Source organism: Mycoplasma sp. 246B, from assembly GCF_054353935.1.
The window spans coordinates 57,672-115,342 of record NZ_JBTHHM010000003.1; the positions used below are offsets into that span (position 1 = coordinate 57,672).

General features: G+C 28.2%; 37 protein-coding genes, 4 tRNA genes and 1 other RNA gene (1 of these 42 only partly in view). 19 read left to right on the forward strand and 23 right to left on the reverse strand.

The genetic code is table 4. The features are described 5' to 3' along the window. From alaS to ACXYRR_RS02110, 5 genes are all read right to left on the reverse strand, one after another. Positions 1 to 35, reverse strand: the beginning of a protein-coding gene (alaS, locus tag ACXYRR_RS02090) for an alanine--tRNA ligase (protein WP_458597579.1). Its footprint begins 2,593 nt before the window's first position; 35 of the gene's 2,628 nt are visible here — the first part of the coding sequence; it begins with the start codon at positions 33 to 35; its stop codon lies off the left edge, out of view. Between the two features lie 8 nt (positions 36 to 43). Next, entirely contained in the window at positions 44 to 1,156 is a 1,113-nt protein-coding gene (gene mnmA, locus ACXYRR_RS02095) for a tRNA 2-thiouridine(34) synthase MnmA (RefSeq protein ID WP_458597580.1), read from the reverse strand. Positions 1,157 to 1,225: 69 nt separating this feature from the next. Next, positions 1,226 to 2,668 carry a proline--tRNA ligase gene (proS, locus tag ACXYRR_RS02100; protein ID WP_458597581.1) on the reverse strand — a complete coding sequence of 481 codons (1,443 nt, stop codon included), beginning with the start codon at positions 2,666 to 2,668 and terminating at the stop codon, positions 1,226 to 1,228. A gap of 74 nt (positions 2,669 to 2,742) precedes the next feature. Next, a tRNA-Gln gene (locus tag ACXYRR_RS02105) sits at positions 2,743 to 2,817 on the reverse strand. Positions 2,818 to 2,820: 3 nt separating this feature from the next. Next, positions 2,821 to 2,904: transfer RNA gene (locus ACXYRR_RS02110), tRNA-Tyr, on the reverse strand. Between the two features lie 275 nt (positions 2,905 to 3,179). On the opposite strand from ACXYRR_RS02110, the gene ACXYRR_RS02115 reads away from it, so the two are divergent. The 7 genes from ACXYRR_RS02115 (at position 3,180) to ACXYRR_RS02145 (ending at position 8,577) form a co-directional block, all read left to right on the forward strand. Next, complete coding sequence (locus ACXYRR_RS02115) at positions 3,180 to 4,799, forward strand: ABC-F family ATP-binding cassette domain-containing protein (RefSeq protein WP_458597582.1); 1,620 nt, start codon at positions 3,180 to 3,182, stop codon at positions 4,797 to 4,799. A gap of 5 nt (positions 4,800 to 4,804) precedes the next feature. Further along, positions 4,805 to 5,476 (forward strand): hypothetical protein, encoded by a 672-nt coding sequence (locus ACXYRR_RS02120; protein ID WP_458597583.1) that lies wholly within the window; start codon positions 4,805 to 4,807, stop codon positions 5,474 to 5,476. Beyond that, complete coding sequence (locus ACXYRR_RS02125; protein WP_458597584.1) at positions 5,457 to 6,815, forward strand: HNH endonuclease family protein; 1,359 nt, start codon at positions 5,457 to 5,459, stop codon at positions 6,813 to 6,815. Before ACXYRR_RS02120 ends, ACXYRR_RS02125 begins: the two co-directional genes overlap by 20 nt. Beyond that, positions 6,808 to 7,488 (forward strand): 16S rRNA (uracil(1498)-N(3))-methyltransferase, encoded by a 681-nt coding sequence (locus ACXYRR_RS02130; RefSeq protein WP_458597585.1) that lies wholly within the window; start codon positions 6,808 to 6,810, stop codon positions 7,486 to 7,488. The genes ACXYRR_RS02125 and ACXYRR_RS02130 overlap by 8 nt, the downstream gene beginning before the upstream one ends. Positions 7,489 to 7,617: 129 nt before the next feature. Further along, positions 7,618 to 8,052: a 50S ribosomal protein L13 gene (rplM, locus tag ACXYRR_RS02135; protein ID WP_435128939.1), complete on the forward strand. Its 435-nt coding sequence runs from the start codon at positions 7,618 to 7,620 to the stop codon at positions 8,050 to 8,052. Continuing rightward, positions 8,052 to 8,447: a 30S ribosomal protein S9 gene (gene rpsI, locus ACXYRR_RS02140; RefSeq protein ID WP_435128936.1), complete on the forward strand. Its 396-nt coding sequence runs from the start codon at positions 8,052 to 8,054 to the stop codon at positions 8,445 to 8,447. Before rplM ends, rpsI begins: the two co-directional genes overlap by 1 nt. Positions 8,448 to 8,500: 53 nt before the next feature. Continuing rightward, positions 8,501 to 8,577: transfer RNA gene (locus tag ACXYRR_RS02145), tRNA-Ile, on the forward strand. A 62-nt stretch (positions 8,578 to 8,639) separates the two neighbouring features. On the opposite strand, the gene ACXYRR_RS02150 is transcribed toward ACXYRR_RS02145, so the two are convergent. From ACXYRR_RS02150 to ACXYRR_RS02160, 3 genes are all read right to left on the reverse strand, one after another. After that, positions 8,640 to 9,302, reverse strand: a complete 663-nt coding sequence (locus ACXYRR_RS02150) for a hypothetical protein (RefSeq protein ID WP_458597586.1) — start codon at positions 9,300 to 9,302, stop codon at positions 8,640 to 8,642. A 75-nt stretch (positions 9,303 to 9,377) separates the two neighbouring features. After that, complete coding sequence (locus ACXYRR_RS02155) at positions 9,378 to 9,740, reverse strand: hypothetical protein (protein ID WP_458597587.1); 363 nt, start codon at positions 9,738 to 9,740, stop codon at positions 9,378 to 9,380. Positions 9,741 to 10,116: 376 nt separating this feature from the next. Next, positions 10,117 to 11,532 carry a hypothetical protein gene (locus ACXYRR_RS02160; RefSeq protein ID WP_458597588.1) on the reverse strand — a complete coding sequence of 472 codons (1,416 nt, stop codon included), beginning with the start codon at positions 11,530 to 11,532 and terminating at the stop codon, positions 10,117 to 10,119. A gap of 228 nt (positions 11,533 to 11,760) precedes the next feature. On the opposite strand from ACXYRR_RS02160, the gene ACXYRR_RS02165 reads away from it, so the two are divergent. After that, on the forward strand, positions 11,761 to 12,828 hold the full coding sequence (locus ACXYRR_RS02165) for a hypothetical protein (protein ID WP_458597589.1): 1,068 nt from the start codon (positions 11,761 to 11,763) through the stop codon (positions 12,826 to 12,828). A 31-nt stretch (positions 12,829 to 12,859) separates the two neighbouring features. On the opposite strand, the gene ssrA is transcribed toward ACXYRR_RS02165, so the two are convergent. From ssrA to ACXYRR_RS02240, 15 genes are all read right to left on the reverse strand, one after another. Further along, positions 12,860 to 13,238: a transfer-messenger RNA gene (gene ssrA, locus ACXYRR_RS02170) on the reverse strand. Beyond that, positions 13,229 to 13,675, reverse strand: a complete 447-nt coding sequence (gene smpB, locus ACXYRR_RS02175; protein ID WP_458597590.1) for an SsrA-binding protein — start codon at positions 13,673 to 13,675, stop codon at positions 13,229 to 13,231. Before smpB ends, ssrA begins: the two co-directional genes overlap by 10 nt. Positions 13,676 to 13,756: 81 nt before the next feature. Beyond that, on the reverse strand, positions 13,757 to 14,485 hold the full coding sequence (locus ACXYRR_RS02180) for a hypothetical protein (RefSeq protein ID WP_458597591.1): 729 nt from the start codon (positions 14,483 to 14,485) through the stop codon (positions 13,757 to 13,759). A 2-nt stretch (positions 14,486 to 14,487) separates the two neighbouring features. Beyond that, positions 14,488 to 15,894, reverse strand: a complete 1,407-nt coding sequence (locus ACXYRR_RS02185; protein ID WP_458597592.1) for a hypothetical protein — start codon at positions 15,892 to 15,894, stop codon at positions 14,488 to 14,490. 100 nt (positions 15,895 to 15,994) lie between these two features. Then, positions 15,995 to 16,651 carry a hypothetical protein gene (locus ACXYRR_RS02190; protein WP_458597593.1) on the reverse strand — a complete coding sequence of 219 codons (657 nt, stop codon included), beginning with the start codon at positions 16,649 to 16,651 and terminating at the stop codon, positions 15,995 to 15,997. Between the two features lie 302 nt (positions 16,652 to 16,953). Beyond that, positions 16,954 to 26,979 (reverse strand): GDSL-type esterase/lipase family protein, encoded by a 10,026-nt coding sequence (locus tag ACXYRR_RS02195; protein ID WP_458597594.1) that lies wholly within the window; start codon positions 26,977 to 26,979, stop codon positions 16,954 to 16,956. Between the two features lie 179 nt (positions 26,980 to 27,158). Next, positions 27,159 to 27,243 (reverse strand) — tRNA-Leu (locus ACXYRR_RS02200). A 68-nt stretch (positions 27,244 to 27,311) separates the two neighbouring features. Beyond that, a complete protein-coding gene (locus ACXYRR_RS02205; protein ID WP_435128905.1) occupies positions 27,312 to 27,575 on the reverse strand; it encodes an HPr family phosphocarrier protein in 264 nt (87 codons plus the stop codon). 255 nt (positions 27,576 to 27,830) lie between these two features. Beyond that, entirely contained in the window at positions 27,831 to 29,153 is a 1,323-nt protein-coding gene (locus tag ACXYRR_RS02210; protein WP_435128902.1) for an ABC transporter ATP-binding protein, read from the reverse strand. Beyond that, entirely contained in the window at positions 29,146 to 30,453 is a 1,308-nt protein-coding gene (locus ACXYRR_RS02215) for an ABC transporter ATP-binding protein (protein WP_458597595.1), read from the reverse strand. Before ACXYRR_RS02215 ends, ACXYRR_RS02210 begins: the two co-directional genes overlap by 8 nt. Before the next feature lie 8 nt (positions 30,454 to 30,461). Continuing rightward, positions 30,462 to 31,514 carry an ABC transporter permease gene (locus ACXYRR_RS02220; protein ID WP_458597596.1) on the reverse strand — a complete coding sequence of 351 codons (1,053 nt, stop codon included), beginning with the start codon at positions 31,512 to 31,514 and terminating at the stop codon, positions 30,462 to 30,464. Further along, positions 31,515 to 32,570, reverse strand: coding sequence for an ABC transporter permease (locus ACXYRR_RS02225; protein ID WP_458597597.1), 1,056 nt, complete (start codon positions 32,568 to 32,570; stop codon positions 31,515 to 31,517). It abuts the gene before it with no gap. After that, positions 32,571 to 35,612 carry an ABC transporter substrate-binding protein gene (locus ACXYRR_RS02230; RefSeq protein ID WP_458597598.1) on the reverse strand — a complete coding sequence of 1,014 codons (3,042 nt, stop codon included), beginning with the start codon at positions 35,610 to 35,612 and terminating at the stop codon, positions 32,571 to 32,573. 8 nt (positions 35,613 to 35,620) lie between these two features. Next, positions 35,621 to 41,128 (reverse strand): PDxFFG protein, encoded by a 5,508-nt coding sequence (locus ACXYRR_RS02235; protein WP_458597599.1) that lies wholly within the window; start codon positions 41,126 to 41,128, stop codon positions 35,621 to 35,623. 292 nt (positions 41,129 to 41,420) lie between these two features. After that, complete coding sequence (locus ACXYRR_RS02240) at positions 41,421 to 42,401, reverse strand: ribose-phosphate pyrophosphokinase (protein ID WP_458597600.1); 981 nt, start codon at positions 42,399 to 42,401, stop codon at positions 41,421 to 41,423. Positions 42,402 to 42,602: 201 nt separating this feature from the next. On the opposite strand from ACXYRR_RS02240, the gene ACXYRR_RS02245 reads away from it, so the two are divergent. The 11 genes from ACXYRR_RS02245 (at position 42,603) to ACXYRR_RS02295 (ending at position 57,608) form a co-directional block, all read left to right on the forward strand. After that, entirely contained in the window at positions 42,603 to 43,280 is a 678-nt protein-coding gene (locus ACXYRR_RS02245) for a hypothetical protein (RefSeq protein WP_458597601.1), read from the forward strand. 41 nt (positions 43,281 to 43,321) lie between these two features. Further along, complete coding sequence (locus tag ACXYRR_RS02250; protein WP_458597602.1) at positions 43,322 to 45,178, forward strand: alpha-amylase family glycosyl hydrolase; 1,857 nt, start codon at positions 43,322 to 43,324, stop codon at positions 45,176 to 45,178. Positions 45,179 to 45,493: 315 nt separating this feature from the next. Next, a complete protein-coding gene (locus ACXYRR_RS02255) occupies positions 45,494 to 45,937 on the forward strand; it encodes a hypothetical protein (RefSeq protein ID WP_458597603.1) in 444 nt (147 codons plus the stop codon). Positions 45,938 to 45,976: 39 nt separating this feature from the next. Beyond that, entirely contained in the window at positions 45,977 to 48,469 is a 2,493-nt protein-coding gene (locus tag ACXYRR_RS02260; protein ID WP_458597604.1) for a hypothetical protein, read from the forward strand. Between the two features lie 8 nt (positions 48,470 to 48,477). After that, positions 48,478 to 48,996, forward strand: coding sequence for a hypothetical protein (locus ACXYRR_RS02265; protein ID WP_458597605.1), 519 nt, complete (start codon positions 48,478 to 48,480; stop codon positions 48,994 to 48,996). 3 nt (positions 48,997 to 48,999) lie between these two features. Continuing rightward, positions 49,000 to 52,182, forward strand: a complete 3,183-nt coding sequence (locus tag ACXYRR_RS02270; RefSeq protein WP_458597606.1) for an ABC transporter permease subunit — start codon at positions 49,000 to 49,002, stop codon at positions 52,180 to 52,182. Continuing rightward, positions 52,182 to 53,141, forward strand: a complete 960-nt coding sequence (locus ACXYRR_RS02275) for a sugar ABC transporter permease (protein WP_435128863.1) — start codon at positions 52,182 to 52,184, stop codon at positions 53,139 to 53,141. The genes ACXYRR_RS02270 and ACXYRR_RS02275 overlap by 1 nt, the downstream gene beginning before the upstream one ends. After that, the gene (locus ACXYRR_RS02280; RefSeq protein ID WP_458597607.1) at positions 53,122 to 54,363 is read left to right on the forward strand and encodes an ABC transporter ATP-binding protein; all 1,242 of its coding nucleotides are present in this window, start codon (positions 53,122 to 53,124) and stop codon (positions 54,361 to 54,363) included. Before ACXYRR_RS02275 ends, ACXYRR_RS02280 begins: the two co-directional genes overlap by 20 nt. Then, complete coding sequence (locus ACXYRR_RS02285; protein WP_458597608.1) at positions 54,363 to 55,031, forward strand: hypothetical protein; 669 nt, start codon at positions 54,363 to 54,365, stop codon at positions 55,029 to 55,031. The genes ACXYRR_RS02280 and ACXYRR_RS02285 overlap by 1 nt, the downstream gene beginning before the upstream one ends. Before the next feature lie 85 nt (positions 55,032 to 55,116). Further along, the gene (locus ACXYRR_RS02290; protein ID WP_458597609.1) at positions 55,117 to 56,877 is read left to right on the forward strand and encodes an alpha-amylase family glycosyl hydrolase; all 1,761 of its coding nucleotides are present in this window, start codon (positions 55,117 to 55,119) and stop codon (positions 56,875 to 56,877) included. Between the two features lie 23 nt (positions 56,878 to 56,900). Continuing rightward, positions 56,901 to 57,608, forward strand: a complete 708-nt coding sequence (locus ACXYRR_RS02295; protein WP_458597610.1) for a GntR family transcriptional regulator — start codon at positions 56,901 to 56,903, stop codon at positions 57,606 to 57,608. Positions 57,609 to 57,671: the final 63 nt, after the last annotated feature.

The window sequence follows — 57,671 nt, forward strand, 5'->3', positions numbered from 1 at the left end:
TCTAACCATCTTTGTCTTATTTCTTTTGATTTCATTATGCTCCTTATAAATAATCTAACCTTTTATCTTTATAAAATATTTCATCAATTGTTGCTCCTCCAATGCACTTGTCTCCATCATAAATTACAACATGTTGCCCTGGAGTAACTGCAGAAGATGTTTGAGAATAATGTACTTTTATATGTGTATCACTTAATATTTCAAGTTTTATTGGTATATCTTCTTGACGATATCGAAATTTAGCAGTCAAATTATTTTTATCAAACTCTGTATGATTAAAGGTGTAGTTCGAAGCAATCAAAGCATCCGAAAGCAGTCACTGCATTTGAGTGCTTGGTGCTACATAAATAATGTTTTTTGTTACATCTCTTCCGCAAACATAATAAGGCTGCTCCATCCCACCTAAATTAAGTCCTTTGCGTTGTCCGATTGTATAATAAAAACTTCCTATATGTCTTCCTATTATTTTATTAGTTGTAATATCAACAATATCCCCATCACAAGCAGGAATATAATTTTGTAAAAACTCACCAAAATTACGTTCACCGATAAAGCATATTCCTGTCGAATCTTTTTTATCTGCGGTTGCTAAATCAAGTTTATGAGCAAGCTCCCGAATCTGTGGTTTGGTTAGTTCTGCGAGTGGCATTATAACATTGGTAAGTTGCTCGCTAGTTAATTGTGCTAAAAAATATGTTTGATCTTTATTGGTATCTTTTGCACGATATAAATGTCCGTTTTCAACCTTTGCATAATGTCCCATTGCAATATAATCTGCCTTCAGCTCATTAAAAGCATATTTGGCAAACTTGTCAAATTTAATATATTTATTACATAAAATATCAGGATTCGGTGTACGCCCTTTTTGATATTCTGATATAAAGTTTTCAAAAACATTTTGTCAATACTCTTGCACAAAATCAACTCTATATAGTGGTATTTGTAATTTTAACGCAACTTTTTGAGCATCTAAATAATCTTTTTCTTGTGGACAAATATCACTATTCACATCTTTGTTTCCTAGATAATCGTTATTTACTACACTATCTCAATTGCGCATAAATAAACCTACCACTTCATAACCTTGTTGTTTTAATAAATATGCACAAACTGACGAATCAACACCACCACTCATTCCTAAAACAACTCTTGCCATAAACTCCTTTCATCAAATTATAAAACATTTATAAATATGTAAAAATACTAGACAATTTAGCCTAGTATGCTAATATGCTTTAGCGAAAATTACATAGCGATTGGTGATATTATTACAATCTTCAAAAATGCAGTGATTTCTATTCCCTGGTTTTTTAAACAACTTAATCGGTATACATCTAGTGGTAGCACCTGTTTCTTGTTTAATCAGTCTTTCTGCTTCATCTAAGCAACAAAAAGGAGCATAAACAAATTTTCCTGCTTCAATTTGTTGTTTTAATTCTTGATACGAATCTACATAAACCACATTTTCTTTCAATCGTTTTAATGCAGTTTGATATAAGTTATTATGGATATCGGTTAAAGTTTGTTTTACTGTTGCTTTTATATCAGTTATTTTAACTTGAAATTTTTGCAAAGTATCACGACGAACAAAAGTTACCTCATCGTTTTCTAAATCACGTGGTCCTATTTCAATTCTTAATGGAACACCTTGGATTTCGCTATTAGATGCTTTAAATCCAGGATTTCGATCAGAATTATCTAAATTTACACGGAATTTTTTAGATAACTCATTAAATATGAATTTACCTATAACAGATACTTTTTCAGATTTTTTATTAAATAACTCCAAGATATCAACTTGAATTGGTGCAACAAATGGAGGAATAATAATTCCACGATTATCTCCATGTGTCATAATAAGGGCACCTAACAAACGAGTAGAAACACCTCAGGATGTTTGATAAACATAATCAAGTGTATTTTCTTTATTTTTGAATGTTATTTCATATGGTTTTGAAAAATTTTGTGCTAGATAATGGCTTGTTCCCGCTTGCAAAGCCTTTCCATCTTTCATCATCGCTTCTAGCGTATATGTCGAGCAAGCTCCTGCAAATTTTTCACTTGGTGTTTTCTTACCTACTATTGTAGGGATTGCAAGAAAATTTTTCAAAAATTTTGCATATGTATTTATCATTTCACGAGTAAATTTTCGGGCTTCTAAGGGATCAGAGTGGCAGGTATGTCCTTCTTGTCATAAAAACTCACGTGAACGTAAAAATGGGTTAGTGGTTTTTTCCCAACGCACAACATTGGCTCATTGATTATAAATTATTGGTAAATCATTATAGGAATTTATGCTCTTTTTGAATAAATCTGCAAATAAAACTTCAGATGTTGGACGAATAACAAGTGGTTCATCTAATTCACGATCCCCAACACATGTCACAGTTGCTAATTCAGGATTAAATCCTTCAACATGGTCCTTTTCTCTATCAAACAATGATTTAGGTATTAATAATGGCAAATAAACATTTTTAATTCCTTTAAATCTAAAAATTTTATTTAACTCTTTTTGAATAATTTCCCAAATACCATATGAATTTGGTTTGAAAATAATAGAACCTTTTGAAGGTCCGTATGCGATTAAATTCCCGTTTTTAACTACATCTGTATATCACTTAGCGAAATTTTCTTCTAATGGTGTAATTTTTTCTAATTCACGATTCATATTTTGCTATTATACCACTTTCTCTATGTTTAAATTGTGTGTTTAGTCATAAAAAAACACCCCAAAAGGTGATATGGCTGCCCCAGTTAGATTCGAACTAACGCATGTCGGAACCAAAACCCGATGCCTTACCGCTTGGCTATGGGGCAACATGGTGGGGGGAGAGGGATTCGAACCCCCGAATCGTAAGAAAGTGGGTTACAGCCACCCGCATTTGGCCGCTTTGCTATCCCCCCGAGTTGCTAAGATATTATAACAGTTAATAATTTTTTTCATAATTTATTTTCACTTTTTTATTATCAGATGTAAATTATTAACTATAAAACCATTATTTTGATAATTTTTTAAATTTCTCTTTATCAAAATATAATGTAAAACATTATTTTAGTTTTTTTATATTAAAAAGAAAAATTTAAGATAAAATTAATAAGAGCCGACATCGAGCAATATGCTTAATTGTCACAGCCTTCTTTTGAAGGTTTTTTTAAATTTAGCAAACTAAGGGGTAAAAATGTTAGAGATTCAAAATTTAAGTATGGTTTTTAGTGATAAAAAACTTTTTGAAAATGTTAATTTAAAATTTACTGAAGGAAATACATATGGGGTAATTGGAGCAAATGGTGCTGGTAAATCAACATTTTTAAAAATTATGTCAGGTGAACTAGAAGCTTCTGCAGGACAAATTATAAAAGAAAAAAATAAACGCATTTCTGTTTTATCTCAAGACCACAATGCATATAATAATTATAATGTAACCGATGTTGTAATAATGGGAAATACTGATTTATATGCAGTTTTAGAAGAAAAAAATGCCATTTATGCAAATCCCGATGCAACAATGGATGACTACACAAGAGCCGGTGAACTAGAAGATAAATATGGTGAATTAGGGGGTTGAACAGCCGAAAATGATGCACAAGAATTGTTATCAAATCTTTCAATTCCAAAAGAAAAATGACATGTACCGATGTCACAATTAACAGCTAATCAAAAAATTAAAGTGTTATTGGCAAAAGCATTGTTTGGAAATCCGGATATTTTGATAATGGATGAACCAACTAACCACCTTGATTTACGTTCGATTAAGTGATTAGAAAACTTTTTGACTGATTATCAAAATGTTGTTATCGTTGTTAGTCATGATAGTGATTTTCTTGATGCAATTTGCACTCATATTGTTGATATAGATTATAATGAAGCGAAGATTTATACAGGTAATTATTCATTTTGAAAGCAATCATCTGAATTAGCCCGTGAAATAATGAAACAAAGTAATATTAAAAAAGAAGTACAAATCGAAAAACTTAAAGAATTTATCGCTCGTTTTAGTGCAAATGCTTCAAAATCAAGACAAGCAACAAGTAGAAAAAAAGCACTGGAAAAAATTTCTTTAGATGAAATCAAACCTTCTAATCGCAAATACCCTTATGTTCGTTGAGAAATGAATCGTGATCACGGGAAGCAAATCTTATATGTTGAAAATCTGACTTATAAAAATGAAAATGGTGATGTTTTGTTTGAAAATGTATCATTCACTTTACGTCCTGGTGAAAAAATGGTTATTGTCGGTGATGATGATATTGCTAAAACCAGACTTTTAGAATGTATTATTGGTGAAAGAAAACCATCGAGCGGAACTATAGAATGAGGTCAAACTATAACACCAAGTTATTTCCCTAACGATAACAGTAAATATTTTGATACCAACGAAACCGTTTTAGAATGAATTTCAAAATGACCTTTATTAAATAAAGAAAAAGAGAATAAAGAAAATGACGATGCTCGTATGCGTGGTTTTTTAGGGCGCATGTTATTTAGTAATGATTCAGTATTTAAAAAAGTTTCCGTTACAAGTGGTGGAGAAAAAGCACGTTTAATGTTTTCAAGAATGATGCTTTTAGAATCAAACTTTATTGTTTTAGATCAACCACTTGATCACCTCGATGCAGAAAGCATTGATTCAGTAATAGAAGGAGTTAAAAGTTATAAAGGTGGTGCAATATTCACTACATATAATCGCGCTTTTGTAAATCAATGTGCCGATGTGATTTTAGAGCTTCAATCACCAACAAAAAGTTTTTTATTCCGTGGTAGCCTTGAAGAATACGAAGAAATTATGATGGGTAATTAAAATTTATGAAGATAATAGAAAAAGTGTTAGATAACTTGAAAAACGGTGAAAATCTTTCGCAAAACGTAAATTTTGTGAAAGAATATTTACTTTCTGCAAAAGAAAAAAGTAAAAATGACATTACAAAAGCATTTCGTTATGCAAACGATGATGAATGATATACAACAAAAGAAGATATTAAATTTTTTATTGATAATGCTAAAATTCCCCAAAATAAGGTAATTTGATGTCCGTTTGATTTACCTGATTCAAATTTTGTAACTGTATTTAAAAATAATGGCTATAAAGTTCTTTCATCACACATATATAATAGACAAGATTTTTATAAATATCAACCAGATGAAAATTGAGATATTATCATTAGCAATCCACCATTTAGAAATAAACATAATTTATTAAAAAGACTTCTTGAATTTAACAAACCATGAGCACTGATCTTTGGAATTCAAGCATTAAATAGTGAAAAATTTTGTGATTTTTTACAAAAATTCAAGAGGGTGCAATATGTACATTTAAAACGTAGAATGTGTTTTACAAAGAATTATTTGAACTATGATCATATGAATTTGCAAAGGCCATCATTTGCAAGTATGTGAATTGCTAACGACTTATTCGATAAAGATATCCAGGTATGGAAAGGTGTAGATTACAAAAAAGATGGAAAAGAATATACATAAAAATATAATACAAATTTGTATTTCTGATAAATATTTTGATTCTTTATTTATTCAACTAAAAAATATAGATAGCAAAAAGACACAAAAAGATTTAAAAAGAACCATTTTAGATGAACTTATATATAATAAATTCATTAATAATATTTCTCCAAATAATATCAACTGAATTTTTGAGAAGAAACAATATCAAGGTTTGTTTATTACGAATACCAACACACTTGTTTATTTTAGTCAAAAACTAAACAAAAAATTTAAATTAAAAAGCAGAAACGCTTTTATTAAGCAAAACTCTCTACCTATTATTAAATTATACGAAAACAATCCACAATTCAAGAATATTTACCTTTGTTTAAATCCTTTAGATTGATATTTCTTAAAGTTAAAAAATCAAAAACTTTACATTTCAAATTCTGTAATTCTCGATCTTGAACAACTAATATATATAGATTTTAAAATTAGTTATTCATTTTTAGATTTTATAGATCAGAATATAAAAAATAAAACAGAAAACTTATCTAGAAATCTCTCATTAATTCAGTCTATAAAACAGAAACAATTATCTAGTTTAAAAAATAAACTTAATAAGCCGTTAATTATTGAGTATCAAATGATAAAAAATCACATTTTTATTGATGTTTATGGTAAATTTGATGGTGTCAACAGACAAGACACATTATTGTCATGTAAAATTATTTCAAAATTATCACACCAATTTGAACAAAAAACCTTAAATCTTTGATTGCTAAATGGTGATTCTGTTTCTATGAACATAAAAAAGTATGTGACTTCATTAGGTTTTTCCTTCCAGTATAACACAACCGTAAATGAGCAAACTAACAAATATAATTACGATATAGATAAAACAAAACAATTTTTATTAAGAAATAAAAAATTCCTTAGAGCCAATATATATAAAAAATACAATAATTATATTAATATAGGTGAATGTTTTGCTTGTGATTATAATATTAATGAAAATCTTATAACAGCACATATTTATCGTCATACAGATATTCAAGCAGAGCATCAAAAAAATAATATAAGTATCGATGATGCATTTAATTTAACCACATCAGGTGATAACAGATTTCTTTTGTGTCCAAACCATGATAAAGAATATGAAAAAGGTGTTATTTTTTTCGATCCATTTAGTTTTGCTTTCAAGGTAAATAAACACTTTTTTCTAAAGCATGAAACAAAAAAAATAAATTATGTAGATTCAAAACTAATTAATAAATTTAATAATTTACCAAAAAATGCTTTATCATCTATCTTCAATACAAATTTTATAAATAACATTAACAAACATATAACCAGATTAAAAATTATCAATGAATAGATTTTTTGTTAATTGTAAAGAAGATAATTATTTCATTTTGGATGCAGATGTTTTAAAACATCTTAGTGTGATAAGAATACAAGATAGACACTTCATCTGTGTTTATCAAGAAAAATTTTATGAGTGTGTTTTAGAACATAACAAAGCGAAAATAATAAGGGAACTAAATCTTTTTAATGAACATAAATATAAAGTTGTTTTAGCTTTATCGGTTATTAAATATGAAAGATTTGAATGAGCTTTACAAAAAGCTACTGAATTAGGTGTGGATATTATAATACCGATGCAAACAGAATTTACTAATAGGGAGTTAATTAACCATTCTAAATTTCAAAAGAGAATTCCTAGATTTAAAAGCATCATCAAAAATGCTGCAGAACAATCTTTTAGAAATAAAATTCCCGAATTATTACAGTTACAAACTTTTGACCAAGTGATTACATACCAAGTTGATAATAAAATTTTAGCGCATGAAAAGGTTGATTTTCAAATTAAAATAAACCAACCTATATCAGAAAATACTTTATTTTTTGTTGGTCCTGAAGGTGGTTTTAGTGACAAAGAAGTAACAAAAGCCATGGATAATAACATCAAAATAGTTTCACTTGGAAAAAGAATTTTAAGAGCAGAAACTGCTGCAATTTTCATGTTATCACAGCTTGAAATTGACTAATTCATATATATACAAGTCGAATTTAGCATAAAAATTTAAACTTCTTAAATTCGTGTTATATTAATTTTCTGGTATAATAAATTAGCATTTTTAAAAAATATGTCAATTTTAATTAACGTAGGAGGATGTATGAGACAAACAACTATTGTAAATACACAACAAGCAAATAAAAAATGATATGTAATCGATGCTGAAGGACAAGTTTTAGGTCGTCTTGCTGCATTTGTTGCTTCTGTTTTAAGAGGAAAAAATAAACCTACATTTACACCAAATGCTGATATGGGTGATAATGTTGTTATTGTAAATGCCGCTAAAGTTATTTTGACTGCTAAAAAAGATGAACAAAAAATTTACTACTCACACTCAGGTTATCCTGGTGGTTTAAAAAGTATTACAGCAGCAAAGTTAAGAGTAAAAAGACCTACTGCATTAGTAGAAAAAGCAGTTAGTGGAATGATTCCTCATACAAAACTTGGTAATAAACAGCGTCGTAATTTATTTGTTTATGCAGGTCCAGAACATAATCAAAAAGCACAAAATCCAGAAAGATTAGAGGTTAAATAATGAACCAAAAATTAGAATACCGTGGTTTAGGAAGAAGAAAATCATCTGTTGCTCGTGTTAAATTAACACCAGGAAAAGGAAAATTTTTAATCAATAAACGTGATGCTCGTGAATATTTAACATCTGATATATACTTAAAAGATGCTAATCAACCTTTTGTATTAACTGAAACATTCGGAACATTTGATGTTAATGTTAATGTATGTGGTGGTGGATTAAGTGGTCAAGCCGGAGCAATAAGATTGGGTATTGCTCGTGCTTTATTAGAAGCAAGTGCTGATTACCGTGCTATCTTAAAAAAAGCAGGAATGCTTACTAGAGATGCTCGTGCTAAAGAGCGTAAAAAACCTGGATTACGTGCTGCACGTCGTGCAAGACAATTCTCTAAACGTTAATTTTCAAATAATGCTAGATTATTATATAAATATGATATAATAGTCTTGCTTATGCGAGCGTAGCTCAGCTGGTTAGAGCACACGACTGATAATCGTGAGGTCGATGGTTCAAGTCCATTCGTTCGCACCATATCAAATTTGACTAAACAAAAGAAGGTTTTACCTTCTTTTGTTTTTGTCTTTATTGTTTTCTTAAATATTTTCTCGATCTTTGTAAAATAAAAATGCTTGATATAAGTCTTTATAAATTACATTACCATTGCTTAACTCTTTAAAATGATAACCAAAAATTAAAAAATAGAATATCGGTAGTGCAGATTTTGAGTTTATTATAAAGGCCTTTACAGATAACATATTCATCAAAAACTTCTTATTATTATCAAAAAGATGATACAATGGTTTGTTTTCATCTGATTTAGACTCTGTTTCACCACTTAAATATAATTCGCTTTCATCATATTCAAAGTATATTAGTCATTCATTGAAGTTATTTTTCATCTTTTTGTTTTTAATGTACATCTGTATTATAAAATAAAATAAAAGAATAATTATCAAAAGATATACAGCATCAAAAATATGAAAATAACTTAAGGTGTTAATCAAGTCGTTATCAAAGTTGATTATTTTATAAACAGATAAATTTATTAATAATTCATTTAAAAATAAGGAAAAAGTTATAAATAATAAGAAGATACCATATGAATATAGCTTATTTTTACTTTCTTTTATATATAACAATGCACCTTTTTTAAATAATATATTTGTTTTCTTTGCTTCAGAAATATGTATTAGTTTTTCTGTTTTATATAAAAGAAAATTAGTAAATGAATTATCTTGAACAAACAACTTAATCAATAAAGCAAATGAAAATAAAGATATTATGAAAAATAAATTTATAGTCGTTAGTATAATAATGGATACAATCATTATTTAAACTTCCTGATTAAAAAAATTCACATAATCCATATATAAACCATAAAAATAATCACTATGTTCTTCTTTAAAAGATTTGTGCATATCAAAGATAAAAAATGCAAAAATATCATATGCATCGGCTTTGAATAACTTTTTAAATTCCTTAGTTGTCATTATCCTATCCTTAAAATCAAAAATATTTGTTGGTAAATGTATATAATTATTTATCGGCAACCCACTATTAAAATAAATATTTACATCTAGCATATTTTTAGTATCTAAAATGTTTGTATTTTTTACTTTATAATCAAAATATTTAAGTACTTTTTTACCAAGAAAATAACCCTTAAAACAATATCTAAATGTGAATATATCCATAACCAAAAAGGCTATATATATAAATACAAAAAGTAATATCATTTCTGGGAATGTTTTAGAATTCAAATAATGATCTAATAAAATAAATAACAAAGTAAGTGGTGGTAAACTAACAAATCTAAAGATTATGATTATAAACCAATATAATATTTTTCGATTGTAGGTCAATAGATACTTACGAAACTTATATCAACCTTTAATAAAATTTATGTGGTATTCTTTAGTTTTTTGAGTTATATCCCTTATATATGTATCTTTTGTTATAAAAAAGAAGTTTTGATATCTTTTTGTATAAATAACAACAAAAAATATATGTACTAGAATCACAAAACAAATATTTATAATAAGAAAAATAAAAATATATTCTATTGTCATATTATCCTAAATTATCAGTTTTTGTTTTATTAGGTAATTTTCTTATATATCAATAATTATATTTTTTGTTATATACTTTTTGCAACCCTCATAAATGAAGTAATCAATCTGGCTTATCTAACATTTGATTTAAAGTTAATACTTCATTGGTTTTAAGATTTTTGAAAACTAAATTTCTTCCACCTATACCACCTTGGTTATAAGGTTTATTTAGTGGTGTTTCCTTTACAACTACTCATTCTACGGGTTTAATATTATCTAAATTTGATGCGATGTTTTTTAATTTATTCTCTAATGATCTTAGATAGTCATTTACATGAGCATTCATATTATCTATATTTTTAATTTCTAAACCAGATAAGACTCCATCTAGTATGTCAAGTTCAAATCAAGGAATATGAACAAACATTTTTTGCACAAATACACATTTACTTACTTTGCTAAATTTAAAAAAATTTCTTTTATAATTTTTAGCAAGAGTATAAATATTTCATGTTCATCCTGAAATTACATTCTTAGCATATGAATAACCTTCTAAAACTCCATCCAGCAATGATGATTCAGGTAAATTAAAAAATCCCTTTAATTCTTTTCTGTTTTTTATATAAGCATCTCTTTGTGTTTCAAAACTATTTATTATAGCACTTAGTATAAAAGAAGTTGTAGCAGACAAACCACTCGCAATGAATCCTAAACCCAAACTAAATATCCCTAAAAAGAAACTAAAAGCAGAAGCGACAGCAGTACCTACTTGTAAACCGTACATAATTTTTAGTCTTTTGTTATATCAAAGTATATTATCATTTATATCTTTATATGTTTTTACAATTTTATCTTTCTCTTTTTCAAGTTCAAAAAACTGCTTTGTAAGTGTTTTTGAGTTTACTTCATTATTATCAATATTAATAACATAACCTTTATTTGTATCTAAAATAACTCTTTTTATTTTTGTTTCATCTCGTAAAGATTCTTTTGTTTGTTCTTTATTATTAGTGATATTAGATTTAAAATTATTCAATGATGTCTTTAATTCTTTTTTAAATTTTTTATATCCATCATTTGAAATAAAATTGTTGATTTTTTCTTGTTGTTCTGGTGTAACTACATTTTTTTCTTTATATATTTTTACAAAATTACTTGCTAGTTCCTTAAAATCAGTTATGGAAATCTCATTGACTGCTTTTACTGTGCCTTTTTTCTTTGACATTAAATTTTCGACTATATTATCAAGTAACACATCTTTATTTTTAAACAAAGATTTAGACAAATATGAAACTTTTTCTAATTCATTATATTTTTCAGTATAAGTAAGGTTTTTAGTTAGCTTACTTTCTATTTGAACATTATTTTGATTTATTCCAGATAAACCACTTAGTCCTGCAATGGGTTCACCTAATTGAAAAATTACTTTTTTCATATAATTCCTTTTATGTTTTAATTTTATCAAAAATTTTGTATTTTATACAACCTATTTATAGACAAATATTAACTTAAATTATATGTTAAGCGATAAAAGTGTATAAGTGTTTCTTCATTTTTTTAATTAAAATGCATAATAATGAAAATATTTTCGTGTTTTTTAGGTAATTTGTCTTGAATTGCCAACTTTCGACTTGTTTTTTTTTTTTTTTTGTAAAATAAATCTATGAAACTAATAAGACTTATAAAATATTCAATTTCATCGTTTATACCTGTTATAGCCATTACAACAAGTTGTTCTAAGGTAGAAAGCAAAAAAGAAGAACCTAAAAACCTGGATATTTCATATGATTATGATATTTTTACTGTTCCATATCAATATACAAACTTTATCAATAAGTTAGAAGCACTAGATGCAAATGATTATGATTTTGTGATAATAAAAACAAGTAAAATTGGTATCACAAAGAAGTTTACAAGACAAGAATTTATCAAGCTACAAGCAAAAATTAAGTCAAACACTTTAAAATTTAATCTAGATACTAAATCAGAAACATTGCTTACATTAGATGCAAACAATGATAAAGAACTTAAATCAATTGAAAAAGAATTACAAAAGTTTTTTAATAACTATTATGTGGATATTAATTGATTTGAGGACACATTAAAAAATATGATTCATGATGCAGGTGGCGGAATTAGTGGTAGAATTTCATATCAAAAAGCAGCTCAAAACAATAAACTCAATGAATATAACGAAGTTGTAAGCGAAATAAAAAACTTCTTCATTAAAAATGCCAATATCAAACTTGCCGATGATTTGCAAATAACAGAAATTAATCAAAATATCAAACCAGGTTATTCGCTAAAAATTAAACTTAAAACAAGCGAGAAAAACTACGAATCAAATGTTATTAAAATTGACTTTTCAAAACCTAAAAAAGATTGAAACGATGCAAGAATTATAGATGAAAATTTAAGAAACACAATAACTAAGAAAATGAAAATTGCTATAAATGACTATTTTGAAAGAAATGAAAATGCAAAAAACTTTATAAAATTCATTAAACTATTAATTTTAATCGATGACAGAGGGATCATAACATCAAAAATTAGTAACTCTCTTTCGAAATTTGTTTGAGAAATGGTTTCTAAACTTCCTTTTATTAAATATGTTCCTTTCTTTTTGAAATATAAGTTAGAATTGATAACAAATAGTTTTGTAAATAGATTCATAAATAGATTCATAAATATTGCAATTGCATCACTGAAAAATAAAATCGCAGCAGGGTAAATACTCTGCTTTTTTTAAAAGGACAAAAAAATGGTGGAAGCAACGGGAATCGAACCCGTGTCCACACATAAATATAATTCATACTTCTACAGTTTAGTTTATTTTATTAATCAAATTATTTAAAACAAACAAAATAAATAACTTGATTTTAGCTTATTTAAGATTATTTATGCTAACTAATAACCCGATCCTTGTAAACCTTGTTTAATAGTCCAGGAAAAACTAAAAACAACTTGCTCTCTAATTCTTATGCGAAAGCAAAATTTGATTGTGTTGCAAAGAACACTGGTGAAACTTCTGGAGTTTCTGTTTTATTATCTTTTCCGTTTAAAAAAGCCTAGTAGAAATTATAGTCTTCCACACTACTGCGATACAAATTTACCTATATATGTCGAAACCATTATGCCCCCAAATAAGTTTTTAAAGTTTTTTGTAACCTTTTTTCAACTTCTTTTTTGGCTATTCTTTCACGTTTGTCATACTTTTTCAACCCTTTAGCAACTGCAATTTCAACTTTTATCTTTGATACTTTGTTAAAATAAATTTTTAAGGGAATAAGTGTAACCTGTTGAGTATCCAAAATATGTTTTAACTTACGAATTTCACTTTTATGCATTAATAACTTACGGATTCGGGTAGGTTCACATTTTACTTGCATATATTCTTTAAAAAATGCTTCATTTAAATATATTTCATTTTTATAAATTGAACCATAAGCAACATCAATACTTACAGAATTAGCGCGGGCTGACTTAACCTCTCATCCTTGTAGTTGAATACCTGCTTCATATTTATCTAAAATTTCATAATCTCGATGCGCTTGCTTATTATTTGCAATAATTTTCATAAGTTAATATATTATACAATTTTATTCGAATCATATAAAATGAGAATCTGTTTTTTATAAACCTTTATACATAATAATTTCTTAATTATTAAAATTTACATAGTCAAAATATAGCCCGTGATAATATGCCTCATGTTCTTTTCTAAATGATTCGTGCATTTTATAAATAAAGAATGCATATACATCCTGTGCATCTGTTTTAAAAGTTTTCTTAAAATAAGAAACTCTTAATAAGCGAACTTTATCGTCAAAAAATCATCTTGGGATATATATATAATTATTTGGTTTCAATCCGTTATTAAAATATACTGATGCATCTAATAGTGGTTGGTCTTCTATAACTATTGCTTGTTTAACACGCAGTTCAAAATGTCTAAGTGACTTTTTACTAAATAAAAAACCTTTAATATAAACATAGAATACAAACATAAATGCACTATAAGGAATAACTAACATACTTAAAAATTGAAATATTCAAATACCGGAAGATCCACCTTCTTTTTGATAAAGCACCATATTAGTAATATAATAAATGAAAATCACAATTAAGAGAAAACTTGTAATTGAAACAATATATAAAAGTTCTTTATAGATTTTATATATATATTTTTGTATTTTATTTCAACCATTAATAAAAGTAATGTGATATTCATTTGATTTTATTTTTATATCACGTTTATAAACATCTTCTATAATAAAACAAGGATATTGATATCTTATAATATACAATAAAATAAAAGTTGGCATCAAAATTAAGAGAATAAAACCCGCCATACCACCATTAATTCCTAAATAAAACTCTAATGGCATTTTTACCCTAAATTATCTATTTTTGTATGATTAGGTAATTTTCTTATGTAAAATTGTTTGGTTTTTGGGTTATAAACTTTCCTAAGATTTCATAATCATAGTTGTATGTCAGATTTTTTCAGCATTTCATCTATATTCAGAACTTGCCCAGTGCTTAGGTTTTTAAAAACTAAATTTTTTCCTCCTACTCCACCGTTACTATAAAGATCAGTTTGTAGTGTCTCTTTTATAACAACTCATTCAACTTTCTTAATCTCATCAATTTCTTTTGAGATAGCAATTAATTTTGATTCAATACTAGATAAAAAATTATTTATTTTAACTGCTACATCGTTTGTTTGTTTTATTTCGTTAGCATTAGTATATATATCGAGTCCGTCTAAGGCTAGTGATGGTATATGAATAAAAAGTGATTTGAGAAGTTTTGCGCTCCCTTCGATAGCGAATTTAAAAAAATGACCTTCCTTATAATTCTTTGCTGCTGAAAATATGTTAAGTGCGTATCCATCAATTACATTACGTGCATATCCATAACCATCATATACACTTTCACCAAGATTTTGTTTTGATGGTTTAAATATCTTTTGTAATTGCTTCATATTATTTAAATATACATCTCTTTGTGTTCTTATATTTGAGATTGCAATACTTAGACCAATTGATGCAGTCGTTGAAACTACTGTCCCGATGAAGCCTCAGCCCAAGCTAAAAAAACCTATTATTGTACTTATTACAGAAGCAACTGACATACTTACTTGTGCTGCTAATAATTTTTTTAGTGTACTATTTAAATAAACAAGATTATCATTTATATCTTTATAAATCGAATTTAATTGTTTTACTTGCTTTTCTAATTCAAAAAAGTGAATAGTTAATTTTTTTGAATTTTCTTGTTGGTTGTTAATATTTATTTGATAACCTTTTTCTCCATCTAAAACAATTTGCTGAATTTCTTGACTTGATCTATTTCTTCTTTTATAGTCTTCATATTTACTTCTTAAATCCGATTTGAAATTATTCAAGTCTTTTTTAAGTTTCTTTTTAAATTCTACGAATCCTTTATTGTTAATATAATCACTTAATCTACTTGCTTGTTGATTTGTAATTAACTTCTTTTGTTTATATATATTTATAAAGTTTTCAGATATTTGCTTAAAGTTTGAAAAAGTAATTTCTGTTGTTGCTTTTGTTACAGTTTTACTTTTTGAAACAATGCTTTCTGTAAGATTATCTAAAATTTTATTATTATCTTTGAATAAATCTTTTGTAAGCAAATCATCATTTATAAAATCTAATACAACTCTTTTTTCTTCATTTTGAACTTCTAATTTAACATTATGTGCTGGAACACCAGCAATACCACCCAAACCAGAAATTGGATCACCTAAATCAAATAGTAATTTTTTCATATTTTCCTTTATTATTTTATGTTTTCATTTTATCAAAATTCATAAAGTAGGACAAAAAGATTATCATAAATACCTGTTAATCCTTTCGTCCTACTTTGTATTAATTATATAACCCTTTTTTATTTATTCATTCATTTTTTAAATATAAAAATTGTTTATATAAATCTATATATATAAGGTTCCCGTTATGAACTTCTTTAAAATGATAACCTCAAGCAAAAAAATAATTCATAGCAATTATTTCTTGTTTTTTACTTGAATAGCCTATTAAATATTCATAATTTAGCAAAACCTTCTTCTCACTTTCATAATCAATATGATAAATAGGTTTATTTTTAAAATAGTTGGTTTCAGTAATTCCATTTAAAAAGTACTCATCTTGATGAAATTCAAATTTTTCTATTAAATTTTCTATTATTACTTTAGATTTTCTGAGTGCCTTGGTATATAATTTCAAAAACTTAAAAGTAACAATAAAATATATTACATATATAATATCTATCATCCTTATATAATTCAAATTTATAATTTCAGAATCTTTCATTTCAAATATATTATATTTTATTGCAATTTGTAGAGATATTTCTAATATTAATATCGCAAAAATTAATGATGTTAGAATACCAATACCAATTTTTTGATGTGTTTTACTTTTTTTAAGAAATATTTTTGCACCTTCTTTAAATAAAATATTAGTGTTTTTTGCAGATTCTAATCTAGAAAGTATAGTAATCTTATTAGTTACAAAATTAGTCATATTGTGCCTTATAAAACTTACAATACATAGTCAAGTACTTGGTGCAGCAGAAAAAATAAAACTAAAAATAATTACCATAATAAATATAAAAGAATCTCAATCCATAAATATATTTCCTTATTACTTTATTTTATCAAATATTGCTATTTATTGGAAAATATTAAAAACTTTCTTTATTACCTTGTGCAATAAACAAGGGAAGAAAAATTAGCATAAATAGTTATTAATCTTTTTGCCATCATTATCCACTCTCATAAGTATATAAAAATACTAGTCATAGCTAGTATTTTTATATAGTATTCTTATCTTTTTAGCGAACCACGAGCAATGGCTTCTTCTAAAACTTGTCGCATCAATTTACGAGTATGACGATCTCTTTGGGTAGGAGAATCATAGTAAATATAGGCTAATAATTGATCACTTCAATAATTTGTTATTCTTGTGCTATATGACCTATTTCCTAACACGAATTCTTTATTAAATCCTCCGCCTCTTGCCATTCCCATTGCAACCTTTTTATCTGTTGTAAGTTTATTAAAAATATCTTTATATCTAGGATCATTAATTGCTTTTTCAAAACCTGACCATAAACCACCCATAAAGTAACCTTCAACATCTAAACCTAAAACATTTCAGAAAGGTTCACCTGTTACACCTGCTCCCGTATGGATAAATCATAAGATAAATGCTGAAAGTCTAAATAATAGTCTGAATTCATCATTTTTATAAAAGTCTTTACCTATTTTATATTGATTTTTGCTTAGTTTTACAATCATTTGACGATATATAGGTGCAAAAATTGAACCTAGTAAATCCGAAACTTTATCTCCGTTCCTGAATATCTCTGTTATTCCACCATATACTACTCCATATGGTGCTGGCACATCTTTTTTAGCATTTGGTGAGCTTGGTTTATTCGATGAACCCGATGCATTCGAATTACTTACAGGTTTCTTTTTAAGTATTAACGTATCAATAAAATGATAAATCCCGCCTCTTTTGTTCATATCACTAGTTTCAAATAAAGAATTTAAAAAGCGAACATAATTTTCATCACCAATTGCATCTGCAATAAATGCAATTAGATTAGCTTGACTGCCCATTTTACCTATATCAATGTTTTTATGATCATTAGTTAATATCATGTATAAAGCACCATCTAAAAAAGCACGTTTTATATAAGCAAAATTATCTTTATTTTTACTTAATTGTATTTTTTTAATGTTTTCATATATGTTATTAACTATTATAGGTAATTCAGGACGTTTTACTAATGCTTTCATAAGGTTACTTATAACATTTTGGTATAAAGTTAGATGCTTGTTTTCAGTAAGATTAAATCCTACATTACGAAGTTTGGCAATCATCACTTGTGCAAGTCCTTTAGCAATTCTTGGATCAGGGTTAGACAATGTTTCTTTAACTCATGTAGTAAATTTAGATTTAAAATCTTTTGAATTAGGTGATTTAAATAAGATATTTATCGCGCTAAATCAATCATCAGCAATTTGATAATCATTTCCACGATCAACAAAATCACCTATGACCATATTAATAATATCACGGATATTTTTGTTTTGTAAAGCTAAAATAATTGTGTCATTAATTACACTTGGATCATTGAAAACTCCGTCTTCAACTAAAACCTTAGAAATGTTAAGATCGTGAATTACTTTAGTTATTTTGATCTTATCATCTAACAGGTTTGATACTAAATTAACCAATAACTCCTTAGCACCAGCTTTATGCTGTGTAATAACTTGATCATTAATAACTTTTTTAATAAATGGAAAATCAGTAACTTTTATCGTTTGTAGTGCATTAGCAATAAATTTCGATTTAAATCCATTAAAATCATTAACCTGTTTAATGGTTTGTACCATTGAATCAGCAAGGTTATCAAATACACCAATTCGATTAAACATATTGCCAAAATCATTTGCGAATGCTTCGATAAAGTCATTAATATTAGTTGATTTCTTAACATTTAAAAATGATACTGCTTTTTCAATCACTGATTTAATTGCTGTTTTAGTTGCAGCTGATGATAAACCATCTAAAGCAAGTTTTTTAATTGAATTTTTAAACTCACTTTCATTTGCTGCTACTGAAATATATTTTTTAAACACATCGAAAAAAGTGTTTGAATAAGCAAATGTATTTACATTATTTATGTAGTATTTAGCAATATTTGTAATTAATGTTTTTAATGTATCTACTTTTAAAGCAGAATTAATTAAATTAGTAAATTCGCTTTGTGATAAAAATCCATTTGTAATAAATGCTTGTGTTTTTGCATCAAAAGCATTTCAAATAAATCCACCAAAATCAACTTTTTGTATTGCTAATTTAACTATATTTTCAACTAAAATAATAAAATCATTTTTGTTTTGTTGAATACCATTTTCTCAAACTACATCGTTAAGTAAATCAATGATTTTTGCTTCATAATCATGAGATGAAACAAATAACTTGAAACTTTCTATTAATTTATTTAATACACTATTAAAATCAAAATTAAGTCCATTTCTTGCTACTTCATCAACTGATGAATCAATTAATAAATCTGTAACAGGAACATAATGATTAACTTCTTTAATTGCACCTAATAAAGCTTTTACTAAGTCTTCTTTATGTGATACATTAGTTAATAATGCAGCAAAGTCTGAGTGTTCAAGTTTATGAATAGCAAATTTAGCAATAAAGTTCTTGATATCATCATTTTTATAAAATAGAGATATTAATTTCTTACCAATAGTTTTTAATGAATTTTTAAAATCATCATTATTGAATATATTTTTAATTAATTCAGAAAGATTATGTGAGTTTTTAATAACATCATATCTACTTATAACATTATCTAATAAAGTTGCTATTCTTGATTTAATTTCATTATTTTTTAACAAACTTTTAATTACTTTTTTAAGTAACTCTACATCAATGCCATTGCTTGTATATGAATTTGGGTTCTTGAAAATATAAGCAAACATTTGATCGACAAATGCATCATTTTCACTTATTGAGTTATATAAAGCAACACCAATTTGTACTACTGTATTTTTATGATTTTTAATATTTTCGAATGTTTGTAATGCCGCAATTAAAACATTATCATTAAATACAAACAATTTTGGTATTTCAACTTTTAATTTTGCTGCATATGCTGCAAATGAATCCGTTGATGCAAATGTATCAGTTAATAAGTTAATTAAGGGTTGATATACATTAATTTTTTGTAAAAATGGAATTATTGAAGAAATTAAATCATGAATTAATGAAATCTTATTAATACCAGCAAGATTTAAGCCTAATTGAGTTATTCATTTATCTAAAACACTTGCTAATATATTTGAAACCGTTGTGTTGGTTAATATATTTTGAATTCCATTTGCAAAACTTGTTTTAACAAAATTTGCTATATTGGTATTTTGTAGTAAATTCTTAATTAAAGCAAAAGGGTTGTTTAAATATGTGATTCAATCGGTATTTTTAATCAATTCAGGTACAAATGTTTGCATTGCTTGAGTTGATAATGTATCGTTTAATACTACTTTTACAAGTTGTTTAATATCATCTTTTGAAATAATCGATAGTATTTGTTGGTTATTAATTGAATCGATTGCAGAATTGATAAATTTATCAAAATATCCATTATTTTTTAAATGAATTAACAGTTGTGTAACAACCTTAATAAAGGATTCTTTATGTGTGACAATAACGTTTGTAGCAAGTAGTGAATCTACATATTGCTTAGGATTTTTAAATACTTTTTCAGTAATAATTTGTGATATTTGATTAGGTATTTGAGCAATTTTTACTAATACATCATCAGTACTTGAAGCAGCTTGTTGCAAGGTTTCAAATACTTTTTCGATAATAGGATCAATTAATCCAATGTGATGCACAACATCTTTGATATTACTTACAAAAGCACGAATAAATACTTCATTTTCTGTTACATTTACACCATTTTGAACAAGTAAATTCTTAATGAGTTCATAAAGAGAATTATTGATATCAGAATTTTGTAATAAATCATCAATAAATGCTTTTAAATCAACTTTTATAGAATTTATATCTATAACTGTTAATAATTTTTTAAATAAATCATTATATGAAGTAACATTTTCAAATTCGTTAATATGTTCAATTAATTTACTAAATGTTGCATTAATTAAATTGTGAAAATGAATGTTCTTCAACATTGCTTTAGCAACATCTGAAAGTTGACTTAATCCGATAAAGTTTTGAATCTGTGTTTTTGTAGCAGTTGGTAAATTATTTATCAATTCATCAACAAAACTTCCATCACCTAATTTTGTAATTATATTAGTTATAATAGTGATAATATCGGTTTTATTTTCAGTAAATAATCCAGATTTAATTACTGCTTTTAATAACTTAATAATATTTTCTTCTTGCTTATTATCCTTGTTTAAACGAGCTTTAAATCCATTTAAAATCGCATTAGCAATACTTGTAAAATTAAAGTTTAATCCGTTGTTTTGCAACGATGCATAAATTACTTCAAAAGTTAATTCACTTATATCAAGTTGACTATCAACTATATCGTATATCTTGATGATGTTTTCAGCGAGTTTATTTTTATCATTTACCCCTTTTAAATATGGTTGCAACACTTCCTTATTTAAAAGTGATATTACAAGTGATTTTAGTTTTTCTTTAACAGATGCTTTTGAGACAAATTCTTTGATTAAAGCTACTACTTTTTCTTTAATAGAATCTTTTAATCCAGTAATATTAAAAATTGCTTTAACTAACTGGTTATATGAATCAGGTGCTTTTAATGATGAAATATGATCAATAGCACTATCACCAAGTGATTTAATGATTTCTTTAGTTTTTGAATCTTTAAGTATAGTTTTAATCAAATCTCTTAAAGCACCCTTTGTAAATCCTAGGGTAGTTTCTACTGAATCAACCGAGATTTTTTCTGCTAATGCTTGTGTATTAGCATCTGTTCAATATTTATCTAATAATTTGTTAAAAATTTGTTTTAGTCAATTGTGCTGATTTTGCACAAATTCTGAATTTAACAATACTTTTACAAATGCATAATTATTTAAATCAATTGCTGATAATAATTTATTTGTAAATAAACTAATTAATTCATTTGTATTAGTTGTTTTATTAATTTCAGCTACTGGTATAGCAAGTATTTTATCAATAATCGAAACATTACTATCAAGGTTATTAATAGCCTTAAGTAATGGGTTTAATTGATTTAATTGTTCATCACTTAATTTTTGCGATGCATCTATAATCTGATTTGAAACTAATGCATTATTTATGATATCCTTAAAGATTAAAATGTTGTTAACAAGACTATTAAAGATATAGTTAGCAACCGTTGCTGTATATGCTGGATATTTTTTAACTGCATCTGAGTTATAAAGTTTTTTAACTAAATTATGTAAGTTTTCAATAACTTTGGTTTGCAACTGTGATGCTAATGAAGTTTTTAAAGTTGCTACTCTTTGATCAAAAACTGATTCAGAATCATCAAAGAATGTTTTTAAGTTATTTGCAACTAAGTCAATAATTCCTAATTCTTTTGCTCATGAATATGCTTCTTTGAGAAAAATATTTAAAAACTGATGAGTTTGTGGATCATTATAAATTTCAACAAAGTTAAATTTTATAACATTCGATAGAATGGTATTAATATTTGATACCAAGCTATCATCATTTAAAATTTCATCGATTCAAGTTGTTAAACTAGTTTTTAGTTGTTCTCCGTTAATAGATTTAACAACATGATTCAATAAATCTTTGATACTGTTTATTGATTTAAGATTTTGGATGTTATCTAAAATGTTATCAACAATTCCTTTAAATAAATTTTTAGTAGATTCTTTATTTAAAAATGAATAAATAATTTGATCACTTATTTGTTCTGATGTATATTTATTAACTTCTGCTAAGGTTGCTTGTGGAAGTAAGTTCAAAATTTTTGAACCTAAATGTTCATCTGTTTTAAAATGGTCATATACATTAATAAAGATTTGCTTTAAATCGTTTTTATGGTTTGAAATGAAATTATCTGGCAACCCTTTAATTAAGGTAATAACTTTTTGTGAAATAACATCTGAACTAAACTCGGATGCTATTTCATTTGCAAATAAATTAAGTATCTTTATAGGATTAGTATTTCTTGATTTTTGATATAAATCCAATGCTTTAAATAAATGTTCTACAACTTTTAAATTATCAAATTGTGATAATAAATAGTCTAATAAATCAGAAATAAGTTGGTTTTTATTAGTAGTATGTGCAAAGATTCATAAATTACCTATTTTTTCACTAATAATGTTTGCTAATAACTTCTTCAATGTAGCGTCGGTTTTATATTCATTAATAATGTTGGTAATCGATTCTTTGTTTGAACTTATAAAGTTAGTGTCTTTTAAAAATAGATTAATTATGTCTATTCAACTATTTGCATTAACAAACTCTTGAGAGTGATCTATGATAAATGCTGTAAAATTGGTAAATATAGAGTTAAACGCAGTGTTTTTGATTATCTTATCAAACAAAGTCTTTGATTCTGTCTTATTAAGTCCTAAAACACTCTCTGGGAGCATTTTGTCAAGTGCTGCTGAAGCATATTGATCTTTAAATTTAGCAAAAACTTTATTAATCAACTCTTTTAATAATTCTTTATTTGTAGTAAATAAAGGGGTATTTAATAAAAGTTTATATAAATCAAGATCGCTAAAGTCAAATAATGATATTAATTGCGGTAGTTTTGATAATAATGAATTTACATCATCAGAAGTTGTAACAAGTTCAATAACTTGTTCAATTAAAGGATTTAATTTATTTAATGACTTAAGTACACTTAAAGCACTTGGATAAACAGAATTAAGAACAGGTAAAAACTTTTGATCAAGAGCGAAACCATTTGCATTTGTAACTTCATAAATTATCTTAGCGGTTGTTTTAGTTAGATCATTATTATTAATTACATCTAAAAGAATCTCTTTAATTTCTTTATTTATAACTTCTTTAACTTTCGGTTCTTTTAAAAGAATTGAAACAAGTTCTTTTGGTGATGATAGTTTATCAAGTAAATCAGGATTCTTTAAAACACTTTCTAAAAGCGCAACTACTAACTTCATTGTTTGTGGACGATTTATAACATTTAAAGTTAATTGCAGAATTTCATTTTTATCAACATATTTTGCTATTTGTGGTTTATCAAGCAAGTTGCTTAATAATGATGTTATACCATTTGAAAGCACACCTGATTCTTGTAATGAATTTAAAACGACAGCAGCGGTATTTAACACACCATTTGAATTATCTTTAATTCATTTTTGATTCAATAAATCCTTAATTTGAGTAATTGTGTTAGTAGTGTATTTGTTTTTAATGATTGCAAAAATTGCATCCGGGATTTGAGCAAGAATTTTTATTGGTTCATTCGATGTTTTAACTGCCTTAAGTTTATCAATAAATGCATCAATAATCGGATTGATAAGTTGTTGTTTTTGGATATATGGGATGATATTTTGTGAAAAATCACTTATAAACTTGATATTATCTGAATTCTTAATATCTATCCCAAATGTAGTAAGCGATGTAGACATTACATCATTGATGATTTGTGGTAGTTCATTATTAGTTAAAATATTATTAAAAATTGCAATTAATTGTGGTTTAAGATTATCAATTGGTAAATGTTGTATTGCATTAGCAATTAAATCATTTAGGCTTTGCGCTTTATTATATTCAGCAGTATTATTTAAAATCGCATCTAAGGTTGCTTTTAAAATATCAAGTATTTGTGGTTGACTAAATACTAAATTAATTAACTTATCAAGTGATTTAGTTGGGATATATTTTGCAACCGAACTATTAGCAAAAAGGTTAGATACAGATTTTGAAATCCCTTTTAATGTATTTAAATCTAAGGCATTACTGATAATTTGTTTTATAAATGCTTTATGATGCTGCAATAAATCAGAATTTAAAATTATTTTAATAAAATCAAGTAATTTTGGTTCATTTTGCGATCCAATAAATTCTGTTGTAATTAAAGATCTTAATGCTACTGAAAATAAATCACCGATACGGTTGTATCCGTAATATGGAAAACTATTCAATGTATATGAGGTAAATTTATCAATTAGTTGTTGGTTATCATTAAGTTGTTTTAATAATTTAATTAAATCATTTATAACAACATTTACTTCATCAGATGTGATATTTGCTGTTAAATTATTTTCTTTTAAAAAGTTATAAAGAAATTCTGAAGCAACTGCCTGTAGTTTAGGACTAGTTAAAAACTCGAATAATAAGGCATTAAGATGACTAGAAATGCGAGTATTGATTTGTGGATCTTTTAGTATATTTGAAAACACATCAGATAAATTTGAAACATCTGTAAAGTTATCTGGATGTAAAGCATATGAATCCGCAAATGCTGAAACTAGTTCTTTAAGATGCTCAGAATTTAAAACAGAATCAAGTATTGATGAAATATCAGATTCTTTAACATTATATTTTTTAATTGGTGCTAAAATCGCATTCATTACAGCAGATTTTACATTTGGTCCGAATACCTTAATTGCATTATTTAAAATGGTTTTTAAAGCATCAGCAAACTCTGTTTTATACTCTTTAACCATATCACTTGAAGCAACAGCAGAAATTACTATAGCAAGGTTATCTATATTTAAAATAGAGTATTTAAATGCTGCAGAAACATTATCTAAGGTAAGTTGATTTTGTTCTTGATATTCTTGTAGTTGAGTTTGCAAGTTATATAAAATTCTTTGTAAAGTATTTGAACGAAGTAAAGATTCAACTAATGAGTCCTTAGCAAATTTACCACTAGCAACTTTTTTATTAAACAACTTTGCTAACTTACGCTCTGGATCTAAAACATTATAAATAGAGTTATTAGTTAAAAAATCAAACGCTTCGCGAGTTAGATAAGAAAAAGTTTCAGTTAATTCTGCAATGCGATTTCCAAAATTATATATATCTCTTTTGTCATCAATTTCTTGTTCATAATTATTTTCTACATCTAAATATGAAGCAGTGTTTGGTCCAAAAAGTTGTGAATTAGGAATAATAGGTTGGATTTGGTATGTTGCACTATTGGCATCAAAATCCAAATATTCTTGTGAAAAATCATACCCTTTATAATCATTAATATTTAGTGATGGATTAGTGATTTTTAAATATATATCCATTGCCATTTTTTTGTATCCAAAAGTATTTGGATGGATATCGAAAAAGATAGTAGATAATTCGGAAGCATGTTTATTTCAATAATCATTATTAACAGGTTGGATAAAGTTAATTTTATTAATAATCGCAGTCTCTCGAATTCCTTTGTTTAAAACATTTACCAAGATATCAAGTGGTGAAAAATCTAAACTTCCACCTAATAACTTAGCTACATATTCTTTTATCACATTGGCAATTGATAACATCGGAGTAGGATAACCGATAAAGTTTATATTAGCATTTGGAGCGAATTGTTTTAAATTTGCTACGAATGTTGTAAGTCTTTTTTGTGTTTCTCTTAACGCATTATTAAATAACTTGTTTATTAAAACAACTGCATCAGAAATAATTGCTTGACCTTTTAAATAATTTTTTATTAAGTTAGTTACATCATCAGTTGCTAAGTTTTGGAATAATAGAAACAAGATATCATTAGCAGATAACGAAAAAGTAACCAAGTTTGCTTGTTGTAACTTGTCTTTTATTTGTTGAGCTTTTGCTTGTCAGTCATTTCCAAAAATACTTAATGTATCTTCATCCTTAACAAGTGAATCATCATAAGGGATTCCAAGTAACTTGATTCAATCAAGTAATCGAGAACCAGATACGGCAAAATTATTAAATGCTTTAACACGGTGGTTTTGATTTAACAAACGAGCTAAGTATGCAGGATATGAAACACCCGAAATACTTCCATCACTTTCTAATTGACCAGGATATGATTGTGGCAAGGTTCCATCAAATCCTTCAGTAATCGAATCACCAATCGCTACATAACGAATATCTTCATTAGCAGGAATAAAATGTTCTGATTTTTTACGTTTTGCCTCATCAATATGGTCAAATTTTTGATCACCTAAAATATTTAAATTTGACAATGTGCTCTTAGGTGGTTGTACAGGTTGTTGTGGGAGTTGAGTATTAGGTATAAGAACTGGTTTTTGATAAAATTCCTTGCCTCCACGAGGTAATTCTTCAGAAGAACCTGGTGCCTTACATGCAACTGCAATAGTAGTAGCTGCTAATAAAAGGGTGGAACTTGTTATAAGAAACTTTCTTTTTTTCATACTTCCTTTCACTTCATTATATATTTTATATATAATGACTTTTTTATATAATACCACATTTATCCAAAAAAAGAATGATTATTGGTCGCTAAATACAAGCAAAAAGCACACATATAAAGATTGAAAAGAAAATTCAATCCTTGTATGTATGCTCTTAATATAACTAATTTGATAAATTTTGGTGCCCAAGACAGGACTTGAACCTGCACGGATTGCTCCACTAGATCCTTAGTCTAGCGTGTCTGCCAATTTCACCACTCGGGCTTTTTGTTTTTATATTTTAGCATATTTTTACAAAAAAGTTAAAAAAATTAAAACGCAAAGCATTTTAATTAAATTAATTCGTTCTTTACAAATACATCATGAATGGCATCAAATGCTTCTTGTTCATCTTCGCCCATAACTTTAACAGTTACTTCTGCTCCACATTTAACACCTAAAGACATAATATTCATAATTGATTTTAAATTCGCTTCACGTCCACCTGATTGTAATTTAATATCAGATTTATATTTTGAAGCTACAGTTACAAGAATTGAAGTAGGACGTGCATGAAGTCCAATCGGATCAACTATTTTAGCTGTAAATTCTTTCATAATAGCCTTTCATTATTTTATTAAATATTGCTACAAATGATAGCATGAATAAAATTTTATACTTTTTTTACTGTTTTTCACTAAAATAAAGTAATATTTTGTTAAATATTTATCATATTTGTGGAATAAATCGCATATTTTATGTGATTTGAACTTTTTCACCTTGTATATAGACATAAAAGTAATATAGTTATGAAAATAAAGTGATTTATTTGTTTACGATAGAAACAAAAAAACCTTGCAAAAACAAGGTTTTTAATATTTTCCTGCTTGTCAATCTGCAACTTCTTGAGCAGTTCCGAGCACAAAATGATCATCGTTTATTTTAATTCATTCAGGTTGGTTATTTTCATCATATTTATGCATATTGATATCATAAACATATCCAACCAAACTTCCTTTGCTTCCTTCAATTGAAGGAACTGCATCAAGTAAGCTTTTGGTATATGGATGCAATGAATGATTCATAATTTCTTCGGTTTTTCCTACTTCTAACAATCTTCCTTTATTCATAACAGCAATTCGATCAGAGATATATTCTACCATACGTAAATCATGTGCTATGAATAAAATTGTAAGTTGATACTTTTCTTTTAATTCATTGAAAATATTAACCACCTGCGCTTGTATAGACACATCAAGTGCTGAGATAGGTTCATCTGCAACCAATAGCTGCGGACGCAGTACAACAGCACGAGAGATACCAATTCTTTGTTGTTGTCCACCTGAAAATTCTAATGGATATCTACGCAATACTGATTCATCTAAACCAACAGATCTTAATATATCACGAACTAATAAACGCTTACATTCTTTTTCAGTATGTTTACTTAATTTATCACGTTCTGCTCTAAGTTCATCAAATAGTTTAGTTATATGTGGTTGATTTAATTTAATCACTTGGTTATATAAATCTACAAAGAATGCTTGATATGAAATATCTTCATTGGTTGCTATTTTAATATCTAATTCTTTTTCATAATTTCCAAAAAATTGTGGGTGGTTTTGTTGTGAAAACTCTTTATATAATTTTACTTTTGCTTCTTGATCATAGTTATACAAGAAAATTTCTTTTGCATTTTTGGTATTAGTTAAACCTTCTGAAACAATTGCTTCAACATTAGCATGTGGATTTAACGAGTTGGCCGGATCTTGAAAAATCATTTGAACTTTGTTGGTTAAAAAGTTTTCAATTGCTTTATATTCAGCAAGTTTTTTACCTACTTTGAACCCACGAGTAAGTTTTCTCGGTAAGGTTTTATCAAGTAGTTTAATTTCACCAAAGCTATAAGGAACCAATCCCACTAAAGCACGACCGATGGTGCTTTTACCACTCCCTGATTCGCCAACAAGTCCTAAAACTTCACCTTTATAAATGTTTAAATTTAAATCACTGACTGCTCTAAATGCTTTAATTCCACTTCCATAAGTGATATCAACATTGCGCATAGTTACTAATTCACTTTCACCATGCTTTGGGCGTAGCATTTCTGCTACACCTTTAGTTTGAGTTCGTCAAACTTCTTTTTCACCAAATAAGAATCTTTTAACTTTATATAATGTTCTTTCGTTACTCATTTTCAGCTAAAAATTCCTTTCATAATCTTTGGATAAGTTCAGGTGGTTGGTATTTTGGAGCTTGTGGATCTAATAAAGCAGACTTAACACGGTGAGTCTCTGAAACATAATAAAAATCTGGTTCAATTTCAAAGTCACGCCCTAATGCATAATCATTTCTTACCGCAAAAGCATCACCTTTGATGTTATTTAAACTTGATGGTACACTTCCACGGATGGTTGATAAACGACTTCCTTTGTTAACATCGGGCATGCTAAGGATTAACCCCCATGTATATGGATGCTGTGGATAGTGTAAAATTTCATGTGCTGTTCCTTCTTCTATGATTTGTCCTGCATACATAATAGAAATGTAATCTGAAATCGATGCAACAACACCTAAATCATGGGTAATAAATACGATAGATAACTTTAATTTAGTTTGTAAATCTTTAATAATGTCTAAAACTAATGCTTGCACAGTTGGATCAAGGGCAGTGGTTGGTTCATCCATAACTAGAATTTTTGGTTCTAATGCAACTATTGCAGCAATAACTACCCGTTGAACCATACCACCAGACATTTCATGTGGATATAACTTCATAACTGCTTCAGGATCATTTATTTTAGTTAGTTTTAAAAACTCTACAGCACGATCATAAGCTTCTTTACGGGTTTTAACAACCTTATTTAACAGCATCCCTTCCATAATTTGTGTTCCTACTTTCATTGTAGGATTAAGTGTTGACATTGGGTTTTGGAATACAGCAGAAACTACACGACCACGATAATGTGAGCGCTCTCAATCGCGAAATGAGAATTTTTCAACATTATTGTTGTATAAAAGAATTTCTCCACCATCGATAACAGCATTATCACCAGTAAGTCCATATAGAAGTGATGTTATTACTGATTTTCCTGATCCTGATTCACCGATAATTGCATGAACTTTACCTTCATAAACTTGCAAGCTTGTTCCACGAAGCACAATATTTTTTTCTCCTGGACGAGCTGGGTTAGTAAAAGAAAGTTTAATATCTTTTATTTCTGCAGCAATTTTTAATTTACTTCCATCTTCAAAAGTTCGGTATTGTACATTTTTATAAAAATTATCTCAATTGAAATAAGAACGTTTGAAACGGGAAAATAAAGAAAATTTCTTTTGTTTTTTTGAAACTTGTTGTTCATAGGTTTTTGTATCAATGTTAGTTTGTTGATTTAAAGATTCTTGATTTTGGTTTTTTAAACTTAAATCATTAGTAGTTTTGTTAGTTTTTGTATCAAAACGTCTAAATCATCTACTATTTTGTTCTTTTCTCACAATAACCTCTATCTTTGACGTCTCAAGGCATCTTGGACGCTCGCTCCTATTAATTGCACACTAGTTGTAATTAAAATCAACATTGTCGATGGAACAAAAACATATCTTAAATAGGTAGGAAAGACCTTTTGACCTTCTGAAATAAGGTTACCTAAGGTTGGAACGTCATCAATTGCTAAACCAATGAAAGCTAATGATGTTTCTGAAAGCACTACCCCAGGAATTGTAAATACTAACTGAGTAATCAGTATTGGCAAGATAACAGGAACATAATTTTTAAGAATTTTTCATGCTGGTGTACCTAAAACTCTCGAAGCTGCAACTCACTCAAAGTGTTTTGCGCGCTTAACTTGAGCACGGATTTGATTAGCCATTCCTGTTCATGATGTAAATGATAAAGAAAAAACAATTACTCAGAAACTTGGACTAACAACAATAGTCATCAAAATCAAAATAATGATTGTTGGAACTACTGAAATAACCTTAATTATAAATGTCATCACACGATCAAAACGCTCATATTGACCCATTAAAATCCCAATGGTAAGTCCGATGATAACTTCGATAAATGTAACAACTAATGCTAATGCAATCGAGTATCGCAATCCGTGTCATAAACGTGCCCAAATGTCGCGACCAATTGAATCGGTTCCAAAAATATGATAAATTCCTGTTTGCTCGTCTGTTTGGTTAAATGTTAAGAACCTTGCATCAACGCTTGATAAGTTTGGATCTTGTGTAGTAAATGGGATAATAAATGATAAAAGAATAATCACGACTAATAAAACAAAACCAAATACACCTGCAAAACTCTTTGAATAACGATATACAAATTCTTTAAATACCTTCGTTTCTGCACCCATATGTGCATCAGCATGGAAATCAAAAGTTTTACCTACTATTTTTCATGCTTGATATTGAAACGGTTGCAATATCATACTTGGAGCAGCATCCTTAGTTAGTTCATTTGTTGGACCAAGTTGTTGACGTTGCTTTAATTTAGTTAAATACTTTTTAAAAGAAGACACTAATTTAGATTCTTTTTTATCATTGAATGCCAATTATGCCCCCTTTCTACGCACTCTTGGATCTATAACTTCATATAAGATATCACGAGTTGCATAAGATAAAATAGTAAGTAAAGTAAACATTATAATTAAGAATAAAATCACATTATAGTCTTTTGTTTGAATTGCTTGTAGTAATGTTGCACCAGAACCAGAAATAAAGAAGATTTGCTCAATGAAGATACTTCCGATAAATGAACCGAAAATAACAGCAGGGAAGAATGTCGCGATCGGGAAGAGTGAAGGTTTAAGTGCATGTTTTCATACAAAACGGTTTTTTGATAATCCTTTTAAATATGCAAATTTAGCATGCACTGAGTTTAACTCACGATTTAATTCGGTACGAATATATTTGATATATACAATGATACTTCCAAGAGAAAGCGCTAATCCAGGTAGGATATATGTTATGAAATTATGTTGAGCGAAGATATATGGTAAGTTAATTAAACGACCGATAAATACTAATATTAAAGCAAAAATAATCGAAGGAACCGATGAAAAAATACTTACTAACACAGTTGATACATTATCAACTATTCCGCCTGGGTTTTTACCAACTCATATTCCTACAGAAATTCCTATTACAACAGTTAATAATACTGAAAAAATTCCTACTAAAAATGATTTATAGAAGCGCTCTCAAATAAATGAATTTATTTCTTGTGCAGGAAATAATGATAATGATATACCAAAATCTCCGCGAAAGAGTCTTACTATATAGTGTCAGTATCTTATAATTAACGCCTGATCTAAACCGTATTTTGCTTCTATTGCTTTTTTTGCTGCATCATCTAAACCAGCTGTTAAAGTATTTGAACCAGGAACGGCATTAATTAAAAAGAATGTAATAGTAATAACAATTAATCCAATAATAAAGAATTCGGCAATAATCTTAAAAAATCTTCAAGAAGAAATTAATAAAGGTGAATTAATGTTAAATAATTTCTCAACAAATGTTGCATCTTTAGTTCTTTTGTTTGAAAAAACTATAAAGTTATCATCAACATAAGTAGTTTTGTTATTTTCTTTTGTTTTAGATCATTTCATCTATTTTGCCCTCCCTCTTGGTAATCCTGGTTTTGGTGGTCTAGTAAAATCATATGCATATTGCAGCGCAAATGTATAAAGACTATCTACACCACCTACTCTGGTTATTTCTCAGTTGGTATCAACTTCCATTAATGGTACAACAATCGATGCATCACGAATGACTTTTTCAAGTTCTCCGATGAAGATGTACACATATTCTTGGGTTCATTTTAATTTTGCCTCAGCATTTGTAAAGTTTCCGGTAAAGAATGCATTTATTCTATCAGTATAACTTTGCGAATCTTCTTGTGGACGAATGAAAGATAAATCAATAAATTTACGTCAAAAATCTATTTTTGTATCAATCTTTCCTAATGATCACTGAATATGTAAGCGATCTGCAGTAGGGCGTGTAGCATCTGCTAATTTATCAATTCCCTCAAACATTAATAACAGTTCATTAAGAATTTTTTTCTTACGTCCTGCTTTAATATTCGGATTTTGAATTAGCATATATTCAATTAAATTTTTAATTAAACGGTCACTAAATATTCTTGATGTGTCTTTGTTTAATTTTTCAATTAATGGTTTAACTGCTTCTTCAAAAGCTGTTATATGATTCTTATCTCCTTTTTTAGCTTTTTCATATGCATCTTTTGCGCTTTGTGATGCATTAACTAAAGCTAAAAACGGAGTTTGTAATTTTGTTTCGATGTAGTTATCTACATCTAAATTGGTTGCTTGCACATATAATTGGCGAATGTAATCTGCATATGTGTAAGAACCTACTGGGTTTGTTTTAAAGGCAATACTTTTTTGGTTAAAACTATCTATTTCATCGGGTTTGAAGAATACTGCAACATAGTCTTGAGCACTATTTCCACCTAATCTATCATAGTTTTGATAGATAATGTCGTATTTTCCTTCTTCAATAAATGAAGCAAATGAGTTTTCAGGTAAACTCTTAATATCAATGTTTACAAAACCATCGAAAGTTCTACCTAATATTTCTTTTAAGTATGCACCTGCTTTCTTTTGTTCATCACTAGAGTTGTTTAAAAATTTTAAAGTTACAGATTTTAATCCTTTGTGTCTTACTTTAAAACGTTCAATATAAAATTGTGCTGTTTTTGGTGCATATGTTTGATCATAACGATGTGTTTTCTCAAAAGTATATCCTTTTGAAAGATGAGTTACAAAATCATAATTTTGTAAAGGGAATTTTACCCCATCCTTTGCATCACTACTCATATCTGAAAAGTAGGTTTCGATATTTTTCCCATCATATGTTCGATATTGTCCATATGCTGTTCAGGTGTTTACTGGAAATGAAAAGTCTCATCCAACTACTTTAAGCAGGTTCTCACGATTTACTGCATAGAAAATTGCGTTTCTAAGGTCTTCATCTTGTATATAACTTTGTGCGTTTGTTTCGTTATCAAGGTTAAATCCAAAAGCAATTGTTCCATAACCTGTGTTTTTATTTAGATATTTTTTATATTCAGGGTTAGCAAAATATTGTGTTATTTTTTCAGCCGGAATATAAGTTTGTGAAATATAACCATCTTCAAAGAATGTTGCATTAGTGTTTCTGTCAGTTGAAAAATAAATTTTTATTCGGTTTGAAATGGTGTTTTCTGCATCGAAATAATCTGGATTTTTTTCTAACAATAATGATCCCTGTGGACCTAAAATAACATTTTCAGGTTTCATCAAAAATGGCCCATTTGTTAAAAAGTGTTGTTTTTGTGATCCGAAGACATCGATTCCGCCTGCAACTGTTTCAATATACTTACGATTTACAGGGAAAAGGTGGAAGAAAATAGTAAATAGCATATATGATAAACCTGGTGTCTTGTTCTCATCAAAAATCATTGTAAAAGTATTTAAATTATTTGCTAATGTCTCAATTGTAGGTTTAATTTTTCTTGCATCTTCATCAAATTTAAAATTTTGGTAAGGATTTGCATAAACATTTTTTACTAATGTGCGAACAAAAGTCTTAGTTTTATCTTTCGGATCCCTGAATGTAAAACTTTGTGATTCTTTTTCAATCTTGAAATTAGGATTTAAATCCATACTTTCATTAACTTGTTCGAGACTATAATCTAAATATAACTGACCTGTATAAAAACCAAAATCTAATGCAGCTTTTTTTATTGCTTCAACTTCTTTTGTATCAGCAGGTACATTATTTTTTGAAACTTGTGATTGTCACTCTTTTTCACTTGGATCTTGAATGTAACTACCATCAGCTAATTTAATATATTTTCTACGGCCTCATGGATTTTTATATGGTACACCAAATTTATCAACATAGTCTTTTTGAGCAGCAACAAATTTCTCGGCCCCGCGAATTGAGTATTTTAATACAGAATCTAGTTTTTGTGATCCGGTATTAATATCCAAAATATATTCTAAATAATCGCGTAAATCTTGTGCTGTTGAAACATCTCCGTTACTTCAGCGATTTAATCCGTTGTTTAGAAATCCGGTTACTGCCATATAGTTGTTGCTGTTTTTTGGGTTAGGGAATGCATAAATACTTGCATTTCGTTGTGGATCACCGATTGTTGCACGTCCTAAACCACCAGTAATACCAAAGTCATGTAATCCGTATCAACTACCACGAACTCTACCAAAACCATCACTTTCTTCTAATTTATTTTTAAATTTGAAGAAATCATTAAAGTTTGAACTCGGTTCAGTTTTTTTATCTTCTGTTGTTTTAACAGTTCCATCTGTATCTACCATAACCATATTTAACGGACTTGTTTTAGTAATGGATTTTAAATCACTGTTTGGTCCACTTTTAAGAAATGAATCGACTAATGAAGGTAATATTTTATCAACTGATTTATATTTTATATAGTTTAAGTTATTAATTGGTTCAGTTGCTAAACCAAGATCATAATCAATTACTGAATTTTGACTATGAACTTCATTTAGACTCTTTGTATTTGTTGTGTTATTTCCACTGGTACTACACGCTATTGCTAGCAAGGATGCTGATGAAAGTGCAGCGATTGTGGTAAATAAATATCATAACCTTTTTTTCAAATTAGCTCCTATCCTGTTATGTTAAATTGGTAATCAATCTTTATTATTGCTTTACCTTTATCTTGTGTTTTTGAATCTTCATTATGTCTTATAGTTACTGATGCTTGTGTACCTGTTTTTCCGTTTTCTGCTAATTGAGTTACATCACCTAAGGTAAAATCGGAAACAACTTTATTATTTTCATCTACAAATTGAATGTAGTATTGATGCTTTGGTAATAATAAGGTATTACGGTATTTAGCCATAACTCCAAAATCAGATATTCATGAAGTATATCCTTCATCTTCTACTCTAACCTTAGAACTTGCATCACCTTGTTGTTTGAGATAAAAGACGTTGTTTGTTCCTTTAATATTAATTGGTAAGAATTTTTGCTCACCTGTTTCAACATCTGTAAAACGAAGTTGTTTTATCTTTTTAGCATCTTCGTTAGAAACATATCCGTATAATGCTAATGAATCAATACGTTTATTTCTAAAGATACCCGCTACAGTTCTCTCTCCGATACCAAAATTACGTAATTGTGAAATAAAGAAAGCTCTCGGACGTGATTTAATTGGTTGATTTTTAAAGTCCTTTAGACGGATGTCATCATCCATAATTTCTTTTCCATTATCATCATAAAGTTGCATTCCAATAGCGACTTTTTGATAGCGATCTTGGAAGTAACCGTTGCTTTTGGTTATAAGTTTTCCAAAATATGATGAGGATCTATCCTCGTTTCTTCCGTTTGAATCAGAAACATCAGATAATTTACCTTTATATACACCAATTACTTTTTCGTATGTATCTTGTAGTTGCTTGTCTTGCTCTTCAAATAATTTAGCAATTTCTTCATTAAGTTTCTTGTTAGCTTCTTGTAATTGATTTTTAGATGCTATATTAGTTGCTTTTTCAGATTCTAATTGCTTCTTTTGCTCATCTGTGATTTGAGTTTTTAATTCCTTATCAATTTGTGCATTTCGATTATCGAGTTTTTGTATTTCAATTTGGTTTTCTGATGCTAATGATTCTTTGATTTGACGATCTAATGAATTTTTAAAGTAAATATCCTTGGTTTGATTAAATAATTTATCAAATGCTTCTGCTCTAACTGCATCAAAACTTGCATTAATAATATTTGAATAACTATTTTTATGTTCATTTCAAATTTTTAACTTAGTTGCATCAATTACATAATCTTGTCCTGTATATGCTTCGTTTGCATTAGTTAAGTATGTAGGCAAGTTACCAAAATCAGCTGTGGCAGGGACATATGTAGTTTGCACATAATCACGAGTTAAAGTTTCTGGAATTGAATATATATAGTCAGTAAATTTATCATTTAACAAGTTTTCAACACGTGTAGAATTATATTCAAGAATATCAGAAGAAGGATATCCATTGTTAAATACAGTATAAACCGCTCTTCTTAGGTATCAAATGCGATCATTATCACGATAACCTTGTCCTAAGTAAGTAATGATATTACCTACAAATTGATATAAGTCTTGTGTATTAGTAAATTCTAGTATCTTAGCAGCAGAATCTTTACCTACAATGCCAGTTATATAATCAGAGAATATTTTTTGCAACTCTAGTGCATCATATGATGTACGTTCTTGTGTTGGTGTGATAAGTTCATTATCAACCATAAATTTTTTATCAAAGTAAAAGCTGTCTGTAAAAGTATTACTTAAAATATCGATTCCGTATTTAGATGAAAAAATTGCTTGATTTTCTTTTAACTGAGTTGCTGGATTAAAGTCTGTAACTGTTCAGAAATAATCTGAATTTCTAAATCTTAACATTAATTCATTTGCAAGTTCTTGATCGCTTGCTGCTGCAATTCTTGATTTATTTTCTGCTGATTCATCTGAAGTTGCTACTGCTGCTTTAAATGCATCAAAATCAAATTTAGTTTTTACGTAATCAACATCTCAATTAAATTTAATTACGGGAGCACCGTCTTTAACAGTTAATGGTTCTAATGATGCTTTAGAATAATCAATCGATGTAAATTCAATAAATTTTTCGAAATTATCAAATGCTGCTGTTGTTTCGCTTTGATTTCCATTTTTAACTGTTGCTAAAAACTCTTTATTAAATGAGTTGTATAAATTATAGTTTTTTACAGTATTTTTATTAAAGTTGACAAATGCTATTTTTTTAACAAGAGCAGAAAAACTTCTAGGATTACGAATTATGCTTTGGAAGGTATCTTTTGAAACAACATTACCATCTGCATCGATCCCAGCTAAGAATGGAACAAATTTTTTGTCTTGATCAATGTTATATAAACCAAAACCACTAAACATTATTCCATAAGCCGGGTTCATTTGTGGACGACCACTAGCATTGTTATCACTGTTAAACTGTCTTGCATATGGTCATAAATCAGATTGCCCATTTTCATCTGGATTATAAAGGACTTTATCTGAAAAATGATTGTTTAGTATTAACGGGAATGTATATCCTTTTTGAATTTTTCCATCTTTAACAAAAGCAAAAACATTCAACAATTGAGCATAATATCCATCTTGAAATTGTGAACCTCTATTTTGGTTTTCTAAAATAAATCCTACATATGTATCAATTATTTCACTGAGGTTTGTGTATAAATCACCTTTATCTGTTAATGCTGTATATTCTAATGCGCGACGGGTTCCTGGTCGTTTTGTGTTATTTTGGTAAATTTGATCGATTCTGTTTGAATCTGCATCTAATTCAACTGCATCTGAACGGTATTTTAAAGAATCAACAAATCCATTATCTGTAAAATTGGTTCCTTGAAGCAATGTTTTACGAATTGGACCAATTACACCACCAAAATCTGTATCACGGGTGTTTCAACCTGAATCTGCAAAACGGGTAATTAATAAACTATCAATTGTACTCTTAATAATATTTGTTTGTTCACTTATATAATCAAGACTTTTTTCATCAAGTGGTTCATTTAACGGAACATTAATTGCTGGTTTTCCATCTTTATCAAAGACATTAATTTTGGTTGCTATAGTAGCGCCATTTGCATCTTTTTGTGTTTCAACTACTGAAATTGTTATTGAATTTGGGGAAGCAATTTTAATCACATCTTTAAGTGATTTTCCTAAACCATCTCTTATATTTTCAACAATATCAGAGATTGCTACTTCTTTAAAAACATAAACATCTTTTCCGTCTATTTGTTTTTTCTCAAAAGTTTTGTTTACACCCTCGATAAATGGATTTAATGTACCTGAATTTTCATCAAATGAATTAGCTATAAATAAATCACCTAATCTTGCTCCACGTAATTTTGCAGCTTCTTGCATTCCTTTAAAGTCTTGTAAAAATCTACGATCTTTTTCATCCAAAACACTGAACACATCACTGTTTGGAATTGGGTTTCCTCAAATTTGCTTGTCTGTTTCACGAACAAATTTTCCGTTTTTATCTTTAAATAAGAAGCGAATGTATTGTCCTGTTGTATCAGTATCTTCAGTTTGTTGCCCTAACGCGTTAACACGAACAAAATCTAAATTAGTACGTGCTTTTAAATAATTGCGCAATGATTTTGCTGAATAATAAGATGTCTCAGTTAAACCACCACGAGTAGAAATCCCTCCAACAACAACGGCATTACTGTCTTGATTAAGTGCTTGTGATTGGTCAAGTGTATAATGGTGTCCATATTCATGGGTTGCAACATATTTTAAGAAGTCAGTTGATATCCCTTCGTAATTATCTATTGTAGCAGAAAGCAATAATGGCAATCCTATACGATCGCTATCACGTAATCCATAATAGTCACCTTCGACTAATTTATAATCATAAAATCCTTGATCGTTAATTGTTCTTTGAATATGTGGTCCATTTAGTTTTTTTGCTAATTGTGGAAACTTTTTAAGAACTTTATCAACTAAACCGGTATATACTTCGTTATAAATTTGATATTTACGAGTCGATAATCCTCTAAGAGGTCTACCATTTTTATCAACGATGCTAATATCTTCTGGGCCTGATTTAATTGAAATTGGATTAATTGAACCTTTGTACCCTACTGCATCTTTAAATTGTTCGAATAATTTATTTTCGGCATCACTCATATGCATCGCATCAAAAGTGATAATTAGCGGAATATTTGTATTAGTGTTTTCTAATGTAATTTCAAGACGTTTATTTTTAACATCAATTGATTTAATTTTAAATTCACGTAAACGATTTTTGCTTTCCTGGGGAACTTTGCTTCAGTCACGCAATGAATCAATCGAATTCATCGCTTCGACTTTTGATGCATATGCAGATAAATTAGCATTTTCATCAGCATAAATTCAAAGTGTTTGTCCTTCATATGCTTTAACATCAAAGAAATCTAGAAAATGTTTTAATTTTGGATCTAAAATAGCTTTAAATGTTTTGTAATTTATTTCAGAATATGGATCAATTTCGTTTTCAACTGCTGCATAGACAAATTTTGCATCTTTACCATCTGCATCCTTATAAGAAAATTCGATACTCAAGATTCGATTATCACTATTATTTGGTTTTGATGATGTTACTTTTGTAACTTTTGCATCAACTAATGAATCATAAGTTATTTTCGGGGCATCTGAATGCCCTGAACTATCAGATGTTGGTAAATTAACATCCTTGGTTTCTAATGTAAATGTATATGCTGTGAGATCTTTTGGTAAAATCAATGTATCTTCTAAACGTGTAGTTTTTGGAATAAAGATTTTAAAGGTTTCTCCTAATAATCTGTTTGGATTATAAAGCGATAAAAATGGTAGATTATTTGCTGAACGAGAATTTTTTATCGCAGAAGCAAGTGGAATGGTTGCTAAAAAGTTATCAACAGTAACTTTATCTTGTTGATCTTTAAATGTTGCATATGTAAGTGAATCGGTTCGGTTTCCCGCTCCACCTATTACTGAGTAAACTGGCATCGAACCAAAGAATGCATCAGGGAAGAATTTGATTTCGCTTACTTCTTTATGTAAAGTAGAATGCGATCCTAATGTAATCGCATTTCCGTTTTGTTCTACTCCTGGTACCAATCTAAAACTATCCAAGGTTAACAAATCTGGTCCTCATGCAACATTATTAATAAATCACTTGCTAAAGTCGATAAATTTATCTGGCTTTACTGCTAAAACATATTCATCATAAAATGTAAATGAACCATATTTAACTGCTAAGATAAAACTTTCATTGTATCTTTTATAGTACTCATTAAAAAAGTCTTCAAATGAATAAAGTTTGCTTTTGTTATCATTGAATCCAAATGATTTATAGTCAGGTGAAATAAATCCAACTGCATTTTCTTTTGACGGATCAGTGATAAAGATTTCAGGTGTTAATTCATGATTTTCATTATATAACTTAGAAAAATCGTTTTTCAGTTCTTCTTTACTTACAGGCAGCGATGAACCACGCACCTCATCTGAGTTATTTGCATATCCATACATTGCTGCTACAGTTATAGCAGATGTAAATGTTATTATGCTGGCTGAAAGTAAAACTTTTGCTTTTAAACTAAGTTTTAGTTTTTTCATACTTCCTTTCTTTTTATAAGTTGGTTTGAATAAATATTCTATATAATTTTACCATAATTTTTCATATTTATATATTTATTGTGTTTTTAAAGGGTGCTATATATCATATGTTTTGAGCATTTTTAACATTTTTTAATAATTTCATAAAATAATTTTGTTTTTAAGTAATTATTTACATTATTATTCATATAATTTGTTTTATCAGCATAAAATTTGTAATATCATAAAATATAAATTTTGCTGATAAACTGTAATATAAAAAAAACACACAAAAGTGTGTTATGGATGCTAATTAACTTGATATTTCTTTTTCATAACTGCGGTAAATTTCTGAAACACTTTCCCCAACTAATGATGCATTAATTACTTTACCTAAAAATTCACCAAGTGAAACTATTTGCAATTTTGAGAACTTGTCTAACATTTCATAATTATCTATACTGTCTGTTACAATTACTTTAGAAACATCAGGGTGATTTTCAAAAACTTCAAAACCCTTGGTAAAAATTCCGTGTGTTGCAGCAACTATAACTTTTTTAGCACCATTTGCTTTTAAAGTTTCAACTGCTTTTAAAATAGTTCCACCAGTATCGATGATATCATCAATTATTACAACATTTTTATCTTTTACACTACCTAAAATCCCCATTACTTCTGTTTGATTTACACCAGTGCGGCGCTTATCAATGATACATATTTGCACACTTTCTGCGATTAATTCAGCTAATCTACGCGCGCGCACAGTTCCACCATGATCGGGAGAAACAACTGTAAATTTTTCACCTGTTGCTTTTAATGCCTTTGCGATTGGATATTGTCCCCTTAAATCATCAACTGGTTTATCAAAGAAACCTTGAATTGAAGGATTGTGTAAATCCACACAAATTACTCTAGAAACACCTGCTGTTTGCAACAAATCAGCAACTAATTTGGCTGTAATAGGTTGTCTTCCACGAGCCTTGCGATCTTGACGGGCATATCCATAGTAACTTAAGCATACATTAATTGTTTTAGCACTAGCACGTTTCAACGAATCAATAAACATCAAAAGTTCCATAATATTATCATTTACAGGTCTTGATGTGCTTGCGATTATATAAACATCCTTATTTCTTACAGTTGGAGTCGAAACCAACATAACTTCACCATCAGCATATACAGTTCGTTCTACATTAGAAAGTGGTATATTAATAATTTCTGAAACTTTTTGAGCAAGTTTAAGCGAATTATGCATACCAAACAAAACAATATTATTATCCATTTTTCCTTTCATTATAATTTTACCTTATTTATATTTTAAACTAAAAGATAATTAAATATTGTGTTTTGTGTATTATATGGTGTAAACATTACCAGATAATTAGAAAAATTATGAAATTTATAATAACTTGATATATCAAAGCAAAAAATTTAATAATGTGATAGATAAGTATATATAAAATAAAAATGTATAATAATAAATATAAGGAATATAATGACAGACAAAAAGAAAAGTAATATTATGAAAAATGTGCTTATTGGTTCATGATTTATCTTAGGTGCTGCTGGTGTTTCAGCTGCTATAGCAATACCGACACATAATTTAAAATATGTACAATCGTTTCCTGATGATGTAAGCAAATTACGTCAAACATATAAGCAGTTTTTAGATACTAAAATCAGTATAATTAATAGTAATCCAAAAGATACTGATTGAGCATTAAGTTTTGACACAAGAGTAAAAGTTTTTTATGATGATAAAAACCTTACTAATGATCAAAAAATAGCTAAACTTGATGCTTTATTAAAAGAACTAAACGATGGATTTATTGAAAGAAGTAAGAAGAAAAGTTTGGATTACATTGATAAAATCGGTAAATTACAACTACACGAAAATGCTTCTAACACTTTAAAAAGTTTTCAAAAAAGCATTGTAAATTTTTATAGAAACGAAATTCATAAAGCAACTTCTTTACAGTTAATTAATAATGCATATTTTGAATCTTCATCAATGCAACAAATCATAAAAAACCTTGATATCCTTGAAAAAAACAACAAAATTTCATCTGAAAAACTTAATGAATTGATATCAAATTGACAAAAAAATAAAGGTAATTTAGATAAAGTTGAAGTATTAAGAAAAGATATCTTAAATCTTGCTAAAGGAAGTTAAAATCTACTTTATAGTAGATTTTTTATGCTAATGGAGTAAATATGAGACATAGATGGTGAATAAAAAAATTTTTATTTTTAACATCAACTGCATTTATTGCAACTGCTATTTCATGCAGTCAACAAAATGATGATGTATCAACTGTTAAAAGATTAAAAGGGTGAGGAAATGATGAATTTGTCGCTGAAAACCAAAAAAGTTTGAATAACTTAAGCTACCAAGATGAATATCAAAATGCAAAATTTCAAGCTCCATTTATCGCTAAAGCAAAATCGAATGTAATGTATCAGTTAACTGTATATTCGTTTGCTGATGGAAATGATGATGGAATTGGTGATTTTATTGGTTTAACTAATAATTTGGATTACTTCGTGAATCTAGGAATAGACACATTATATCTATCCCCAATTCATCCATCTTCATCATATCACGGATATGATGTTATCGATTATACTGCTGTTGCTCCTGAACTTGGTGGAATGCAAGCTTTTGATAATTTTATAACTAAGGCACACAAAAAAGGAATTAGAGTTGTTTTAGATATGGTTTTAAATCATACATCTTATGAACATCCTTGGTTTCAAAAAGCTTTAGATGGTGATAAAAAATATCAAAAATATTATTATTTTTATGATAACAAACCAACAAACGATAAAGATTATGGTGAAGACAAAGATGTAAGAAAAATCTTTAAAAATATTAATTATCATCAAAACCCAAAACCTGATACAAATCTAAGATATGCAGCAAAATTCTGAAAAGGGATGCCTGATCTAAATTTAACTAATCCGGATGTTTTAAAAGAAATAGAATACATTCATAAATTCTGAATCAAAAAAGGTGTTGATGGTTTTCGCTATGATGCTTTTTACCATTATTTTGGTAGCGAAAATTCACATAAACCAACCGATAGTGATGGATCAAAAACATCACAATTATTCTTTGATTGACGTGATGCATCTGATAAAGAAATTAAGCAAGCTATAGAAAATAATGTTGCTCGTTCTGATAAAGAAGTATTAATGTTCGGGGAATGATGAAAAAGTGTTTATGATGCATCAAAATATTTAATGTATGGAAGGTCGAATTATAAAGCTCTTGGTAGTGTCTTAGATGGAAAACATTATAAATATCAAATACATCCGTTTATTAATTCTGATGAGGAAAAAAACTTAATCAATTATCTTAACAGCGATGAAGGTATGAGTTATTGATTACCGTTTTTAGATAACCATGATATCGATCGTTGAATAGCAAATTATAAAAAAAATGTAACAAAAACACCATTAGGAACACCACATAAACTTAACGATAAAGAAAGAGCAGGTTATTTAGCGGCATTATTTTCTTTGCTTTCTCGTGGTGGAACACCTATTTTATATGACGGAAATGAAATATTAATGCAAGGTGGAGATAAAAGTAAAGGTGATGATAAAATTCGTGAAGCATATTGATGAAAAGATTTGCACAAAAGAGTTTATTTTAAGGATGAAAGATCAGGAAGTGATATTATTCAAACACAGGATTCAAAAGGCGAAGGATATGTTGAATCATTAGTTTCTGATAAAAACGGTTCATATGTATTAGTTTCAAAATTAATCCATTTACGCGAGCAATATCCATCACTTAGAGATCAAGATATAAAATATATTAAGAAACCATCAGACATTATCAAAAATGCATCAAATTATCCTAATAATTTAACCTTAAGAGATAACCATGATGGAAATTATTTATTAGTTGTATATAGTGACAATTTAGGTAGTTTTGAGATTAACCTAAAAGATGGATATAAATTTGATAAGGATTTAATCAATCAAAGTTTTCAAATGAGTGAAAAATCATTGAAAAGCGATTCACACATAAAAGTCGGAGTGTTTTTGATTAAAAAACAATAAAATTTCTGTTTATAATATAAATAACCTTGAAATATATTATTATTACACGAGATAAAAATACACTTTTGTTGCTTATATATGAGCTAAAAAGTGTATTTTTCTTTATTATTAACTTTATTAAAAATCAATAACGAACACTTGAACAAAAACCAATTTATTTACAAAAAAATAAAATTGTTTTGTCATAATCTATCTATAAATAAGCAAATTATGGAACAACTATCTTGACATATCAAGTTATCAAAGGAATTAATATCATATTTTCACAATTATTATGTGTTTTTTGTATTGCTATATTATAATTTAATCAGGATTATGAAGAAAAATATACATTTTTCAAAACCACCATTTAAAACTCGTTTTAGGTGGTTTTGAGTAGGTAAATTACCTCTTGAACGCAAATATACTCCAAAAATCCTAGAATATTTATTTTTACTCTTTGCAAACATTGTCATACTTATTATAGAAATTATTTTTATCCAAATTATTATCAATCTCAGTAAATCTCCTAATGTTTTTAATGTTGAACTTTTCAAAACCTTGCAAAATTATTGAGTACGTATAATGCTTGCTGTATTAGTAATAAATTATTTAGCGATTGCTTTAATAACTATTCATGTAATTTATATAATGTCAAAAACAGAATTTAATCACTGGATAGGTTATGTTGCTTGTATAAGTGGTTTGTTATTACTTTCACCAATTTGTATTATTTTTTCTTTTATTGCATATCAAAAAAATGAAATTGCATTTGAATAATCCTGTAATTACTTAACAATAGATAAGGAATATTGAAATATGAAAATAAAAAAAGCATTAGTTTATACAGGTGGATTATTATCGCTTGGAGCAGTAGGAGTTGCTGTTTCTTGTGGAACAAGTGGTTCAGCACAACAAGACACCGGAAAAGGTTCTAAGAAAATTTACATCGCTGTGGATGGAGCACAAAAGGACTTTTACAATGAAGTTAAGAAACTTTTTGATGCTTCTGATTCACACACAAAAGATGGATTTACACTTGAATTTATTCAAAAAGGTGTTTTCGATGCATTAAACCTTGGTACACAAGGATTAAACGACCCAACTGTTCCTGATATTTTCTATTTACCTCAAGACCGTGTTACAGAATTTGCACAAAATAATTATTTAGCTGACTTAGATACATTCTTTGGAGATAAAGTAAATGATACACCAAAAGTACTAGATGATTTAAACAAAGTTGTATCGCTACCTGATGACCAAAAAGCTGATATTGTTAAATTCGGAACTATTAACGGGACACAAGATCAGAAACCTACACATAAATTTTTAGCAGTTCGTCATAACAAGGAAGGTCTTATTTTAGCATCAAACAAAGATGAAGCAGACACAAGAGCTGAACTTACAAATGAACATACAGATACATTGAAAGAACTAGTTGAAAAAGGTAAATTAGTCTTAAGATTACAAGACTTTTGATATGGTAATGGTATATTATATGGTGGGATCAAAAAAGTATGAGATTCATACACACAAGTGCAACAAGATGAATTAGGTGGAGATTCATTATCTCAATCATTCTTCCAAAAGAACTTATACAAAAATAATGAAGGACAAGTTTCTTCGTGATTTGTAAAAGGTGATAAATGACATGGATTACTTAAAGATGGATTAAAAGAAGTTGCTAATGTTTTATATCCAATTATTCATGCAGCTTATGGAATGACACCAGAGGCATACAAAGAAACCGTTTGAGCTAAAAACGGATTAAGTCAAGGTGACTTACAAGCAATGTACGGAAGCGATATGGGTGTTGTTAACCAAACTATTTTTAGTGCAATGAAAGATAAAAAACTTGACTATGCATTAATTGGGACATGAGATGTTCAAAACTCAAGAGATGCAGCAAATGCACTATCATTCTTCAATGTAATTCCTGTTGATGATGGGGCTCCATACATTCAAGCAGCTGGTGGTTGAGGTTATGGTATTTCTTCAAGAAACAACGGATCATCACTTGAAAGAAAGAAAGCACTTGAAGAAGTTTTGAAAGCAGCATTTAATTTCGATTCATACTATCAATACTTTAAACAAGATTCTAAAATACCTTATTCAGAAGCTCTATTTTCTAGAATGTCAGATAGAATCAAATCAGATAATACATCAGAAGAAACTAAGATACAAAATTTTGCAAAAAATTTAGGTTATGCTGATTTCAATGAACTTAATAGTAAACTAGCAACCGTTTTAAGTGAACTTAATGAATTAAAAGGAAGCTACGGAAAATGAGGTTTATGAGAATCAAAGGCTGATGAAAACAATCCTATCGCAGATGTTAACCAAGTTTCAAAAGATAAGATGAAAATTACATTCAATGGTTCAACTGAAACAAAAGCAAAAGTTGATGAACTAAATAATTCTTTGGTAAATGCATTGCCACTCAGAAATACACTTGCTGGATTAATGGGATTCACAACTAAATGAAGCGATGAATTAGTTGGTAGCACACCTGCACAACCATGACAGCTTGGTGCAGACAAGATGAAAGCAGGAGCATTTGCTACCTTAACAAACAAGGATAAGTTTGGAAATCTAGGTTTTGTTGATATGGTTCAAGATAAACCAGATGAAAATGGTAACAACGGAACATTCCACTTAAGAAAAATTGAACAATTTATTTTTGGTGTCAATGGAGATGACAATGGTCAAAAAGCCGCTTTAATTGCAAAGATTCAACAAGCGATGAAAGACAATAAACTCCATGAATTTGAAGATCAAGTATTTGCTCGTGCAAAATTCTTCTCTAATACTGCTGCTCCTACAATTGTTTCTGATGAACAAATCCGTAAAATTGTAAAACTTTATTTAGCTGGATTTGAAAACTTTGCTAAGATTTCAACTTTTGCTGATGATTTTATGTCATCTAAGATGCAAAAGAAAGATGGAACATTATCTGATGTTACCATTGCTACCACTAAAAATAACATTGATGAATACAATAAATCAATTTCTGTAAACTTTGTGTTTAATGTTCTAACATCAAGCAAAAAACTTCAAGAACAAGGATTAGGTATTCTACAAGTACAACCAACCAGATTTGATAACTCTAATCCAAACCTAAAAACTGTTTGATCAAATTGAAACGATAAAACTTTTGGTTCAGCAGAATGATACAGATCATTAGGTGATAAACTTCAAACACAAGATAAGTTTTTAAGTGCAATGGAAGATAAATTATCAGCTGATTATACTGCAACACTTAATGCAATAAATTCTGGTAACTTACCAGTTAGAGTAGTATTTAATAATTAGTAAGCTAAATGTACAGTTATACTAAATATAAAATAAATATCGAAAAAAAACAGTTTTATATTTTACTAATACTATTAGCACTGCTTACTGCAGTGCTTCTTATATGGGTATTAATTCCATTCGGATATGGAATTAATACTGAATCGGTGCCTATTGAAATAAGAAGTGATGCAGATAAATTAAGTGAATTTGCAAAAAATCATGCCATCGCAACATTAGTTGCTTATATTGCAAATACCTTAGTTTTAGTTTTCTTTTTGATTTATTTACTACTTTTACGAAGTAAATTGAAAGCAGGATATATCTTTTTTACATGTTGGATTATTGTTTTTATTTTACTTACAGGTCTACCTTTTTTTAAGGGAACATCTTATATGAGTAACTTTCAAATAATAACAGGTACATTTATATCTATTTTCTCTTTTTCAACTGTTATTGCTTTATTTACATTCAGTATGCAATATCATATTCAAAGAAAGCTTCATTATTATGAATGGGTTAAAATACACAAAGGAAAGGCAAGGTAATTTATGGAAAAATTAAAGCTGTACAACTGATACGGTGAATCATTCGATTCAATATTACCTCAGAGTGCCGGTAATCTTAAATCCTATAAAAAACAGATTAAAAATGTCTTCTTAAGAACACAAGATCGTATTAATAACCAACAAAAAATAGACAAAGATTTATTCTTACGAGCAAGAACAAAACTACAAGACAACTTAAAACGCGAATTAAATTCGCACAAAGTTGCTTACAAAAACAAGATAATAGTTCTTAAAGATTCTATTAAGAAATTATCATTTTGTACCTCTTCTATTTCTTTGTTAAATTTTGAACTTAAAAAAATTAATGCACAACTAAAAGACATTAAATCATATGCAAAAGATTTTGTTTATTCATTAACAAAATCTGCTGATGATTTAGAAATTAAAGTCGAAAGTATTAAAAAACTACAGACTTCAACTCTTCTTTCAGAAATGCAAACATTTAAAAAATATACTATCTTTTCTATACTTAAACTTTATCTAAAACATGTTAAAGATACAGAATTTGATATCGAAAAAATACATAATTTATTGCTACCTAACGAACTTGCATATATCCAAAAATTAGGAGATTCAGCAAAAATATTCTTTAAAAACTTCTACGAAAGTCTAGAAAAACAAAGATTAAGTTTATTTGCTCGTCGTCAAGAATTAAAACATCAATATGAATCTACATATACTTTACAAAAAGAGTTATATACAAAAGAAAAAGAAAATATTATTCTTGAAAACAGACAAAAAATCCTACAAATCGAATATGAATACACAAGTAAACTGCAAGAACGAAAAAGTCAAGCTAAACAACAAAAGTTGCTTTCGTTAGAAAAAATAAAGCAACAACAAGAACAAATTTTATCAACTGAGGTTGCTAATAAAGCGATTGTTAAAGAAATTGTTGATAAATCAAATTTAGAAGTTATAAAAATTAAGCAATGATATAGATCAATTAAACCATTTTTTAAAGAACGAGCAAGATTGCAAAATTATAAAGACTTATATTCATTACTTTCAAAAAACTTCAATAACTTACCAAAAATTGATTTTAGCATAAAAAACCTAGATTTAAAAGGTTTAAAAGTTAAAAATAACAAAATTCTTAATATTCTTAATGCTTATCAAGTAACCAATAATTATCCTTTTGTTAATATCGCTTTAAAAGAATATTTAAATTTTATTAATGTTTTAAGAGTTCAAAATGAATTTTCAATATTGTTAAAATCCCAATATAAAAATCTGCTTGCAGATGCAAAAGTTAAATATACATATGAAGGTGAATTTCACAAGGTAGAATCAAAAGCATTAAGAGAAAAGTTTATTGATTATCGACTTACTCGCATTAAATATTGCGAAGAACGGATTAAATCAAAGGTTTCTTTATATAATCTTAAACACTTATCAAATCAAAACCAAAACTCTTCTGATTTTGAGAATCTAATGACTGTAATTGATAATCTTATCCAAAAACTAAATGATAATGATGTCAATCCAAATATTAATAAACAAGAAAAACCTATAACTGAATATCAAGCAGAAAAACAAGTTTTTGCTTCATCTAAAAAACTTTATAAAAAAACTTATAAAGAAAATATAGCAGCTTTAAAAGCAAAAATTAAGACAAAAGAAATTACTAAGGTAGCTTTCAAAAACAAGAAAATCGAATACAAAATCGACTATAAAGAGGCTGTTACAGAAGCAAAATTAAAATCAAAAGTTTTATCTAACAAAGAAATTTTGAAAACTTCATTTTGACGTGAATTCGCTGAAATGCGAGTTAATTCAAAAATATATGATAGCAAAATTAATGAAGCACAAAAATCAATACCAATTGAAACAATGAAAAATTTCAGATGACTTGCTTTAGTGCTTGGATTTATTTTCCCTGGTCTTTCTGAATTATTGTTCTTTAAACAATACATAAAAGGAATTTTACTTAGTTTAGGAAGCATCTTTTTATGAGCACTAATTGTTCCATTTTCATTTGGTGCTTACTGAGATAAAATGGGTGGAATTCCTGGTTTTAGCGACTTAGGAGCAGGCAAATTTAACCATGCAGAAGGTATTTTAACAGATGCTCGGATATACTTATTTGGTGGTGTTATAAGTGTTATTTTGATGGTAATAGTCATAATATACTTTGCTACATCATCGCTTAGTAGTTATCGGGTAGCAAAAAACTTAGAATATGGTTCTCGTCCAAGTAAATGATCACATACCAAAAGATGAATTTCGACAGGTGGATATCCCTGAGTGATCTCTATTTTAGGTTGAGTATTAATGCTTTTTGTGGTAGCTACACCTATTATTACATCAGTACTTGTTTCATTTACTAACTATGGTTTTGAGCACTATGCTCCGGCACAAACTGTCAACTGAGTAGGGCTTAAAAACTGAGGATATTGATGAGTATTTCGTAACACTGGTATCTTTAGTGGTTTAGGACGTGTATTTTATTGAACAGCAATATGAACAGTATTTTCAACCTTTATCCCTATTTCACTTGGTATTATAATCGCAATTTTAACAAATAACCAACGCATTAAGTTTAAAAAAATATTTAGACTTATTTATATTTTACCATGAGCTATTCCAGCATTCGTTACTTTATCATTTCTTAGATCATCATTTCAAGGTGGTGAAGTTGGATACATTAACAAAATAATGTTATCAATCGGACTACTAAAGGAGCCACGTAACTGATTAGGTGAAATCGGGACTGCTCGTGTATTGGTAATTGTGGTGCAAACATGAATTGCTTATGCATTTATCTTTATGCTTGTAACTGGTAATTTACAATCTATACCAAAAGATATTTATGAAGCAGGTGCTGTTGATGGAGCAAAAGGAAGACAACTATTCTGACATCTTACCTTACCATCGCTTCTTATTTCAATTGCACCGATGCTAATTGGTCAATTTGTTGGAGCATTTAATAATTTCACTACAATTTCTATTTTCACTGGTGGTGGGCCAAACTTTGCTAAAGCATCTGCATTCAATGAAGCATCAACTGATATTATTATTTCATTTGTCTTCAAAATCGCACAAGGAGCAACCAACATCCCAGGTGACCAAGCATTTGCTGCTGCCTTAACAACCTTTGCTGCTCTTATTTCAATTGCTATTGGTGCAAGAGGGTTTATTAAAACTATGTCAAGGAGAGATTAATGTTCGAAAAATGAAAACGCAAAAGATTTTATCAACATACCTTTGATAAAGTAAAAGTTCCGTATAAAAAATTAACTCCTAGACGAATTAATTTTAACGAAACTGACACCAAACCCTTAACAGCACTTGAAATATTCTGATTATTCTTTAACTACTTATTCTTAATCTTTTGAGCAATAATTATTCTCTTTCCAATAGTTTCATTAATTATTTCAGCATTCAATGTAAATAATGAACGTGTTGTTGCGGTTGTTCCATTTAAATTTGGTTGAGACAACTTCTCTTACTTATTCACCAGTCCTCGTAGCGACTTTTTGATTTGGTATAAAAATACCATCATAATTGCTGTTTTAACTATGGTGATATCAACTGTCGCTGTGGCATTAAATGGTTATGCATATTCCAGATTTAAATTCGCTGGATCAAAAAATTCATTAATGATAATTATGATGTTACAACTGATTCCAGCAACAACTGCTATTATTTCACTTTTCTTACTGGTTCGTTTAGGTAATAGCATTGGGATACCTTCGATATTTATGTTAGTTATTATTTATTCAGGTGGAGCCATTTCAGCGAATACCTTTATGCTTAAGTCCTATTTAGATACCGTATCAAGCGAACTTGATGATTCAGGTAAAATCGATGGATGTAGCAACTGAGGATTATTCTTTAAAATTTTAGTCCCTGTTATTCGTCCTGCGCTTATTATGGTGGCTTTATGATCATTTTTAACACCATTTACTGATGTTATCTTACCTAAATTCGTACTTGCTGATTCAAAAGAAAAAACCTTAGCTGTTGGACTAGACCAATTCTTATCAGCTGAACCAAAACATGTTAATGCAGGAGCATATGCAGCTGGTTCGATTCTTGCTTCTATCCCTGCATTTGCATTATTTATGTACTTACAAAAATACATTGTCGGTGGTCTTTCAGATGGAGCCGTGAAAGGATAATATGTTTTTTAAAAAGAAAAAAGACACAAATAATTCTGTTGTAACAGAAGATAAATTAGATGATACAAGCGGTTTTGAAACCATCGATATTGACGCACTTGTTTCTGAAGTAGGTGAAATTTATGAATCAAGCAATGGTGCTGATATCAAATTAGTTAATATTTCAAAAAAATATGAAGGAAACGAAAAATATACACTTGAAAATATTAACTTAGATATTAAAGCTGGAACATTCTGCATCTTTTTAGGACCTTCAGGATGTGGAAAAACAACTTTATTAAGGATGATTGCTGGATTAAATTCAATTACTAAAGGTGATTTATTATTTAATAACAAAAGATATAACAACCTTTTACCTAATGAACGTAATATCGCAATGGTGTTTCAATCTTATGCTTTATACCCACATATGAATGTTTACAACAACATTTCATTCGGATTAAAAATCGCCCGCGAACGTAAAGATGTTATCGATCGTCGTGTTAAAGATGTTGCAAAAATTTTACGTATTGATGACTACCTTTACCGTAAGCCCCGTGATTTATCAGGAGGACAACGCCAACGTGTAGCTATTGGTCGTGCAATTGCTCGTAAACCACTTGTATTCTTGATGGATGAACCTCTTTCTAACTTGGATGCTAAATTGCGCGAAAGTATGCGTCGCGAAATAGTTAACATTCATCGTATGTTAAATACCACAAGTATTTATGTTACTCATGACCAACTCGAAGCGATGACAATGGGTGATCAAATTGTTGTTTTTAACGATGGAAAAATCCAACAAAATGGAAAAGGTAAAGATTTATACTTTAAACCTGCTAATATTTTTGTTGCTAAATTTATCGGTTCACCTACAATGAATACTTTTGATGCTATATATAAAGATAATTTATTGGTATCTAATGATCAAAAAATTCAAATTAAACTTGATACAGAAACTGCTGCATTATTAAAAGAAAACCAAAAGGTAGTTGCCGGTTTTCGTAGTGAAGACCTAAAAATAAGTTATTCCAATGCTGAAAACCGAGTGTTAGGTAAAATTTCAAATATTGAATTAATCGGTAAAGATCAATTAGTCACAGTGCGGATTAATGAAGATATTGAATTTATTGTTAATGCTTCTAACTCTGAAGAATTTGAATTATATTCACATGTTTATGTTGAATTTATCGTATCTCGCATCCACTTATTTGATAGTCAAAGCGAAGAAAGAATTAACTAATGCATAAGTATTTTGATACTAAAAACAACTATTTAGAACGTAAAATTTATTTAGCAATTATTTCTGTGTTTTTAGCAATTGTAATAATTTTGCAAGCAACCTTATACACTCGCTTTTATGCACAAATTCAACTTGAATATAACTACATTTTAAACAGCGATACAGCAGTCGGATTTACCCCTGCACAAGTTTATGCTAACTCACCTTCATATCAGTTAAAAGAAGTCTTTTGAAGTTTAAATTCAATCAGTATTTTTCTTTCATTGGTTGCTTTATTAACCTTGATTTATATGCAAGTTATGTTATATAAAAATAAATCAAATTCCGATAAAACATTTATTTACTTATTTGCTTTGATACCTGCTATCTTTATAGCTTTATTCTTTATAAATGCTTTACAACCAGATCAGACATTTAAAAATAATTACACACTTATTATAACTGATAATGCAAAATCATATACACCAATTCAAACAGGAGATTTACCAAGAATTAATTACACAACATCATGAATTGCGATGATTTTAGCATTTATATGTATTGTTTTAATAATAGTAACTAAGAAAAGATATGGATTTGTTAAAAAAGATAAAATTTTAGCTGCCAAAGCTCATGATACACAAAAGTTAAAAGTTGAAATTAATGCTTTATTAAACAATTCAAAATAATATTTACCAAGGGTTTCCCTTGGTTTTTCTTAACCTGTCAAGTTTATACAAAAATTATTAATCCATTATGATATCATTTATTCCTATGAAATCTTTTAGTAAAACTTTTTACAAGTTATATTATTCATATTTGCTTAAAAAACAACCTTTTAAAACTGCTGCATCATGAGATAACAATCGCGTCGATTATGAATATCATACAGACTATAAAAATCTGTTTTTAACTGCTCCAAAGGCAAAGAAGTTAGAAAATTACAAAAATACCAACATAATTTATCAAGTTTTAATATATAACTTTGCTGATGGAAATAATGATGGAATCGGGGATTTTATCGGTTTAAAAGATAAAATTGAATATATTAGCAACCTCGGAGTCGATCAAATCTGATTAAGCCCATTCCATCCTGCGTCAAGTTATCACGGCTATTCTGTTATTGATTATTGCAATGTTGATTCACGATTGGGTGGCATGAATGCTTTTATTGATTTTTTAAACACAGCACATGAACACGGAATCAAAGTTTATTTAGATATGGTATTTAATCATACTTCTTATGAACATCCTTGATTTCAAGCAGCACTTGCTAATGATGGATACAGTGACTTTTATCGTCTTGATATAAATTTATATGATTCAGATGTTAAAGTTGATAACCTGAAAATAAAAAGCAAATATCCCTTTACCACAGATATAAATGCAACTAATCGAACCTACTTAGCACGTTTTTCTTACGGGATGCCTGATTTAAATTTAGATAATTATAAAGTTATTGAACAACTGATTCATATTCAAAAATTTTGAACAGCTGTTGGTGTAGATGGATTTCGTTACGATGCTTTTGCAGAATATTATTCAAGTGAAATTGAAACTAAAAACAATTTTAATGAAGCAAAAATTTTTCACCTTCTAAGGGATGCATCAAAACAAATTACTGATGCAGAAAACAGAGAAGAAGTGTTTATGATGGGTGAGTGAGTTAATTCAGATGCTGTCAAAGGGTTAATGTATTTAAAGGATGCAGATGGTAACATCGGGTTAGATACAATCTATGATGGTGGAAAATTTTTCAGACACAATCCAGATGTTAGAATTGAATATAATCAACTAAAAAATATGTTAATTGAATATCAAAATACATCGCAAAAAGCTAAATGAATCCCGTTTTTAGATAACCATGATGTGCGTAGATGACTTGAAGTATATCGCAGTCAAATCAGTAAGAAAAAATGATATAAATTTAACGATAATCTTACAACATCAGAAAAAGAAGCACTAAATATTGCATTATTTGTGCTTTTAGCATTACCTGCCACACCTATTATTTATGCAGCAGATGAACTTTATTATTATTCAACTAGATATTATGGTGATCCTACCTTAAGAGAACCAATGAAATGGGAAAATAATACTTATAACTGCTTTATTTATGATCCGAAAGTAAAAGAAAGTTTTGGTGATCATATAATGTTTACATCAGCAATTAATTTAGAAAGCGCTGATGTGCAAAGTAAGCAAGGACAAGCATACAAACTAATTCAGTTTATGGCAAAACTAAGAAAAGATTATCCATTTTTATCACTAACAGATGCTGATACGATAGCAAATCCTTATGATTTTGTTGATACAGTTGATTATAGTAGTGTTATAATCCGAAAAGACTTAGGACAACAAAAAGAATACTTATTATTTGCTTTTTGTAACTATCAACATAAAGAACTTGATTTATTAAAAATTTCTCGTAATTATCACTTTGAACAAATTTTGCTATATAAAGCAAAAAACGAATCATGAAGAATCTGAATCGAACAAGGTGGATATGTTATTTTCAAGTTAATTAGAAAATAATTTTATTTTGTTAAAATATATTTATGAAAAAGAATAGTCCAGTTAAGTATCAAAAAGACACAAATGAAAAAACAAACCTTAATCAAACCAAGACTAATAATTTGATTAAGTATTTAATTGATTTAATTTCGACTAAAAAAATTCCTATAAATATGATTATGCCTTCTGAACATCAACTTATGAATCGATTTAATTGTTCACGTTCTGTTGTGGTATCTGCTTATCAGAAACTTTTTTCTATTGGTGCAATTTACTCTATTTCAAAACGTGGCCACTTTGTAGCAGAAAATTTTCATAACCTAATTAAACCTATAAGTTATTTGATCGGGGTTGACAGAATTCTTGGCAGTGAAACTAAGGAAACCTTGCCGAATTGATTTAAAGATAAAAATATTATTTTTACCGATGGACATCGTTCTTTTAAAATGAACTATCAAAAAGCAGGTGAGATTATTGCTGAAGGTGATATATATGTTTCTACTAAAAACATTGATGAATTTGAACCTATTGATACTAGAACACCAATTATCAACATTCTAATTGATCGACATAGTCTAAAAAATATTGTTTATGAATTAAAATATGAAAAAGTAAATAAATTTGGTGTTGATAACATGGTTGTTATTGCTTTTTGAGGTTATGACAGCGATAGCATTTGTATAGCAGGGAAATATTATATAAAACCCGAACATTTTAAATTCTATCATCAAGAATTTTCATTATATGTATAATTTTTAAAATAAAATTTATTTTTTATCTTGCTCTTAGTAATAAAAGAAATTTGATTTATTGAA